Annotated in this window: 43 protein-coding genes, 1 other RNA gene and 1 pseudogene; 23 read left to right on the top strand and 22 right to left on the bottom strand. The window is 62.9% G+C overall.

The genetic code is table 11. The features are described from left to right. Positions 1-167: 167 nt before the first annotated feature. The 5 genes from J5M71_RS23705 to J5M71_RS23685 are packed head-to-tail and all read right to left on the bottom strand — an operon-like array spanning position 168 to position 4,983. Positions 168-1,385, bottom strand: a complete 1,218-nt coding sequence (locus J5M71_RS23705; RefSeq protein WP_207837622.1) for a 2-octaprenyl-3-methyl-6-methoxy-1,4-benzoquinol hydroxylase — start codon at positions 1,383-1,385, stop codon at positions 168-170. Between the two features lie 9 nt (positions 1,386-1,394). After that, positions 1,395-1,880, bottom strand: coding sequence for a DUF4442 domain-containing protein (locus tag J5M71_RS23700; RefSeq protein ID WP_207837620.1), 486 nt, complete (start codon positions 1,878-1,880; stop codon positions 1,395-1,397). Next, complete coding sequence (gene ubiH, locus J5M71_RS23695) at positions 1,877-3,076, bottom strand: 2-octaprenyl-6-methoxyphenyl hydroxylase (RefSeq protein ID WP_207837616.1); 1,200 nt, start codon at positions 3,074-3,076, stop codon at positions 1,877-1,879. The genes J5M71_RS23700 and ubiH overlap by 4 nt, the downstream gene beginning before the upstream one ends. Continuing rightward, entirely contained in the window at positions 3,073-4,407 is a 1,335-nt protein-coding gene (gene pepP, locus J5M71_RS23690; RefSeq protein ID WP_207837614.1) for a Xaa-Pro aminopeptidase, read from the bottom strand. The genes ubiH and pepP overlap by 4 nt, the downstream gene beginning before the upstream one ends. Positions 4,408-4,428: 21 nt before the next feature. Then, positions 4,429-4,983 (bottom strand): YecA family protein, encoded by a 555-nt coding sequence (locus tag J5M71_RS23685; RefSeq protein WP_063912167.1) that lies wholly within the window; start codon positions 4,981-4,983, stop codon positions 4,429-4,431. A gap of 181 nt (positions 4,984-5,164) precedes the next feature. On the opposite strand from J5M71_RS23685, the gene J5M71_RS23680 reads away from it, so the two are divergent. The 4 genes from J5M71_RS23680 (at position 5,165) to J5M71_RS23665 (ending at position 6,548) form a co-directional block, all read left to right on the top strand. Beyond that, positions 5,165-5,347, top strand: a complete 183-nt coding sequence (locus J5M71_RS23680) for a TIGR02449 family protein (RefSeq protein ID WP_029886233.1) — start codon at positions 5,165-5,167, stop codon at positions 5,345-5,347. Next, the gene (locus J5M71_RS23675; protein ID WP_207837612.1) at positions 5,344-5,664 is read left to right on the top strand and encodes a cell division protein ZapA; all 321 of its coding nucleotides are present in this window, start codon (positions 5,344-5,346) and stop codon (positions 5,662-5,664) included. Before J5M71_RS23680 ends, J5M71_RS23675 begins: the two co-directional genes overlap by 4 nt. Positions 5,665-5,681: 17 nt before the next feature. Beyond that, a non-coding RNA gene (gene ssrS, locus J5M71_RS23670) (6S RNA) lies at positions 5,682-5,861 on the top strand. A 78-nt stretch (positions 5,862-5,939) separates the two neighbouring features. Next, on the top strand, positions 5,940-6,548 hold the full coding sequence (locus J5M71_RS23665) for a 5-formyltetrahydrofolate cyclo-ligase (protein ID WP_207837610.1): 609 nt from the start codon (positions 5,940-5,942) through the stop codon (positions 6,546-6,548). Between the two features lie 18 nt (positions 6,549-6,566). On the opposite strand, the gene J5M71_RS23660 is transcribed toward J5M71_RS23665, so the two are convergent. Further along, positions 6,567-6,719, bottom strand: a complete 153-nt coding sequence (locus tag J5M71_RS23660; RefSeq protein WP_207837609.1) for a hypothetical protein — start codon at positions 6,717-6,719, stop codon at positions 6,567-6,569. A gap of 178 nt (positions 6,720-6,897) precedes the next feature. Here J5M71_RS23660 and J5M71_RS23655 point away from each other — a divergent pair, with 178 nt between their 5' ends. The 4 genes from J5M71_RS23655 to J5M71_RS23640 all read left to right on the top strand — a co-directional run bounded on the left by J5M71_RS23655 (position 6,898) and on the right by J5M71_RS23640 (position 12,272). Beyond that, the gene (locus J5M71_RS23655) at positions 6,898-7,347 is read left to right on the top strand and encodes an EVE domain-containing protein (protein WP_063912169.1); all 450 of its coding nucleotides are present in this window, start codon (positions 6,898-6,900) and stop codon (positions 7,345-7,347) included. Between the two features lie 134 nt (positions 7,348-7,481). Then, a complete protein-coding gene (locus tag J5M71_RS23650; protein ID WP_207837607.1) occupies positions 7,482-8,441 on the top strand; it encodes an HlyD family efflux transporter periplasmic adaptor subunit in 960 nt (319 codons plus the stop codon). Then, complete coding sequence (rbbA, locus tag J5M71_RS23645; RefSeq protein WP_207837605.1) at positions 8,438-11,158, top strand: ribosome-associated ATPase/putative transporter RbbA; 2,721 nt, start codon at positions 8,438-8,440, stop codon at positions 11,156-11,158. The genes J5M71_RS23650 and rbbA overlap by 4 nt, the downstream gene beginning before the upstream one ends. Position 11,159: 1 nt before the next feature. Then, entirely contained in the window at positions 11,160-12,272 is a 1,113-nt protein-coding gene (locus J5M71_RS23640) for an ABC transporter permease (RefSeq protein ID WP_207837602.1), read from the top strand. A gap of 181 nt (positions 12,273-12,453) precedes the next feature. Here the strand turns inward: J5M71_RS23640 and J5M71_RS23635 are convergent, their stop codons facing one another. After that, the gene (locus tag J5M71_RS23635) at positions 12,454-12,858 is read right to left on the bottom strand and encodes a flagellar basal body-associated protein FliL (RefSeq protein WP_025341058.1); all 405 of its coding nucleotides are present in this window, start codon (positions 12,856-12,858) and stop codon (positions 12,454-12,456) included. Between the two features lie 170 nt (positions 12,859-13,028). Between J5M71_RS23635 and J5M71_RS23630 the strand changes: the two genes are divergently transcribed. After that, entirely contained in the window at positions 13,029-14,006 is a 978-nt protein-coding gene (locus J5M71_RS23630; protein WP_207837599.1) for an NADPH:quinone oxidoreductase family protein, read from the top strand. A 114-nt stretch (positions 14,007-14,120) separates the two neighbouring features. Here J5M71_RS23630 and J5M71_RS23625 read toward each other — a convergent pair whose 3' ends face one another. The 5 genes from J5M71_RS23625 to trxA all read right to left on the bottom strand — a co-directional run bounded on the left by J5M71_RS23625 (position 14,121) and on the right by trxA (position 19,572). Next, a complete protein-coding gene (locus tag J5M71_RS23625) occupies positions 14,121-14,771 on the bottom strand; it encodes a gamma-glutamylcyclotransferase (protein ID WP_025341060.1) in 651 nt (216 codons plus the stop codon). A 246-nt stretch (positions 14,772-15,017) separates the two neighbouring features. After that, entirely contained in the window at positions 15,018-15,986 is a 969-nt protein-coding gene (locus J5M71_RS23620; protein ID WP_063912174.1) for a CDP-6-deoxy-delta-3,4-glucoseen reductase, read from the bottom strand. Next, positions 15,986-17,452, bottom strand: coding sequence for a 4-hydroxy-3-polyprenylbenzoate decarboxylase (gene ubiD / locus J5M71_RS23615; protein ID WP_025341062.1), 1,467 nt, complete (start codon positions 17,450-17,452; stop codon positions 15,986-15,988). Before ubiD ends, J5M71_RS23620 begins: the two co-directional genes overlap by 1 nt. A 205-nt stretch (positions 17,453-17,657) precedes the next feature. Beyond that, positions 17,658-18,917: a transcription termination factor Rho gene (rho, locus tag J5M71_RS23610; protein ID WP_003253661.1), complete on the bottom strand. Its 1,260-nt coding sequence runs from the start codon at positions 18,915-18,917 to the stop codon at positions 17,658-17,660. Positions 18,918-19,245: 328 nt separating this feature from the next. Beyond that, positions 19,246-19,572, bottom strand: coding sequence for a thioredoxin TrxA (trxA, locus tag J5M71_RS23605; RefSeq protein ID WP_012274768.1), 327 nt, complete (start codon positions 19,570-19,572; stop codon positions 19,246-19,248). 256 nt (positions 19,573-19,828) lie between these two features. Here trxA and ppx point away from each other — a divergent pair, with 256 nt between their 5' ends. Continuing rightward, positions 19,829-21,331: an exopolyphosphatase gene (gene ppx, locus J5M71_RS23600; protein ID WP_063912176.1), complete on the top strand. Its 1,503-nt coding sequence runs from the start codon at positions 19,829-19,831 to the stop codon at positions 21,329-21,331. Here ppx and ppk1 read toward each other — a convergent pair. Beyond that, a complete protein-coding gene (gene ppk1, locus J5M71_RS23595) occupies positions 21,318-23,561 on the bottom strand; it encodes a polyphosphate kinase 1 (protein WP_207837596.1) in 2,244 nt (747 codons plus the stop codon). The genes ppx and ppk1 overlap by 14 nt on opposite strands. A gap of 213 nt (positions 23,562-23,774) precedes the next feature. Between ppk1 and J5M71_RS23590 the strand changes: the two genes are divergently transcribed. Then, on the top strand, positions 23,775-24,419 hold the full coding sequence (locus J5M71_RS23590) for a DedA family protein (RefSeq protein WP_172827492.1): 645 nt from the start codon (positions 23,775-23,777) through the stop codon (positions 24,417-24,419). A 501-nt stretch (positions 24,420-24,920) separates the two neighbouring features. Here J5M71_RS23590 and J5M71_RS29360 read toward each other — a convergent pair. Beyond that, positions 24,921-25,547, bottom strand: a pseudogene (locus J5M71_RS29360) (sterol desaturase family protein); the annotation flags it as partial. 112 nt (positions 25,548-25,659) lie between these two features. Here J5M71_RS29360 and elbB point away from each other — a divergent pair. Then, positions 25,660-26,319 carry an isoprenoid biosynthesis glyoxalase ElbB gene (gene elbB, locus J5M71_RS23580; RefSeq protein WP_207837593.1) on the top strand — a complete coding sequence of 220 codons (660 nt, stop codon included), beginning with the start codon at positions 25,660-25,662 and terminating at the stop codon, positions 26,317-26,319. A gap of 179 nt (positions 26,320-26,498) precedes the next feature. Here the strand turns inward: elbB and J5M71_RS23575 are convergent, their stop codons facing one another. Further along, entirely contained in the window at positions 26,499-26,951 is a 453-nt protein-coding gene (locus tag J5M71_RS23575) for a YaiI/YqxD family protein (RefSeq protein ID WP_013974739.1), read from the bottom strand. A gap of 169 nt (positions 26,952-27,120) precedes the next feature. Between J5M71_RS23575 and J5M71_RS23570 the strand changes: the two genes are divergently transcribed. Next, complete coding sequence (locus J5M71_RS23570) at positions 27,121-29,976, top strand: class I adenylate cyclase (protein ID WP_207837591.1); 2,856 nt, start codon at positions 27,121-27,123, stop codon at positions 29,974-29,976. A gap of 141 nt (positions 29,977-30,117) precedes the next feature. Here the strand turns inward: J5M71_RS23570 and rnk are convergent, their stop codons facing one another. The 3 genes from rnk to cyaY all read right to left on the bottom strand — a co-directional run bounded on the left by rnk (position 30,118) and on the right by cyaY (position 31,233). Further along, complete coding sequence (rnk, locus tag J5M71_RS23565) at positions 30,118-30,528, bottom strand: nucleoside diphosphate kinase regulator (protein WP_087500868.1); 411 nt, start codon at positions 30,526-30,528, stop codon at positions 30,118-30,120. Positions 30,529-30,674: 146 nt separating this feature from the next. Continuing rightward, entirely contained in the window at positions 30,675-30,899 is a 225-nt protein-coding gene (locus J5M71_RS23560; RefSeq protein WP_207837590.1) for a DUF1289 domain-containing protein, read from the bottom strand. Between the two features lies 1 nt (position 30,900). Continuing rightward, positions 30,901-31,233: an iron donor protein CyaY gene (cyaY, locus tag J5M71_RS23555; protein ID WP_014592812.1), complete on the bottom strand. Its 333-nt coding sequence runs from the start codon at positions 31,231-31,233 to the stop codon at positions 30,901-30,903. Between the two features lie 297 nt (positions 31,234-31,530). Between cyaY and J5M71_RS23550 the strand changes: the two genes are divergently transcribed. From J5M71_RS23550 to J5M71_RS23525, 6 genes are read left to right on the top strand one after another with little or no spacing between them, the layout of a single operon-like run. After that, entirely contained in the window at positions 31,531-31,740 is a 210-nt protein-coding gene (locus tag J5M71_RS23550; RefSeq protein WP_207837588.1) for a lipoprotein, read from the top strand. A gap of 9 nt (positions 31,741-31,749) precedes the next feature. Beyond that, a complete protein-coding gene (gene lysA, locus J5M71_RS23545; protein ID WP_207837586.1) occupies positions 31,750-32,997 on the top strand; it encodes a diaminopimelate decarboxylase in 1,248 nt (415 codons plus the stop codon). Between the two features lie 4 nt (positions 32,998-33,001). Then, positions 33,002-33,832 carry a diaminopimelate epimerase gene (gene dapF / locus J5M71_RS23540; RefSeq protein ID WP_063912186.1) on the top strand — a complete coding sequence of 277 codons (831 nt, stop codon included), beginning with the start codon at positions 33,002-33,004 and terminating at the stop codon, positions 33,830-33,832. Positions 33,833-33,845: 13 nt separating this feature from the next. Then, a complete protein-coding gene (locus tag J5M71_RS23535) occupies positions 33,846-34,556 on the top strand; it encodes a DUF484 family protein (protein ID WP_207837584.1) in 711 nt (236 codons plus the stop codon). Further along, entirely contained in the window at positions 34,556-35,455 is a 900-nt protein-coding gene (gene xerC / locus J5M71_RS23530; protein WP_025341073.1) for a tyrosine recombinase XerC, read from the top strand. The genes J5M71_RS23535 and xerC overlap by 1 nt, the downstream gene beginning before the upstream one ends. Next, positions 35,452-36,147, top strand: coding sequence for an HAD family hydrolase (locus J5M71_RS23525; protein WP_207837582.1), 696 nt, complete (start codon positions 35,452-35,454; stop codon positions 36,145-36,147). The genes xerC and J5M71_RS23525 overlap by 4 nt, the downstream gene beginning before the upstream one ends. 180 nt (positions 36,148-36,327) lie before the next feature. Here the strand turns inward: J5M71_RS23525 and sutA are convergent, their stop codons facing one another. The 3 genes from sutA to glnK form a co-directional block, all read right to left on the bottom strand. Continuing rightward, the gene (gene sutA, locus J5M71_RS23520) at positions 36,328-36,657 is read right to left on the bottom strand and encodes a transcriptional regulator SutA (RefSeq protein ID WP_063912190.1); all 330 of its coding nucleotides are present in this window, start codon (positions 36,655-36,657) and stop codon (positions 36,328-36,330) included. A 430-nt stretch (positions 36,658-37,087) separates the two neighbouring features. After that, positions 37,088-38,419 carry an ammonium transporter gene (locus tag J5M71_RS23515; RefSeq protein ID WP_207837580.1) on the bottom strand — a complete coding sequence of 444 codons (1,332 nt, stop codon included), beginning with the start codon at positions 38,417-38,419 and terminating at the stop codon, positions 37,088-37,090. Positions 38,420-38,465: 46 nt separating this feature from the next. Beyond that, positions 38,466-38,804, bottom strand: coding sequence for a P-II family nitrogen regulator (gene glnK / locus J5M71_RS23510; RefSeq protein WP_002555808.1), 339 nt, complete (start codon positions 38,802-38,804; stop codon positions 38,466-38,468). A 405-nt stretch (positions 38,805-39,209) separates the two neighbouring features. On the opposite strand from glnK, the gene J5M71_RS23505 reads away from it, so the two are divergent. From J5M71_RS23505 to J5M71_RS23490, 4 genes are all read left to right on the top strand, one after another. Beyond that, positions 39,210-39,476: an accessory factor UbiK family protein gene (locus tag J5M71_RS23505; protein ID WP_207837577.1), complete on the top strand. Its 267-nt coding sequence runs from the start codon at positions 39,210-39,212 to the stop codon at positions 39,474-39,476. After that, positions 39,477-39,830: a gamma-glutamylcyclotransferase family protein gene (locus J5M71_RS23500; protein ID WP_207837574.1), complete on the top strand. Its 354-nt coding sequence runs from the start codon at positions 39,477-39,479 to the stop codon at positions 39,828-39,830. 163 nt (positions 39,831-39,993) lie between these two features. Beyond that, positions 39,994-41,019, top strand: a complete 1,026-nt coding sequence (locus J5M71_RS23495; RefSeq protein WP_279382376.1) for a YifB family Mg chelatase-like AAA ATPase — start codon at positions 39,994-39,996, stop codon at positions 41,017-41,019. A gap of 113 nt (positions 41,020-41,132) precedes the next feature. Then, complete coding sequence (locus J5M71_RS23490) at positions 41,133-42,416, top strand: ATP-binding protein (protein ID WP_207837572.1); 1,284 nt, start codon at positions 41,133-41,135, stop codon at positions 42,414-42,416. A 1,840-nt stretch (positions 42,417-44,256) separates the two neighbouring features. Here J5M71_RS23490 and J5M71_RS23475 read toward each other — a convergent pair. Then, positions 44,257-44,690 (bottom strand): hypothetical protein (locus J5M71_RS23475; RefSeq protein ID WP_207837566.1); only part of this gene is annotated, 434 nt, incomplete at its 5' end.

Below are 44,690 nucleotides of genomic sequence, written 5' to 3'. Positions count from 1 at the left end.
ACTACAACCATGATCGAATCAAGATGGGGCTGGCCGGCCTGAGTCCCGTGGCATACAGGAATCAGGCCGCAGCAGCCTAATCAAAGATTGTCCAACAAATGGGGCGCACCTCACCCTGTGGGAGCGGCCTTGTGTCGCGAAAGGGCCGCAAAGCGGCCCCGGCAATCTCAAGCCTTGGCCAGATCCGGCAGGTCACCGCTCAAACCCAGCGCCTGCCGCACGAACAGCGCCTTGGCCTCCGGCATCTGCTCCACCAGCTTCAACCCGCTGTTACGCAACCAGCGCAACGGCAACGGGTTGGCCTGGAACAACCGCTCGAACCCTTCCATCGCCGCCATCAGCGCCAGGTTGTGCGGCATGCGCCGCCGCTCGTAACGGCTCAGCACCTTCACATCCGCCAGCCGCTCGCCACGCTCGCAGGCGTTGACCAGCACTTCGGCCAGCACCGCCGCATCGAGGAAGCCCAGGTTGACGCCCTGCCCGGCCAGCGGGTGAATGGTGTGCGCAGCATCGCCAATCAATGCCAGGCCTTCATCCACATAGCGCTTGGCGTGGCGCTGGCGCAGCGGCACGCACACCCGCGGGTCGGCCTGCAGCACATCCCCCAGGCGCCCCTCGAAAGCCCGCTCCAGGGCCTTCAGGAAGGCCGCTTCATCCAGCGCCATCAACTGTTCTGCATGCTCCGGGGTGGTCGACCACACGATCGAGCACCAGTCTTGCTGGCCATCGCGGGTCAACGGCAGGAACGCCAACGGCCCGTCATCGGTGAAGCGCTGCCAGGCCGTGGCCTGGTGCCCCGCGCTGCAACGCACGCTGGTGACGATGGCGTGGTGCAGGTAATCCCACTCGCGGGTTTCACAGCCGGCCAGGCGCCGCACTGCCGAGTTGGCACCGTCGGCCGCGATCACCAGCGGCGCACGCAGCTGGCGGCCATCGGCGAGGGTCAGCAGCCACTCGTCGCCGGAGCGGCGCAGCTGTTCGAGCCGCGCGTTGGGCAACAGGCCGATGTCGCTGTCATGCAGGCGCTCCAGCAGGCCATCCTGCACCACCCGGTTCTCGACGATATGGCCGAGCACCTGGGCATGCACGCTGGCGGCCGAGAAGTGAATCTGCCCGGTGCCGCTGCCATCCCACACATGCATGTCCGAGTAGGGCGTGGCACGCCGCTGGGCAATACCGTCCCAGGCGCCAAGGCGCTCGAGGATGCGCTGGCTGGCTGCCGACAGCGCGCTGACGCGCGGCTCGAACGGGGCCTGGGCATCGAACGGCTTGACCGTCAGCGGGCCACCGTCGAGCAAGAGGATTTGCAAGCCACTGTGGCGTAATGCCAGGGCCAGGGCGCTGCCGACCATACCGGCACCGACAATCAACAGATCTGCGCGCATTTCCATGCCTTACGCCAGCCTCGCTTGCGGCTTGAGCCGCACATATAGGGTTTTATCGACCCGCGCCACCAGCTCGCCGGCACCGTCGCGGATATCGACCTGCAAACGCGGCAGGCACTTCTTGCCGGTGGCGGTCTGCTGGCGGATTTCGTCCAGCAGCGCGTCATCGACGTGGAGTTCGGCATACACCGGGCCTTTGCCCGGCGAAATGAAATCGATGCTGGCGGCCTTGTCCCAGACGATGTAGTCACGCCCCAGCTGCTCGATCAACAGCAGCATGTAGAACGGGTCGACCATCCCGTACAGGCTGCCGCCGCACTGGGTGCCGACATAATTGCGGTTCCAGCGGGTCAGCTTCATCGCCACCTTGACGCTGCGCAGGTCCGGGCTGATGTGCTGCACGTGGATACCAGCGCCGAGGTGCGGCGGGAACAGGTTCAGCCGCCAGCGCAACAGGCGCGCCCGGCGCGCCAGCCTGCGCGCGTCGTCACTCATGACTGACCTCGCGGATCGGGGCGGGTGCCCAGGCCCATGGCCTGGCGGGCGAACCAGCTTTTCGCCGGTGGCAGCAGGTCGAGCCCAAGCAGACCAAGGTTGCGCCCGGCAGCCAGCAACGGCTGGCTACTGCCGAACAGGCGGGTGACCTGGTCGGAAAAACCGATGGTCATCGCCTGGTCCAGGCGCTGGCGCTGGTGGTAGGCCTGCAATGTGGTCAGGTCGCCCGGCTGCTGCGGGCCGGCCAGCAACGCCTCGGCCAGCGCCTGCACGTCACGCAGCGACAGGTTGAAACCCTGGCCGGCAATGGGGTGCAGGCTGTGCGCGGCGTTGCCCAGCACCACCAGGTGCGGCCGCACCTGCTCCTGGGCCTCGATCAGCGACAGTGGGTAAAGGTGCCTTGCGCCCACCTGGCGCAAGGCGCCCAGGCGATAGCCGAACACGCCCTGCAGCTCGCGCAGGAAATTGCGCTCGTCGATGTCGGCCAGACGCCGCGCGTCCATACCCTGACGGGTCCAGACCAGCGCGCAGCGGTTATCCGGCAGCGGTAGCAGGGCCATGGGGCCGTCTTCGGTGAACCGCTCGAAGGCCTGGCCGCCGTGGGCCTCGCCCGGGGTGATATTGGCGATCAACGCGCTCTGCTGGTAAGGCGTGTGGCGCACGTGGATGCCGAGTTGTTCGCGCAGGCCGGAGCGGCCACCGTCGGCCAGTACCGCCAGGTCGCATTCCAGCTGGGTGTCGTCGTTCAGCTGCAGGCGGTAGCCGCCTTCGATGGCCTGCATCGCGGTCACTTCCGCCGGGCAGCGCCAGCTCACCACCTCGCTGTCCAGCCCTTGCCACAGGCATTGGCCCAGCCAGGCGTTTTCCACCACGTAGCCAAGCGCTGGCACGCCCTCTTCCAGGGCATCCAGGCGGGTGGCGCCGAAGCGGCCGCGGTCGGACACGTGAATCTGCCGGATCGGCTCGGCGCGATGGCCGATGGCCTGCCACAGGCCCAGCTGCTGGTAGATCTGCTGGGTACCGAACGACAGTGCCGACGAACGCGCATCGTAGCTGGGCTGGAAGCTGTCACCGGGGGCGAACGGCTCGATCAGCAGAATCTTCCAGCCTCGCGCCTTGGCCCCGGCCTGCAGGGCCAGGGCCAGGCTCGCGCCCACCAGGCCGCCACCGATGATCGCCAGGTTTACCCGATTCATGCGGCGTCCTTGCGGGCAGCCTGCATCAGCGCCTCAATTTCGGCGACCGTGCGCGGCACGCCCGAAGTCAGGATTTCACAGCCTTGCCTGGTCACTACCACGTCGTCCTCGATCCTTACACCAATGCCGCGCCATTTCTTCGCCACGGCCTGATTGTCGGCGCCTATGTAGATGCCTGGCTCGACGGTCAGCGCCATGCCGGGTTCAAGCACCCGCCACTCGCCGCCCACCTTGTACTCGCCCACATCGTGCACATCCATGCCCAGCCAGTGCCCGGCGCGGTGCATATAGAAGGCTCGATAGGCCTCGCTGTCGATCAGCGCCTGCACCTCGCCGGTCAGCAGGCCCAGTTCCACCAGGCCCGCGGTGATGACCCGCACGGTCGCCTCGTGGGCGTGGTTCCAGTGCTTGCCGGGGGCGATTTCGGCAAACGCCGCGGCCTGGGCCTTGAGCACCAGCTCGTAGATGGCCTTCTGCTCGGGGGAAAACCGCCCGCTGACCGGGAAGGTACGGGTGATGTCGCTGGCGTAGCAGTCGATCTCGCAGCCGGCATCGATCAGCACCAGGTCGCCATCCTTGAGCGGGGCGTCGTTCTGCTGATAGTGCAGGATGCAGCCATTGCGCCCGGCCGCGACGATCGAGCCGTAGGCCGGCATCTTCGCCCCGCCCTTGCGAAACTCGTAGTCCAGCTCGGCTTCCAGGCTGTACTCGTGCAACCCGGCCCGGCAGGCCTGCATGGCCCGCACGTGGGCCCGCGCCGAGATAGCTGCGGCAGCGCGCATCACCTTCACTTCCGCTGCCGATTTATACAGGCGCATGTCGTGCAGCAGATGATCCAGCGCAACGAACTCGTTCGGCGGCTGGGCACCCAGGCGCGCCTTGGAGCGGATCACGTTGATCCAGTCCATCAGCCGGCGGTCGAACTCGGGGTTGCTGCCCATGGCGCTGTAGACCCGCTCGCGGCCTTCAATCAGGCCCGGCAGGATCTCGTCGATGTCGGTGATGGGGAAGGCATCGTCAGCGCCAAAATCGCGCACCGCGCCTTCCTGGCCGGCTCGCAGACCATCCCACAGCTCGCGCTCGGGGTTGCGCTCACGGCAGAACAACACGTATTCGCCATGCTCGCGCCCCGGGATCAGCGCAATCACCGCCTCCGGCTCGGGGAAGCCGCTGAGGTACTGGAAGTCGCTGTCCTGGCGGTACACGTGCTCGACGTCGCGGTTGCGGATGGCAACCGCGGCGGCGGGCAGGATGGCGATGCTGTTGGGGACCATCTGCGCCATCAGCGCCTTGCGCCGACGGGCATATTCGGCCTTGGGAATGTGGCTCATGGGCAGACTACCCCCGGTTGATCAGTGCAGCGATGGCTTGGGCGCGGGGGCGGCCGGCTTGGCCAGCTCGGAGAACAGCAGCAGGGGTGCCACGCGCAGGTATTCCATGACTTCCATGTAGTCGCTCTCGCCATCGTCGGACTCTTCGAGGGCTTCCTGAACCTGGGAAATGGCCACCAGGTCCTGCAGCACTTCCTTGGCTTCGTCGGACAGGTCCTTGCCACCGGCATTCAGGCCGAAGCCGGTAATGAAGCCTTGGCACCACTGGCCCAGCGCGGTGGCGCGGTCGCTCAGGGCGGCGTCGTCGGAAGGCAGCAGCAGGACGATCGCCATGTCGTCGCTGGTCAGCTCGCCCTTGACCATTTCCTGCAGGCCGACCAGGGCGTTGCGCACGCTGTCACCGGGTTCGGTTTCCAGCAACTGGGCGGCATCGGCCAGCCAGCCGTCGGCGTCGAAGCCGGCACCGGCGCAGCTGCGGCCGATCAGCAGGCCGTGCAGTTCGGCCGGGGTGACAGGATGACCATTGCTGGACAGCAGCATGGCGAAGGCGATGTAGGGCGATTGGGTATTGGGCATGGGCAGCTAGGCGCCAGACGGCGCAATGACTAGAATGGAGACCTTGTATCCTAGCACCGGCAGGCGCGCCAAGACCATCGGCACTGGCCGTCGCCGCCCAGGGAGAGGCATCATCGCCAGGTGACTGAACGACGGAGCGAATCGAGTGCAACCCACGCAAGAGAACGACCTGCAGGCACTGATGAGCCGATTCGAGTTGCTGATCGAACGTGTCGAGCAACTAAAACGGCAAAATGCACTCCTAGTAGCTCAGGAAAAATCCTGGCGCGAAGAGCGCGCCCACCTCATCGAAAAGAACGAGATCGCCAAGCGCAAGGTCGAGTCGATGATTTTACGCCTCAAGGCCCTGGAGCAAGACTCATGAGTTCAAGCAATAGCGTCACCGTGCAGATCCTCGACAAGGAATACTCGATCATCTGCCCGCCGGAAGAGCGCAACAACCTGGTCAGCGCCGCGCGCTACCTGGACGGCAAGATGCGCGAGATCCGCAGCAGCGGCAAGGTGATCGGCGCCGATCGCATCGCGGTCATGGCTGCGTTGAACATCACCCACGAAATGCTGCACCGCCAGGAAGACCGCAACGCTGCCCCGGCAGGCGGCACCACCCGCGAGCAGGTGCGCGACCTGCTGGAACGGGTCGACCAGGCACTGTCCGACGACACGGATACCAAAATCGGCTGAGATTGGTATACTGGCGCCACTCCCTGGGGGATGCGCCAGTCGGTTATGTCCCTGAGCCGATACGCACAACCACGGGGGTTGCACGCTGGGGCCGGTGTGCATGTCCGCCCGACGGAAAGCCTTAACGCCCCCTGCAATCTCCACCTTGAACTTTCGGGTTCAAGGGCTACACCGATAGCGGTCTTGTCGGGGAGCCTGAATTCTCTTGCCCGCCCCTGTGGCGGGCAATTCGTTTTGGCCGACCACGTTGGCCAGCACCTGGGATCGCCCGTGCCATGACCGACACCGCGCAGCTCACCCGCCCCCAGCTCCGTCGCCTGCTCCGCAATGCCCGCCGCGCCCTCACCCCTGCCCAGCAACGCCAGGCCGCCGTTGGCCTGTACCGCCAGCTGGCACAGCACCCGCTGTTCCGCCGCGCCCGGCACATTGCCCTGTACCTGCCCAACGACGGCGAAATCGACCCTTGCCTGCTGCTGCGCGAAGCCCAGCGCCGCGGCAAGCGCACCTACCTGCCGGTACTGCACGCCTGGCCGCGCACGCGCATGGTGTTCCAGCGCTTCGAGCAGGGCGAGAAGCTCAAGCCCAACCGCTTTCGCATTCCCGAGCCGGTCACCGAGCGCAAGCGCCAGCGCCCGATCTGGTCGCTGGACCTGATCCTGCTACCGCTGGTGGGTTTCGACGAAGTGGGCGGGCGCCTGGGAATGGGCGGTGGTTTCTATGATCGCAGCCTGGCCTACCAGGCGCGTCGGCAGAGCTGGAAAAAGCCGTTGCTGTTGGGGCTGGCACATGAATGCCAGAAGGTCGAGCGGCTTGCCCAGGCCAGTTGGGATGTACCGCTGCAGGGGACGGTCTCGGACCGGGGCTGGTACCTGGCGCCGCGTTGAGCGGCGCCGGCGGGGGCATCAACGTTGCGGCTGGCTGGCGTCGACCGGCATCTGATAGGCGTTGTCCAGCTTGCGCTCCCAGAACCCTTGCGCATAACCGGTAGTGACCACACCCAGGCCGAAAATGAACACCAGGATCCACAGCAGATCCGGCTTGTTACGTTGATTCATCGAAGATTGCCCCCCAGGCAAACTGTTCAGGCTCGGCGATTTTCTGGGTATCGCCGGAGCATCGCGCTTTAATCGGGGCGCATTTTCCGACAACCTGCGTCCGCACGCAAACCTTGACGTCAACCGGCTGTCGGTTTCGTGCAACAGGTTATTTCAAACCATTTCAGGAGCAGCACCCATGGCCTACTGGCTGATGAAATCCGAGCCCGACGAGCTCTCCATCGAAGCCCTCGGCCGCCTCGGCGAAGCGCGCTGGGACGGCGTGCGCAACTACCAGGCGCGCAATTTCCTGCGGGCCATGAGCGTTGGCGACGAGTTCTTCTTCTACCATTCCAGCTGCCCGCAGCCCGGCATCGCCGGCATTGCCAGGATCACCCGCGCGGCCTACCCGGACCCGACCGCGCTGGACCCGCAAAGCCACTACTACGATGCCAAGGCCACGACCGACAAGAACCCGTGGAGCGCGGTGGATGTGGCCCACGTGCAAACCCTGCCGCGGGTGCTGGAGCTGGGCTGGCTGAAACAGCAGGCCGGCCTGGCCGAATTGCCGCTGGTGCAAAAGGGCAGCCGCCTGTCGGTGATGCCGGTGACGCCAGAGCAATGGGCAGTGATTGTCGCTTTGCGTTGAAACTGCGGCTAAGGTCAGTCTTTGCACAGTTGGCCGCTCCCACAGGCACCGCATAAGGACTTTGACCGGCATCAACACGTCGCTCATGACCGCAAGCCATGATGCAGTGTGCATGACCGCAAGGATGCAGACCGATGAACCGATACGCCCCCAGGATCTTCGCCACCGCGCTGATCGCCCTACTCGCAGCAGCCGGCGGGCTGGGATACTGGAAGTCGCTCCACGACCAGTTGCCCGAAGGCCTGAGCATGGGCAACGGCCGCCTCGAAGCCACCGAAGTGCAGATCGCCAGCAAGATCCCCGGGCGCCTGGCCGAGGTGCTGGTCGACGAAGGTGACAAGGTCACTCGCGGCCAGCTGCTGGCGCGTATCGACACCCGCACCATGCAGGCCCAGCGCAGCCAGGCCGAAGCCGAAGTACTGCGCGCCCGGGAAAACTACGCCGCCGCCCAGGCCAGCGTGCAGCTGCGCCAGAGCGAACTGCTGCTGGCCAGCCAGGAGCTCAAGCGCGTGCGCGAGATCTTCCAGCGCAAGTACGCCAGCCAGCAGCTGCTCGACCAACAGCAGGCGCGCTTCGACACGGCCAACGCCGCCGTGGTCGCCGCCCGCGCCCAACTGGCGGCGATCAAGGCCGCCATCGGCGCCGCCGAGGCCCAGGTAGCGCAGCTCACCAGCGAGATCGACGACAGCAGCCTGCGCGCACCGATCGACGGCATCATCCAGCTGCGCCTGGCCGAACCCGGTGAAGTGCTGGGTGCCGGCGGCCGCGTACTGATGCTGATCGACCCCAGCGACCAGTACATGAACCTCTACCTGCCGGCCTCCACCAGCGGCCGGCTGACCGTCGGCGACCAGGCGCGGATCGTGCTCGACGCCCTGCCCGAGCGGGCGCTGCCGGCGAAGGTGGCCTTTGTCGCGGCCAAGGCCCAGTTCACCCCCAAACAGGTGGAAACCCGCGACGAGCGGCAGAAGCTGGTATTCCGGGTCAAGCTACGCCTGACCGACCCTGGCGCCGTGCCGCAGGCCAAGCCGGGCATGCCAGGCGCCGGCTATGTCCGCACGGCTGAGGTGGACTGGCCGGCCAACCTGCAATGAACGCCCCGGCACTGCTGGCCGAAGGTATCAGCCATCGCTATGGCGGCCTGCTGGCCCTGCACCCCCTTGGCTTCAGCCTGCCAGCGGGCACTCGCTGCGCGCTGATCGGCCCTGACGGGGCTGGCAAATCGACCCTGCTAGGGCTGATTGCCGGCGTCAAGCGCCTGCAACAGGGCGAGCTGCAGGTGCTGGGTGGCTCGATCCGCCAGCGCCGCCATCGCGCGGCACTGTACCCGAAAGTGGCGTTCATGCCGCAGGGGCTGGGCAACAACCTGTATCCGGAGCTGTCGATCCGCGAGAACATCCGCTTTTTCGCCACCCTGTTCGGCCTCGGCCGCCGCGAGTGCGAACAGCGCATGGCCAACCTGCTGCAGGCCACCGACCTGCAGCGCTTTGCCGAGCGCCCGGCGGGCAAGCTGTCGGGCGGCATGAAGCAGAAGCTGGGCCTGTGCTGCGCACTGATCCACGAGCCGGACCTGCTGATCCTCGACGAGCCGACCACCGGCGTCGACCCGCTGTCACGGCGGCGCTTCTGGGAGCTGGTCGAACAGGTGCGCGCGCAGCGCCCGCAACTGACCCTGCTGGTGGCCACCGCCTACATGGAGGAAGCCGAACAGTTCGAGCATTGCCTGATGCTCGATGGCGGCCGCCTGCTGGCCGCAGGCCCCAGCCATGAACTGGCCGCAGTCACCCCCAGCGGCAAGCTGGACGACGCCTTCACCCACTACCAGGGCGCGGGCAAGGCGCAACACTCTCCGCTCATCATTCCACCGCGTCCGGCCACTGACAGCCCGGTCGCCATCGAGGCCCACGACCTGACCCTGCGCTTTGGCGATTTCACTGCAGTGAACAAGGTCAGCTTCGCCATTGGCCGCGGGGAGATCTTCGGCTTCCTCGGCTCCAACGGCTGTGGCAAGACCACCACCATGAAAGTGCTCACCGGCCTGATGCCGGCCAGCGAGGGCAGCGCCAGCCTGCTCGGCCGCCCGGTGGATGCCAGCGACCTGGCCACGCGCAAGCGGGTCGGTTTCATGTCACAGAGTTTCTCGCTGTATGGAGAGCTCAGCACCCGGCAGAACCTGACCCTGCATGCCCGCCTGTTCGACCTGCCCAAGGCCGAGAGCGCCCAGCGTATCGACGAACTGATCGAGCGCTTCGACCTGGGCGCCATCGCCGACCAGCCATCCGCCGCCCTGCCCCTCGGCCTGCGCCAGCGCCTGTCACTGGCGGTGGCGGTGCTGCACCGCCCGGAAGTGCTGATCCTCGACGAACCCACCTCCGGCGTCGACCCGGCCGCCCGCGACGACTTCTGGCGCTTGCTGGTGGAGCTGTCACGCGAGCAGGGCGTGACCATTTTCCTCTCCACCCACTTCATGAACGAAGCCCAGCGCTGCGACCGCATCTCGCTGATGCATGCCGGCCGGGTGCTGGCCTGCGACACGCCGGATGCCCTGCAGCGCCAGTATCAGGGCAACACCCTGGAAGACGCGTTCGTTCGCTGCCTGGAACAGGCCCAGGAACTGGCGCCACAAGCCACCGACAACGCCGTGCTGGAGCAGGCCGCCACGCCTGCGCCGGCGCTGCGCCAGGGCTTCAGCCTGCGTCGCCTGCTGGCCGTGGCCAGCCGTGAGGGCAAGGAGCTGCTGCGGGACAAGGTGCGCCTGGCCTTCGCCCTGCTGGGTGCGATGTTCATGATGGTGATCTTTGGCTATGGCATTTCCCTGGATGTGGAAAACCTCGCCTTCGCCGTGCACGACCAGGACCAGAGCCCGCAAAGCCGGGCCTACCTCGAAGCCTTCCGTGGCTCACGCTATTTCGCCGAACAGGCGCCCATCCGCGATACCCGCGAAATGCATCAGCGCCTGCAGCGCTCGGAAATCAAACTGGCGCTGGAAATTCCGCCCGGCTTTGGCCGCGACCTGTACGCCGGGCGCCAACCGGTAGTGGCCGCCTGGCTCGACGGCGGCATGCCGTTCCGCGCGGAAACCAGCCGCAACTACGTGGAAGCCGTGCACCAGGCCAACCTCGAGCAACTGGCCAAGGCCAGCCCGCAGCCGCAGCCGCGCCAGGACCTGGTGCGCCTGGAAACCCGTTTTCGCTACAACCAGGATGTGGTCAGCGTGAACGCCATCGGCCCGGGGGTGATGGCACTGATCCTGGCCTTCATCCCGGCCATGCTCACCGCGCTCGGCATCGTCCGCGAGAAAGAGCTCGGTTCCATCACCAACTTCTACGCCACGCCCCTCACCCGCCTGGAGTTCCTGCTCGGCAAGCAGGCGCCCTACCTGGCCGTGAGCCTGGTCAACCTGGCGCTGCTGGTGGCGATGAACCGCTGGCTGTTCGCCGTGCCGCTCAAGGGCAGCGTGCTGGCCCTGGCCTGTGGCGGCGTCGCCTACCTGCTGGCGACCACCAGCCTGGGCCTGCTGATCTCGGCTTTCACCCGCACCCAGATCGCCGCCATCCTGGGCACCATGATCATCACCAGCCTGCCGACCATCCAGTTTTCCGGGCTGATCGTGCCACGCTCGTCGCTGGACGGCGCGGCAGCGGTGATGGGCCAGCTGTTCCCGGCGGGCTACTTCCTCGACATCGCGGTCGGCACCTTCACCAAGGCACTGGGCCTGCGCGAACTGTGGCCGCAGTGCCTGATCCTGCTCAGCTTCTTTACCGTGTTCACCGGCCTGAGCCTGGCCATGCTGAAGAAGCAGGAGGCCTGAGATGTCGCGCCTGAACCACACCCTGCGCCTGGGCCTGAAAGAGCTGACCAGCCTGCGCCATGACAGTGTGCTGCTGTTGTTCCTGCTATATGCCTTCAGCGTGGCCATCTACATGCCCGCAGCCGGCTCGGTGATCGGCGTGCACAACGCCAGTGTCGCGATAGTGGACGAAGACCACAGCCAGCTGTCGCGCAAGCTTGGCGAAGCCCTGCAACCGCCCGAGTTCCAGCCCGCCGTGCCGCTGGCCCCGGGGCGCCTGGACCAGGCCATGGACAGCGGCCAGTACACCTTCGTGATCAACGTGCCGGTGAATTTCCAGAGCGACCTGCTGGCCGGGCGCTCGCCGGAACTGCAGATCAATGTCGACGCCACGGCCATGAGCCAGGCATTCATGGGTGCCGGCTACATAGGCCGCATCTTCGAGCGCGAGCTGCTCGACTACAGCCAGCGGATCAACACGCAGAGCCCGGTGGCAATCAACGCCAAGGCCCTGTTCAACCCCAACCTGGAGGGTGGCTGGTTCCTGGCGGTGATCCAGATCGTCAACAACATCACCATCCTGGCGATCATCCTTACCGGCACCGCGCTGCTGCGCGAGCGTGAGCACGGCACCCTCGACCACCTGTTGGTACTCCCGTTGACCGCGCTGGAAATCATGCTGGCGAAAATCGCCAGTAACGCGCTGGTGGTGGTGATCTGCACCTGGATTTCGCTGGTGGTGGTGGTCAAGGGCGCGCTGGGCGTGCCGCTGTCCGGTTCGATGGGACTGTTCCTGGCCGTGACCGCGCTGTACCTGTTCGCCAGTACCGCGCTGGGCATTTTCCTCGCCACCCTGGCGCGCTCGACACCGCAGTTCGGCCTGTTGGCGATCCCGGTGATCATCCCGATGCTGTTGCTGTCCGGCGGCAGCACGCCGCTGGACAGCATGCCGCAGTGGCTGCAATGGGTGATGCAGGGATCGCCATCGACGCACTTCGTCAGCCTTGGCGCCGCAATCCTGTTCCGTGATGCCGGGTGGACGGTGGTGTGGCCAGACATCCTGGCGCTGGCCGTGATCGGCCTGGTGTTCTTCAGCGTGGCGCTGGCGCGGTTTCGCCGTAGCCTGGCGTCCTGAGCCGCGCATACCCGGCTCAAAATCTGAAAGATTGCGCGATTCCTGTGGGAGCGGGTTTACCCGCGAACACCGGCGCAGCCGGTGCCATGCACCGCGTTGGATTCTTCGCGGCTAAAGCCGCTCCCACAGGGATCGCGCCACAGTCCGGATTGCGCTGTTCCTGAGAGAGCCGGCTTGCCGGTCACTGCACGATCAGGTTGTTGAACAGCAGATCTTCGACGATCGGCTTGCCCTCTTCGGCTTCCATCACCTGTTGCACCTGCTTCAGCGCTTCCTGGCGAAGATGCTCCTTGGCCTCGACATTGCTCATGCTGTCCACCGACTGCTGGGTGAACAGCGCCACCAGCTGGTTGCGGATCAGCGGCTCGTGGTGCTTCACCGCCTTCGCGGCTTCGTCGCCGGTCACGCGCAGGGCCACGTCGGCCTTGTACACGCGCAGCCGCGGGCTGCCGTCGAGGGCATAGTTGCCGACAAAGGGCGGGCTCAGGCTGATGTAGGCTACCTTGGGCGCCCCTTCCTTGGCTTCCTCGGCCATGGCCGCAGCCGGCAGCAGCAGCGCCAGCACCATCAAGATCCACGCTTTCACGAATTCGCTCCTCAAATACAGTTGGCGCCAGCTTACCCAGCATGCCGCTCAAACCCAAGCCCGGGCTTGTGCCGCCACTTATGCCTGCACATCAGGGCAGGCCATGCTCGTTGACCGGGCAGGCGGCCCTCCTACACTTATCGGCCACGACCCGCAAAGGAATAGCCCCGATGAAAGCTGTGTTGTGCAAAACCCTGGGCCCGGCGCAAAACCTGGTGCTGGAAGAGGTGGCCAGCCCGGTGCCAAAGAAAAACGAGATCCTGCTGGATGTCCAGGCCGCCGGGGTCAATTTCCCCGACACCCTGATCATCGAAGGCAAGTACCAGTTCCAGCCACCATTGCCATTCTCCCCCGGCGGCGAGGCGGCGGGTGTGGTGGCCGCAGTCGGGGAAAAGGCCGGCGCGTTCAAGGTCGGCGACCGGGTCATGGCGCTGACCGGCTGGGGTGCGTTTGCCGAGCAAGTGGCGGTGCCGTTCTACAACGTGCTGCCGATCCCGGCGAGCATGGACTTCACCACGGCTGCGGCGTTCGGCATGACTTACGGCACCTCCATGCACGCCCTGCGCCAGCGCGGCCAGCTGCAGGCGGGCGAGACCCTGCTGGTGCTGGGCGCGTCCGGCGGGGTCGGCCTGGCAGCGGTGGAAATCGGCAAGGCCATGGGTGCGCGGGTAATCGCGGCCGCCAGCAGTGCGGAAAAACTGGCCGTGGCCAAGGCGGCCGGGGCGGACGAACTGATCGACTACCGCCAGGCCAGCCTGCGTGACGAGATCAAACGCCTGACCGGTGGCCAGGGGGTGGACGTGATCTACGACCCGGTGGGCGGCGAGCTGTTCGAGCAGGCGGTGCGCGGGCTGGCCTGGAATGGCCGGTTGCTGGTGGTGGGCTTTGCCAGCGGGACTATCCCGCAGCTGGCGGCCAACCTGGTGTTGCTCAAGGGCGCGGCGGTGCTCGGGGTATTCTGGGGGGCGTTTGCCCAGCGTCAGCCGGAGGACAATGCGGCCAACTTCCGGCAGCTGTTTGCCTGGCATGCCGAAGGCAAGTTGAAGCCGCTGGTGTCGCAGACTTATCCACTGGCTGAGGCGGGGGCTGCCATTGAAAAGTTGGGGCAGCGGCAGGCTGTGGGTAAGTTGGTCGTGCTGGCCAGGTAAGACAGTTCCGGCCTTTTCGCGGGTGAACCCGCTCCCACAGGGACCGCACCGCCCTCAAGGAATGTGCAGTACCTGTGGGAGCGGGTTCACCCGCGAAGAGGCCGGCACAGGTAATCAAACCTCCCGCAGGTTATGGCAGCGCCTGAACCGCGCCTCCAGGTTGCGATCAGGCATCTGGTGACTGCGCAGGGCATTCAAGGTTTGCTCGACATAATCGCGCGTGGTGCCATAGCGCCCCTTGGCACTGGCCAGGATCTGGCTGAGCAAGGTGTCCGGCAGGTTCCCGGCATAGCACGGCAAATGCCGCTCCAGCACGAAGCCCAGGGCCTGCACCTTGCTGCCATCGCCCAACCGGCAACTGAGCCAGTGCGGCCGGTACGCCGGGTACGGCATCTCGCGCTGCCACAGGGCCATCAGCGACTCGTCCAGGCTGCTTTCATCCAGCCGGTAGGCAAAACCACTGCAGGAGCCACCACGGTCCAGGCCGAACACCAGGCCGGGAGTTTCCGGGGTGCCGCGGTGTTCGTGCGACCACAGGTACAAGCCACGGTGGTAACCATGTACCCGCGCGCGTTGGCGCTCCACGGAGTTGCACTCCGGCCGCCAGATCAACGAACCATAGGCGAACAGCCACACCGGCCCACCCTGATGGCGAGACATGGTTGTCTTCATGGAATTGAACAACTGTTCGCGAGTATGTTGCTGACCGAAGTCGAGTGTCGGAGGATATGAAACTTCCCAGGACATACTTTCAAGTGCCGACATAAGCTGCCGCCATTATCCCTGTGAACTACGGATGTAGCGAGATTCGATTACGATGCGGCCCAAGGCCTATTTACCAAGGGCGCTTGCAGTAACCATAGGACAGAAAGGCAGGAATACTCAAGCCCTCACGCCAGCGTTTCATCCGCGCTGCCGACGACCGGAAAGTACTGTTTCAAAAACGGTGAAAGTTATTAGCCAAGGCGGTAACAATTACCGCCTTATACCCATACTTTCAAACTTCGGTTATTAGCCACGGGGTGCGTAGGCAAACACATCGGCGCGCATGCGATGCGCATCCATACCGGCTTCGACCAACGCGTCGAGAGTGGCATAGATCATGTTCGGCGAGCCGCTGGCATATACATGCACGCTGTTGAGGTCGGCAATATCCTCGCAGACCGCCTCATGCAGCATGCCGCATCGGCCTTCCCAGCCGCACAGGTCGCTGACCACCTGGTGCAGGAACAGGTTGGGCAGGCGCTGCCATTCTTCCCAGTGCTCGATCTGGTAGAAGTCCTCGGGCCGGCGCACGCCCCAGTACAGGTGTACCGGGTGCTTGAAGCCCTGGGCCCGGCAATGCTCGACCAGGCTGTGCATCTGGCCCATGCCCGTGCCGGCAGCGATCAGCACCAGCGGCCCGTCGGGCAACTCGGCCAGATGGGTGTCGCCGAACGGCATTTCGATGCGTGCCAGGCCGTCGCGCTTGAGCTGCTCGATCAGTTGCAGCGCACTGGGCTCGCGCGCCAGCACATGCAGCTCCAGCTCACGCCCGGTATGCGGCGCAGAAGCCAGCGAGAAGGCCGCCTGCTTGCCGCCGTCACGCTCGATCATCAGGTATTGCCCGGCGTGATAACGCAGCGGTTTGCCGGCTGGCGCGCGCAAACGCACACGCCAGACATCGCCACCGACCTCGACGCACTCACTGACACTGCACGCCAGTTTGCGCACCGGCAGCTCGCCCAGGGCGAGCACACCATCCCAGAGCAACACGCAGTCCTCCAGCGGTTCGGCAATGCAGGTGAACAGTTCGCCATGGTCACGGACTTCGCCGTCCTGGCGTACCCGGCCTTCGACCAACAGCGCGGCGCAGACATGGCAATTGCCATTGCGGCAGCTGTTCGGGCAGTCATAGCCCAGCCGCCGCGCTCCATCCAGGATCCGTTCCCCGGGTTCGAGCGCCAGCACCGCCCCGGACGGCTGCAACGTTACCTGCATCAATCTATTCCCAACTGATCCCACAGCTCATCGATACGGCGGGTGACGGCTTCGTCCTTGACGATGACCCGTCCCCATTCGCGTGTAGTCTCGCCCGGCCACTTGTGCGTGGCGTCCAGCCCCATCTTCGACCCCAGCCCGGATACCGGCGACGCGAAGTCCAGGTAGTCGATCGGGGTGTTGTCGATCATCACCGTATCACGCTTGGGGTCCATGCGCGTGGTGATGGCCCAGATCACATCGTTCCAGTCGCGGGCATTGATATCGTCATCGGTGACAATAACGAACTTGGTGTACATGAACTGTCGCAGGAACGACCACACACCCAACATCACGCGCTTGGCGTGGCCCGGGTACTGCTTCTTCATGGTCACCACCGCCATGCGGTAGGAGCAGCCTTCCGGCGGCAGGTAGAAGTCGACGATTTCCGGGAACTGCTTCTGCAGGATCGGCACGAACACCTCGTTCAGCGCCACGCCGAGGATTGCCGGCTCATCTGGCGGGCGGCCGGTGTAGGTGCTGTGGTAGATCGGTTTCTGCCGGTGGGTGATGCGCTCGACGGTGAACACCGGGAAGCTGTCCACTTCGTTGTAGTAGCCGGTGTGGTCGCCGTACGGGCCTTCCGGGGCCATTTCGCCCGGGTGGATCACGCCTTCCAGGATGATTTCGGCGGTGGCCGGTACCTGCAGGTTGCTGCCCCGGCACTTGACCAGCTCGGTGCGGTTGCCGCGCAGCAGGCCGGCGAAGGCGTACTCGGAGAGGGTGTCCGGCACCGGGGTCACGGCGCCGAGGATGGTGGCCGGGTCAGCGCCCAGGGCCACGGCGACCGGGAACGGCTGGCCAGGGTTCTTCTCGCACCACTCGCGGTAGTCCAGGGCACCGCCACGGTGGCTGAGCCAGCGCATGATGACCTTGTTGCGGCCGATCACCTGCTGGCGGTAGATGCCCAGGTTCTGGCGGTCCTTGTTCGGGCCGCGGGTGACGGTGAGGCCCCAGGTGATCAGCGGCGCCACGTCGCCCGGCCAGCAGTGCTGGATCGGCAGTGCGCCGAGGTCGACATCGTCCCCCTCGACCACCACTTCCTGACACACTGCGTCCTTGACCACTTTCGGCGCCATCGACACGACTTTCTTGAAGATCGGCAGCTTGGACCAGGCATCCTTCAAGCCCTTCGGGGGCTCGGGTTCCTTGAGGAAGGCCAGCAGCTTGCCGATTTCCCGCAGTTCATCGACCGACTCGGCGCCCATGCCCATGGCCACGCGCTCCGGGGTGCCGAACAGGTTGCCCAGCACCGGGATGTCGAAGCCAGTCGGCTTTTCGAACAGCAATGCAGGGCCCTTGGCACGCAGGGTGCGGTCGCAGACCTCGGTCATTTCCAGGACGGGGGAGATCGGAACCTGGATGCGCTTGAGTTCGCCGCGCTGTTCCAGGCCACGGATGAAGTCGCGCAAGTCGCGATACTGCATGCAGAAGCCTCGTGTTGGCCGTATCGGTCGGGGGTGCAGAGTGTAGCGCCGTTCGGGCTTTGTTTGGGGGCAAAAATGCATTGGGGCCGCTTCGCGCCCCTTCGCGGGCACGCCCGCTCCCACAAGGATCTCACTGAACCTGTGGGAGCGGGCGTGCCCGCGAAGGGCCGCAAAGCGGCCCCAATTACTGCCTGGCCTGAAACGCTTACTTGCGCTTCATCGACAGGAAGAACTCGTCGTTGGTCTTGGTCTGCTTGAGCTTGTCGACCAGGAACTCGATGGCGGCGATTTCGTCCATCGGGTGCAGCAGCTTGCGCAGGATCCACATGCGCTGCAGTTCGTCGTCGGCGGTCAGCAGCTCTTCGCGGCGGGTACCGGAACGGTTGATGTTGATGGCCGGGAACACACGCTTCTCGGCGATGCGGCGGTCCAGCGGCAGCTCCATGTTGCCGGTGCCCTTGAACTCTTCGTAGATCACTTCGTCCATCTTCGAGCCGGTTTCGACCAGCGCGGTGGCGATGATGGTCAGCGAACCGCCTTCCTCGATGTTACGCGCAGCACCGAAGAAGCGCTTCGGCTTCTCCAGGGCATGGGCGTCGACACCACCGGTCAGTACCTTGCCGGAGCTCGGGATCACGGTGTTGTAAGCCCGCGCCAGACGGGTGATGGAGTCCAGCAGGATGACCACGTCCTTCTTGTGCTCGACCAGGCGCTTGGCTTTCTCGATCACCATCTCGGCAACCTGCACGTGGCGGGTTGGCGGCTCGTCGAAGGTAGAGGCGACCACTTCGCCGCGCACGGTGCGCTGCATTTCGGTCACTTCTTCCGGGCGCTCGTCGATCAGCAGGACGATCAGGTGGCACTCGGGGTTGTTGCGGGTGATGTTGGCCGCGATGTTCTGCAGCATGATCGTCTTGCCCGCTTTCGGCGGGGCAACGATCAGGCCACGCTGGCCTTTGCCGATCGGGGCGCACAGGTCGATGACGCGGCCGGTCAGGTCTTCGGTGGAACCGTTACCGGCTTCCATCTTCAGGCGCTTGTTCGGGAACAGTGGCGTCAGGTTTTCGAACAGGATCTTGTTCTTCGCGTTTTCCGGGCGGTCGAAGTTGATGGTGTCGACCTTCAGCAGGGCGAAGTAACGCTCCCCTTCCTTCGGCGGGCGGATCTTGCCGACGATGGTGTCGCCGGTACGCAGGTTGAAACGGCGGATCTGGCTGGGCGAGACGTAGATATCGTCAGGGCCGGCCAGGTAGGACGCATCAGCCGAACGCAGGAAACCGAAACCATCCTGGAGAATCTCCAGCACGCCGTCACCCGAGATCTCTTCGCCGCTTTTCGCGTGCTTCTTCAGCAGGGCGAAAATCACGTCCTGTTTGCGCGAACGGGCCATGTTTTCGATGCCCATCTGTTCGGCCATTTCCAAAAGATCGGTAATCGGCTTTTGCTTGAGTTCAGTCAGGTTCATAAGGGGAATGACGTAATCATGTAAGAAGGGAGAATTAAGCTTCTGGCTTAATGAGGCCGCGCCGCTAGATGGCGACAGGATCGCGTACTGATTCGAATTAGGGATGCTTCGGCGACGGCGTGTAGAGGGCACTGGAAAAGCAGTGCGAGGCCGAATGTAACACTTGCTTTTTTCGACGTCTAGTGGTTTTGACCGGGTAAATCGTGCCATGTGGGAGCGGGTTTACCCGAGAAGGCGGCAGCGGGTTCGGCATCGAATTCGCGGGTAAACCCGCTCCCACAGGCCCTTCGTACAAAGAAAAGCCCCGCATCTGCGGGGCTTTTTCACATCACAGGTGGGCGTCGAGGAACGCGGCCAGCTGCGATTTGGACAGGGCGCCGACCTTGGTGGCTTCGACGTTGCCGTTCTTGAACAGCATCAGCGTCGGGATACCACGCACACCGTGCTTGGCCGGGGTTTCCTGGTTCTCGTCGATGTTCAGCTTGGCGACGGTCAGTTTGCCCTCGTAGGTAGCAGCGATGTCGTCCAGAACCGGAGCGATCATCTTGCATGGGCCGCACCATTCAGCCCAGTAGTCGACCAGCACCGGGCCTTGAGCCTGCAGTACGTCGGCTTCGAAGCTGGCGTCGGTGACGTGTTTGATTTTGTCGCTCATGGAAATCTCCAAGGTCGTAAGCAATAAAAAACGTTGCCCATCATAGCCGCACCCGTCTCCTACAGGAAGTCGCGGACGATTGAGTGTAACTATAGTTGTGCAAGACGCCGCGAATCGAAACCGTCATACGAGTGTCATAGCATCGAATGGCACATTGCCTTGCATCAAGGCCAGCACAACGGCTGAGTGTCACGCGTTGGCGATAGCCTGCTATCGTGGCACGATTGCCGGGTTAACGACCGAGAAAAACCAGATCATGCCGCATACCATCGCGAAGAACCTGTCCCTGATCGCCGCCATCGACCTTGGCTCCAACAGCTTTCACATGGTCGTGGCCAAGGCCCACCATACCGAAATCCGCATTCTCGAGCGGCTCGGCGAGAAGGTTCAGTTGGCCGCCGGCATCGACGAAGAGCGCATGCTCAGCGAAGAAGCCATGGAACGAGGCCTGGACTGCCTCAAGCGCTTTTCCCAGCTGATCAACGGCATGCCGGCAGGCTCGGTACGCATCGTCGGCACCAACGCCTTGCGCGAAGCGCGCAACCGCAACGAATTCATCCAGCGCGCCGAAGCCATCCTCGGCCACCCGATCGAGGTGATCTCCGGCCGTGAAGAAGCGCGCCTGATCTACCTGGGCGTGTCGCACACCCTGGCCGACACCCCGGGCAAACGCCTGGTGGCCGACATCGGCGGCGGCAGTACCGAGTTCATCATCGGCCAGCGCTTCGAGCCGCTGCTGCGCGAAAGCCTGCAGATGGGCTGCGTCAGCTTCACCCAGCGCTACTTCCGCGACGGCAAGATCACCCCGGCCCGCTACGCCCAGGCCTACACTGCTGCGCGCCTGGAACTGATGAGCATCGAGAATGCCCTGCACCGTCTGACCTGGGACGAGGCCATCGGCTCGTCCGGCACCATTCGCGCCATCGGTGCCGCCATCAAGGCTGGCGGCCTGGGCAATGGCGAGGTCAACGCCGAGGGGCTGGCCTGGGTCAAGCGCAAACTGTTCAAGCTGGGCGAGGTCGACAAGATCGACTTCGAAGGCGTCAAGCCGGACCGCCGCACCATCTTCCCGGCGGGCCTGGCGATTCTCGAAGCGATCTTCGATGCCCTGGAACTGCAACGCATGGACCACTGTGACGGTGCCCTGCGCGAAGGCGTGCTGTTTGACCTGCTGGGCCGCCACCACCACGAAGACGTGCGCGAACGCACCCTGAACTCGCTGATGGAACGCTACCACGTGGACCAGGGCCAGGCCGCGCGCGTCGAGCGCAAGGCCTTGCACGCCTTCGACCAGGTGGCCGACGCGTGGGACCTGAAAGACGGGAACTGGCGCGATCTACTCGGCTGGGCAGCGAAAGTGCACGAAATCGGCCTGGATATCGCCCACTACCACTACCACAAGCACGGCGCCTACCTGATCGAGCACTCCGACCTGTCGGGCTTCTCCCGCGAGGACCAGCAGATGATGGCCTTGCTGGTGCGCGGCCACCGCCGCAACATCCCCAAGGACAAGATCGCCGAGCTGGGTGAGGAAGGGGTCAAGCTGCTGCGCCTGTGCGTGCTGCTGCGCTTCGCCATCCTGTTCCACCACATCCGTGGCAACCAGCAGATGCCGAAGGTCGAGCTCAAGGCTGCCGACAGCAGCCTCGATGTGGCCTTCCCGGAGGGCTGGCTGGAACAGAACCAGCTGACCCAGGCCGACTTCGCCAACGAGGCAGAGTGGCTGGCCCGGGTCGGCTTCGTCCTCAGCGTACGTTGAGGACCGGGTTGCTCAGGCGCTCCAGCAGGGTCGCCTGGGCACTGCGCGGGTTCTGGTTGCCGGTCGGCGTGCTGCGCACGTAGCGCCCGTCCGGCTGCAGGGTCCAGGCGTGGGTGTTGTCGGTCAGGTAGCCTTCCAGTTCCTTCTTCACCCGCAGCAACAGCTTCTTGCCTTCCACCGGGAAGCAGGTCTCGACGCGCTTGTCGAGGTTGCGTTCCATCCAGTCGGCACTGGACAGGTAGATCTGCTCTTCGCCGCCATTGAGGAAGTAGAACACCCGGGTGTGTTCGAGGAAGCGGCCGATGATCGAGCGCACCTGGATGTTGTGGGAAACCCCCGGAATGCCTGGGCGCAGGCAGCACATGCCACGCACCACCAGGTCGATCTTCACGCCCGACTGGCTGGCCTTGTACAGCGCCTTGATGACCTTGGCGTCGGTCAGCGAGTTGAACTTGGCAATGATATGCGCCGGCTTGCCTTCGAGGGCGAACTGGGTTTCCCGCGCGATCATGTCGAGCATGCCCTTCTTCAGGGTGAACGGCGCGTGCAGCAGTTTCTTCATGCGCAGGGTCTTGCCCATACCGATCAACTGGCTGAACAGCTTGCCGACGTCCTCGGTGAGGGCGTCGTCGGAGGTCAGCAGGCTGTAGTCGGTGTACAGGCGGGCGTTGCCGGCGTGGTAGTTGCCGGTGCCCAGGTGCGCATAACGCACGATCTCGCCCTGCTCGCGACGCAGGATCAGCATCATCTTGGCGTGGGTCTTGAAGCCGACCACACCGTAGATCACCACCGCACCGGCAGCCTGCAGGCGGCTGGCCATCTGCAGGTTGGACTCTTCGTCGAAGCGCGCCCGCAGCTCGATCACCGCGGTGACCTCCTTGCCGTTACGCGCCGCGTCCACCAGCGCGTCGACGATTTCCGAGTTGGCTCCGGAACGGTACAGGGTCTGGCGCACGGCAAGCACGTGCGGGTCCTTGGCGGCCTGGCGCAGCAGGTCGATCACCGGGGTGAAGGACTCGAACGGGTGCATCAGCAGGATGTCCTGCTTGCCGATCACGCTGAAGATGTTGTCGGCGTTCTGCAGCAGCTTGGGGATCGCCGGGGTGAACGGGGTGTACTGCAGCTCGGGATGGCTGTCCAGGCCGGTGATGCTGAACAGGCGGGTAAGGTTGACCGGGCCGTTGACCTGGTACAGCTCGCTTTCGCTGAGGCTGAACTGCTTGAGCAGGTAGTCCGACAGGTGTTTCGGGCAGGTGTCGGCCACCTCCAGGCGCACGGCGTCACCATAGCGGCGCGAGAACAGCTCACCGCGCAGGGCGCGGGCCAGGTCGTCGACTTCTTCGGAGTCCAGCGCCAGGTCGGCGTTACGGGTCAGGCGGAACTGGTAGCAGCCTTTCACCTTCATGCCCTGGAACAGGTCGTCGGCGTGCGCGTGGATCATCGACGACAGGAACACGTAGTTGGCGCCTGGCCCCCCCACATCTTCCGGCACGCGGATGACCCGCGGCAGCAGGCGCGGGGCCGGGATGATCGCCAGGCCCGAATCGCGGCCAAAGGCGTCGACACCTTCGAGCTCGACGATAAAGTTGAGGCTCTTGTTCACCAGCAGCGGGAACGGGTGGGTCGGGTCCAGGCCGATCGGGGTGATGATCGGGGCGATTTCGTCGCGGAAGTAACGGCGCACCCAGGTCTTGAGCTTGGGTGTCCAGTAACGGCGGCGGATGAAGCGGATATTGTGTTTTTCCAGCTCGGGCAGCAGCACGTCGTTGAGGATCGCGTACTGGCGCTCTACTTCGCTGTGCACCAGGTCGCTGATGCGCGCCAGTGCCTGGTGCGGCTGCAGGCCATCGGCGCCGGCCTGTTCACGGGCGAAGTTGATCTGCTTCTTCAGGCCGGCGACACGGATCTCGAAGAACTCGTCGAGGTTGCTGGAGAAGATCAACAGGAACTTGAGGCGTTCGAGCAGCGGATAGTTCTCGTCCAGCGCCTGTTCCAGCACACGGATATTGAATTGCAGCTGCGAGAGCTCGCGATGAATGTACAGGCTGCTGTCGTCCAGGCCTGGGACGATGATCGCCGGGGCCGGTGCGGGCGCCGGAGCCGCAGGCTCTGCCACCGGTTCTGCCGCAGGCACGGGCGCCGGCGGCAGGTCTGGCGGGGTCTGCACCATCTCTTCGGGGATTTCCTGAGCATCCTTGATCGCGACAGGGGTTAGCACTTCATTATTCATCTGGCGTTCCTGAGGACGTTAACGCCCTATCATCAATTGAGCGGCAAGATAAGCGCCCATTATGACGCCTGTGTTACACACCAGGGCAAGCCATGGCGCATGGCTTCTGGCATTCTCCGAGCAGGAATTGTTCATGTCGAGACACATTTGGACACTTTCACGAACGCGCGCGAAGGGGTAGGCTTCGCGTTCATTTCGCCAGCACCTCAGAAAATGCTTCAACAATTCCTGCAGGATTTCGGCTACTTCGCCCTTTTTCTAGGCACCTTCTTCGAAGGCGAGACCATTCTGGTGCTTGCGGGGTTCCTTGCGTTCCGCGGTTACATGGACATCAATCTGGTGTGCCTGGTGGCGTTTTTCGGCAGCTATGCCGGCGACCAGCTGTGGTACTTCATGGGCCGTCGCCACGGGCGCAGGATCCTGGCACGCAAACCACGCTGGCAGGCGATGGGTGACCGGGCGCTGGACCACATCCGTCGCCATCCCGACATCTGGGTACTGAGTTTCCGCTTCGTCTATGGCCTGCGCACGGTCATGCCGGTGGCCATTGGTCTGTCTGGCTACCCGCCACGCCGCTACCTGCTGCTGAACGGTATCGGCGCGGCCATCTGGGCAGTGGCCCTGGGCGCGGCCGCGTATCACTTCGGCGCCATCCTCGAAGGCCTGCTGGGCAATGTGAAGCGCTACGAGCTATGGGTGCTCGGCGGCCTGCTGGCGCTGGGCGGCCTGCTGTGGCTGCGCCGGCGCTTCCGCACGTTGCGCGCGGAGCGCAAGGCGGCGGGCATGCCCCAGGCCCCAGAGGCTGAGCAGGCTGTAAGCCACGAGCAGGAACCAGGCCAGCGGCACGACCACCGCTAAGCCCAGTGCGCCGGCCAGGTACAGCGCCGGCGCATTCGCCAACAGCCGTACCCACTCCAGGCGCACGGCCCATGGCCGGTTCTCCAGCAGCGCGCCCAGCACGAACAAACCAAACGCCATCAGCGCCCAGCCGAGTACCAGTGCGGCGGTTGGCACGCGCTCGGCCACCTCCATCAGGTAGCTGCCCAGCGCCACGTAAACCACGAATTGCGCCGCCACATAGGCCTGCTGCGCGCGGCCCAGGGCCACCTCGAACTTGCGAAACAACGCCAGGTCCTGCTTGGCCTGTGGGTAGCGTGCGGCCACATCGGCCGGGCGCCAGCCGGTGGGCATGAACCAGATACGCAGCTTGTCCCACAGGCTGCCGGCGCGCCGGGCATCGTGCCAGAGCAGGGCATAGAACTGCAGGTTGGCCCACAACGGGTTCCAGCTGGCCAGCGGCGTGGTCACCCCGAACACCACCGGTTCGGCCGGGTCCTCCTCTTTGAAGGTGCCGAACAGACGGTCCCAGAGAATGAACACGCCGCCATAATTGCGATCCAAGTAAGCAGGATTTTGCGCATGGTGGACGCGATGGTTGGATGGCGTGATCAACACCCACTCGAGCCAGCCCAGCTTGGGAATGTGCCGGGTATGCACCCAGAACTGGTACAGCAGGTTGAGCGAGGCCACCGTGATGAACACCAGCGGTGGCACACCGAGCAACGCCAGCGGCAGGTAGAACAGCCACGAGAAGATGAACCCGCTGCTGGTCTGGCGCAGCGCCGTGGTGAGGTTGTACTCCTCGCTCTGGTGATGCACCGAGTGCGCAGCCCACAGCACGTTGCGCTCGTGGCCAAGACGGTGCAGCCAGTAGTAGCAGAAGTCATACAGGACAAAGGCCAGCAGCCACACCCACCAGGCCTGCGGTGGCAGGCGCAGCAGCGCCAGGTGCTCGAACGCCAGGGCATAGGTCACCAGCCCGACCCCTTTGGTCAGCAAGCCGGTACTGGTCGACAGCGCGCCGGTGCTGAGGCTGTTGATCGAGTCGGCCAGGGTGAAGTTGCGCTGGCCACGTACGCGGTCAGCCACCAGCTCGACGGCGATCAGCACGAAGAAGAACGGCACGGCCAGCAGGATCAGGTCCATGGGTACGACCTCAGACGTTATCCGCCAAGATTAGGCCGCGCTCGCAGGAATCCCTATGGCTACATCTGCCAAACTAGAGGACATTTAGCGCCTCGACACTGGAGTAAAAAGCATGACAAAAAAAGTAGCGGTGATTCTTTCCGGCTGTGGCGTTTATGACGGCGCCGAAATCCACGAAAGCGTGATCACCCTGCTGCGCCTCGACCAGCGTGGTGCGCAGGTGCAGTGCTTCGCGCCGAACATTGCGCAGATGCATGTGATCAACCACCTGACTGGCGAGGAAATGCCCGAGTCGCGCAATGTGCTGGTGGAGTCGGCGCGCATTGCCCGCGGTGAGGTCAAGGACATCCGCGAAGCCAAGGCCGAAGACTTCGATGCGCTGATCGTGCCGGGCGGTTTCGGGGCGGCGAAGAACCTGTCCAACTTTGCCGTGGAAGGCGCCAACTGCAGCGTCCACCCGGATGTGCTGGCCCTGGCCGAAGCCTTTGCCGACGCCTGCAAGCCGGTTGGCCTGATCTGCATCTCGCCGGCGCTGGCGGCGAAGATCTACGGGCCAGGCGTGGTCTGCACCATTGGTAGCGACGCCGGCACTGCGGCGGCGGTGGAGAAGATGGGTGGCACCCATGAGCCGTGCGATGTGCACGATATTGTCGAGGACACCCAGCGCAAGCTGGTGACTACCCCGGCATACATGGAGGCCAAGTCGATCAGTGAAGCGGCTGGCGGGATCTACAAGCTGGTGGATCGGGTGCTGGAGCTGACCCACGAGTAACGGGTGCAAGATTCAGAATCTGACGCGGTCCCTGTGGGAGCGGCCTTGTGTCGCGAAAGGGCCGCAGCGCGGCCCCGGCAATTTATGCGGCGAAGCTGAAATCCTGGGGCCGCTTCGCGGCCCTTTCGCGACACAAGGCCGCTCCCACACGTCGCACCCACCCCGCCAGCAGGGTCGCTTCAGGGTTTGGATAACCGGGCAATGATCCGGTCCAGCGCATTGGCAAACGCCTGCTTCTCACGCTCGCCATAAGGCGCCTGCCCTCCCCCCACCTGGCCCTGCTCGCGCAGCTCGGTGAACAGGTTGCGCGCAGCCAGGCGGTCGCCCATGTTGCGCTCGTCGAACTCGCGCCCGCGCGGGTCCAGCGCCGCCACGCCCTTTTTCACCAGGCGGTCGGCCAACGGCACGTCACTGCAGATCACCAGCTCGCCGGGCACGGCGTGCTCCACCAGGTAATCGTCGGCCGCGTCCATGCCGCTGGGCACCACGATCAGGCGCACGATCGCGAACGCCGGTTTGGCCACAGCCTGGCCCGCCACCATCACCACCTCGAACTTGCGCTTGAGGGCGAACTTGACGATCAGATCCTTGGCCGCCTTGGGGCAGGCGTCGGCATCGATCCAAACACGCATCGGAAAACCTCGCAATCAGCTTTAGGCCGCCATCATGCCTCAAGCGCAGCGAAAGCTGGAGCAGCCCACGCGCGCTGGAAAAATGGCGCCAATATTTCAATTGCCGCTTATCCACCTGCGCCACTCAGGCTAAACTCGCCACAGCTCCGCTGGCCTGCCCGAGTGCGCAATGAACCACCCCCACGAAATCCGCCCCGACCTGGACGAAGGTATCGACCGCAAGGTCCTGGCGACATTGCGTGCGCGCTTCCTGCGGCTCAACCAGGGCCGGCTGCAGCGGGCCCTGGAGGGCCTGTCGACGCGCCAGCAACAGGTGCTGACGCTACTGCCGCTGCTGTTTCATGTGAACCACCCTCTGCTGCCGGGCTATGTCTCCGGCAGCACCCCCGCTGGCGTATCGGGCTACGAGCCAAGTACCGACCTGGTAGTCGAGGCCCAGCGCCTGGCCCGCTCGTTCACCTACAAGGCCCGCCATGGCAATTCACCTCGGCCGATCCACGGCCTGTTCCTGATGGGCAGCCTGGGCTCGCTGGCCCAGGCCGAGCAAAGCGACATGGACCTGTGGGTGTGCCATGCACCCGGCCTGGCCGACGAGCTGCTGGACGAACTGCGGCGCAAATGCCAGCTGCTGGAGGCGTGGGCGGAAAGCCTGGGTGCCGAGGCGCACTTCTTCCTGATCGACACGCAAGGTTTCGCCCAGGGCCAACGCGAAGGCCAGCTCGGCTCCGACGACTGCGGCACCACCCAGCACTATCTGCTGCTGGACGAGTTCTATCGCACCACTATCTGGCTGGCCGGGCGTACGCCGCTGTGGTGGCTGGTGCCGGTCTACCAGGAACACCATTACCACGCCTACACCCAGACCCTGCTGTCCAAGCGCTTCATCCGCAGTCAGGACGCCCTCGATCTCGGCAACCTGGCCCACATCCCGCCCGGCGAGTTCGTCGGCGCCGGCTTGTGGCAACTGTTCAAAGGTATCGACTCACCCTACAAGTCGCTGCTCAAGTTGCTGCTGACCGAGGCCTACGCCAGCGAACACCCCTCCGTACGCTGCCTGAGCCTGGACTACAAGCAGGCTGTGTTCGCCAACCAGCTTGACCTCGACGAGCTGGACCCCTACGTGATGGTGTACCGGCGTATCGAGCGCTACCTGCTGCAGCGTGGCGAATTCGCGCGCCTGGAGCTGGTGCGGCGCAGCCTGTACCTGAAGGTGAACAAGAAGCTCAGCGACCCGGCCCGGGCCAATGGCTGGCAACGCCGACTGTTGCAACGCCTGGCCGACGAGTGGGGCTGGGACGAGCGCCAACTGGCCCTGCTGGACAGCCGCAGCCAATGGAAAGTGCAGCAAGTTGCCGTCGAACGCCGTGAACTGGTGGCCGAACTGAACCACAGCTACCGCTTCCTCAGCCAGTTCGCCCGCACCCAGAACGCCAGCAGCCGCGCCGACCAGCGCGATCTCAATGTGCTGGGCAGGCGGCTTTACGCGGCCTTCGAGCGCCGCGCCGGCAAGGTCGAAGTGATCAACCCTGGTATCGCCCCGGACCTGGCCGAAGGTACCCTGACCCTGGTCCAGGCGCCCAACCGCAAGGAGCCCGGCAGCCACCACTGGGGGCTGTACACCGGCAACCTGAGCCCCCATGAGGTGGACCACTTCAGCCCGCTCAAGCGCTGCCGCGAGCTGCTCGAACTGCTGACCTGGGCCCATCGCAACGGGGTGATCGACAGCAGCACGCGCCTGGCGCTGCACCCGGGTGTCAGCGACCTCAGCGAATACGAGCTGTTCAACCTGGTCGGCTGCCTGCAGCAAAGCATCCCCCTGCCCTTGCCGACCGTCAGCGAGGTGCGCCTGCTGCAACCCAGCGTTGCCGACGAAGTGCTGCTGCTGGTCAACGTCGCCATCGACCCGCTGCGTCACCACCGCGACCTGAACATCCTGATGACCACCGAGCGCACCGACTCGTTGAGCTATGCAGGCGTGCGCGAGAACCTGGTACTGACCCTGGACCAGGTCACCCTCAACAGCTGGAACGAGGTATTGGTCCAGCGCTTTGATGGCGAGCACGCGCTGGTGCGCTGCCTGCGCGACTTCCTCAACAGCCCCGTGCTGCGCGGCCACCGGCCGAGGGTGCGGGTGCGCTGCTTCTGCCAGAGCCGCGCCCAGGCCATCGGCCAACGCGTGGAGGAAATTTTCGACACCGTGCAGCTGCTGCTGGACCAGGGCCTGAACCACCGCTACCTGCTGCAGGTGGCCCAGCACACCCATGTGCTGGAGCTGCTGCCCGGGCATGTCGGCCTGACCACCCTGGCCGAACATGAGGCGCTGCTGGAGCACCTGGGCGAAGAGCGTATTGCCTACAGCCCGCTGTACCTGGATGCCAACGCTTTGCAGGACCACGACCTGCGCCTGGTGCTGGAGCAGGGCCGGCCGGCCTGCATCCAGGTGTTCTACCGCCTGCAGAGTGGCTGGGCCGAGCTGTATGTGCTGGATGAATACAACGCCCTGTGGCAACAACGCCTGCCCCTGCACGACGAAGCCCACCTGCTGTTGCCGCTGCAGCGTTTTCTGCGCTCGGTGGTGATGCGCCGCGATGCCCGGCTTCCGCTGGATAACCTGCGGCCGGCCTCGCTGGACATCCTCTACGCGCAACTGTTGCCGTCCGGGCCAGGCAAGGCCCGCAGCATCGAGCCGCGCCTGACCCCGGTCGAAGGTAACGACCAGCCTTACTATGAGGTGCAGGCGATCATCCAGGCCGGGGTGGCCGGCGCGGCCCATGTGACGCTGTATTGCGACCAGCAGGAGTTTTCCGAACTGGAGCATGGTGAGCAGCTGTATGCGGTGGTGGCCCGGCAGATCATCGGCCAGCGACGAGGTGCAGGGCAGTACCGCTGCTACATCACCGACCTGGACTTGTCCGAATTGCTGGATGACCAGTTGGGGTCGACGCAGGTGTACCTGCGCTACAAGCGGGAGCTGGAGCAGGCTTTGAACGAGGGGTTGGAGCAGGTTTTGGCGCAAGAGGCTTGAATTGCCAGGGGCGGGTTGCGCCCCTTTCGCGACACAAGGCCGCTCCTGCATCGATCGTGCAAACCCAACTCATGGGGACTACGCGGACATTGTAGGAGCGGCCTTGTGTCGCGATGGGCCGCAAAGCGGCCCCCATGGCCCTTACAGGTCGAAATCGCCCGCGGCTTCTGGCTGGTATTCCACTTCCAGCAACTTCAGCTTGAGGGTCTTGCCCCCCGGTGCCGGCCAGTCGATCTGCTCGCCCACCGACAACCCCAGCAAGGCGCAACCAATCGGCGCCAGGATCGAGACCTTGCCTTCCGGTCCGGCATCCTTCGGGTACACCAGGGTCAGGTGGTAATCCTTGCCGCTGGCTTCCTCACGGCAGTGCACGCGCGAGTTCATGGTCACCACGCCAGCCGGGACTTCCTCGTGACCGACCACCTGCTCGGCGCGGTCCAGCTCGCCCATCAAGGCGAGCACACCCGGCGTACTCTCGTCGAGGCTGTCGATCAGACGCTCCAGACGTTGTACGTCCAATCGGGTGAGGATGAGGGAAGGCTTGGTGCTCATGATCCAGTCAGACTCCTTTGAACAGGCGGTTTTCATCGTGCAGATAAAGCAAAACCCCGCCCAAGGGCGGGGTTTGTGAAGGCTTTGGCGTCACCGACGCAGAACCCGACGTTACCACAGCCGGGTAAATACTCAAGCCCTTGCGATCAGTGTGCCTTAGCCTGGTCGCGCAGGGCCTGGGCCTCGCGGCAAATCTGCCGGCGCCTCTCGTCATCGGCCGAGCGCCATTCGCGGATGTGCTCGACATGCCGGTGGCAACCTGTGCAGACCCGCTGTTCGTCCAGCCGGCAAACGCTGATGCAGGGCGACGGCACGGCGGGGCTGACATTGCTGTAGAGCGGCTTGGGCGGCCGGGTCTGGGTGCTACTCATGTCAGATCTCGTCGAAGTCCAGCTTCTCGCCGGCCCGCTCCCAGACGATGCGCTCGAGCATTTCGCCCAGCAGCTCCTCGCTCTTCTCGCACACCCACTTGCCGCTGTCTTCGTCGTAGTCGAAGTGGAAACCGCCGGAGCGGTCGGCCAGCCACAGCTGACGCAGCGGCTCCTGGCGGCTGAAGATCAGTTGGGCGCCGCCCTCGAACTTGACGGTGAGGACGCCGCCGGAGTTTTCCATGTCCAGGTCCAGGCCGCTCTCGTCGAACAGGTCTTCCAGGGCCTGTTGGGTCGCGTCGACCAGATCATGGAAACGCGCTTCACTCAAACTCATTGCAGGAACCTCGAAATTGGCTGCGTTACAGGCAAGCCCGGCAAGATACGGGCGCTTGCCGCCGAATGCAAAGGTTTAGCCGCTACCTTCACAGGCCCCTTCGCGGCCAAAGCCGCTCCCACAGGGGTAGCGCAAGGCCCGAGGCCAGTGCAGTACCTGTGGGAGCGGCTTTAGCCGCGAAAGGGCCTTTGCAGGCGGTAAGAATAGCCCGCCCGGCGGGCCGGCCCTTGCATAGGCAAGCCGTCGGTCGCTCGGTATACTCGGTCGCAATACTGCATATTTCTAAGGATTTCACCCATGAAGCGCCTGATTTCCTCCCTCGCGGCGCTGGTCGCTGTTGCCTGCCTCGTTTCGGCCTGCGGTCAGAAAGGCCCGCTGTACCTGCCTGAAGACGGCAAGGACGGCAAGGCCAGCCACAAGTCGCACCAGTACCAGCCAAAAGCCAAGCCGGCCCCGACGCAGCAGCCCGAGCTGCAGTCCGAGCCCGAGCAGTCGCCAGCGCAGTAAGGAAACCAGATGAACGCTTTCAACTACCGCGACGGCGAGCTGTTCGCGGAAGGCGTGGGCCTGTCGGCCATCGCCGAACGCTACGGTACCCCGACCTACGTCTATTCGCGTGCCCACATCGAGGCCCAGTACCGTAGCTACGCCGACGCCCTGCAAGGCACCGAGCACCTGGTGTGCTTTGCGGTCAAGGCCAACTCCAACCTCGGCGTGCTGAACGTGCTGGCGCGCCTGGGCGCAGGCTTCGACATCGTCTCTGGCGGTGAGCTGGAGCGCGTGCTGGCCGCTGGCGGCCGTGCCGACCGCGTGGTGTTCTCCGGCGTTGGCAAGACCCGCGACGACATGCGCCGTGCCCTGGAAGTCGGCGTGCACTGCTTCAACGTCGAATCCACCGATGAACTGGAGCGCCTGCAAGTGGTGGCCGCCGAGATGGGCAAGGTTGCCCCGGTCTCGCTGCGGGTCAACCCGGACGTCGACGCCGGCACCCACCCGTACATCTCCACCGGCCTGAAAGAAAACAAGTTCGGCATCGCCATCGCCGATGCCGAAGCCATCTACGTGCGCGCCGCGCAGCTGCCGAACCTGGAAGTGGTCGGTGTCGACTGCCACATCGGCTCGCAACTGACCACCGTCGAGCCTTTCCTCGATGCCCTCGACCGCCTGCTGGTGCTGGTCGACCGCCTGGCCGAGTGCGGCATCCACCTGCGCCATCTGGACCTGGGTGGCGGTGTCGGCGTACGTTACCGCGATGAGGAGCCGCCGCTGGTGGGCGACTACATCAAGGCCATCCGCGAACGCGTTGGCGACCGCGACCTGGCACTGGTGTTCGAACCGGGCCGCTATATCGTGGCCAACGCCGGCGTCCTGCTGACCCGCGTGGAATACCTCAAGCACACCGAACACAAGGACTTCGCCATCATCGATGCGGCGATGAACGACCTGATCCGCCCGGCCCTGTACCAGGCCTGGATGGGCGTCAGCGCGGTCAAGCCACGCACAGGCGAAGGCCGTGCCTACGACCTGGTCGGCCCGATCTGCGAGACTGGCGACTTCCTCGGCAAGGACCGCGTGCTGAACCTGGCCGAAGGTGACCTGCTGGCCGTACAGTCCGCGGGCGCCTATGGTTTTGTCATGAGCTCCAACTACAACACCCGTGGCCGTTGCGCTGAAATCCTGGTCGACGGTGACCAGGCCTTCGAAGTACGCCGCCGCGAGACCATCGCCGAATTGTACGCTGGCGAAAGCCTGCTGCCGGAGTAAGCCCATGCTGCTGCGTTTTACCAAGATGCATGGGCTGGGCAACGACTTCATGGTCCTCGACCTGGTCAGCCAGCACGCGCACATCCAGCCCAAGCACGCCAAGCAATGGGGTGACCGCCACACCGGCATCGGCTTCGACCAGTTGCTGATCGTCGAGGCACCGAACAACCCGGAAGTGGACTTCCGCTACCGCATCTTCAACGCCGACGGCTCCGAGGTCGAGCAGTGCGGCAACGGTGCGCGCTGCTTCGCCCGCTTCGTGCTGGACAAGCGCCTGACCGCGAAAAAGCGTATCCGCGTGGAAACCAAGAGCGGCATCATCGAACTGGACGTGCAGAATGACGGCCAGGTCAGTGTCGACATGGGGCCACCGCGCTTCATCCCTGCCGAAATCCCCTTCGTCGCCGACGAGCAGGCGCTGAGCTACCCACTGGAAGTCGACGGCCAGGTGCATTCGATTGCCGCCGTGTCCATGGGTAACCCGCATGCCGTGCTGCGTGTCGACGACGTGCGTACCGCCCCCGTGCACCAACTGGGCCCGAAGATCGAGAACCACCCGCGCTTCCCGCAGCGGGTGAATGCCGGCTTCCTCCAGGTCATCGACCGCCACCGCGCCAACCTGCGCGTGTGGGAACGCGGCGCGGGCGAAACCCAGGCCTGCGGCACTGGCGCCTGCGCCGCCGCCGTGGCAGCGATCAGCCAGGGCTGGATGGACTCCCCGGTGTCCCTCGACCTGCCCGGTGGCCGCCTGCACATCGAATGGGCCGGCCCCGGCAAGCCCGTTGTGATGACTGGCCCGGCCGTACGCGTCTACGAAGGACAGGTTCGTCTCTAAGCGAGTAACCGCCATGACCGATCAGCCCCAGGTTGTACCCCAGCAGTCCGCTGAGCTCGATGCCGAAGCGGTGGTCGCCTACCTGCGCGCCCACCCCACCTTCTTCGCCGAACACGACGAGCTGCTGATCGAACAGCGCATCCCCCACCAGCGTGGCGACAGCGTGTCGCTGGTGGAGCGCCAGCTCAAGCTGCTGCGCGACCGCAACATCGAGATGCGCCACCGCCTGTCGCAACTGATGGATGTAGCCCGCGACAACGACCGGCTGTTCGACAAGACCCGCCGGCTGATCCTCGACCTGCTCGACGCCGGCAACCTGGAAGAAGTGGTGATGGCGGTCGAAGACAGCCTGCGCCAGGAATTCCAGGTGCCCTTCGTCAGCCTGATCCTGTTCGGCGAAAACGTCGCGCCGGTCGGGCGCTGGGTCAGCAACGCCGAAGCACAGCAGGCCATCGGAGCCCTGCTGGGCGGCGGCAAGACGGTCAGCGGCAACCTGCGCGAGCACGAACTGGCCTTCCTGTTCGGTGAAGAACAGCGCCGGGAAGTAGGCTCCAGCGCCGTGGCTGCCCTGGAATACCAGGGCCTGCACGGGGTGCTGGCGATCGGCAGCCGCGACCCGCAACACTACAAGAGCAGCGTCGGCACCCTGTTCCTCGGCTACATCGCCGAAGTACTTGGCCGCGTTGTGCCACGCGTTACCCAGACCCTGCGCCCGGTACGCTGATGGAACGCCAGCTGGAGGCTTATTGCGCACACCTGCGCAATGAGCGCCAGGTGTCCGAGCACACCCTGCTGGGCTACCGTCGCGATCTGGACAAGGTCGTCGCCTACTGCAAGGAACACGGCATTGCCGGCTGGCAGGCGCTGCAGATTCAGCAGCTGCGCCAGCTGATCGCCCGCCAGCACCACCATGGCCAGTCATCGCGCAGCCTGGCGCGGCTGCTGTCGGCAGTGCGCGGCCTGTACCGCTACCTGAACCGCGAAGGCCTGTGCCAGCACGACCCGGCCAGCGGCCTGAGCGCGCCCAAGGGCGAACGCCGGCTGCCCAAGGTGCTGGATACCGACCGCGCCCTGCAACTGCTTGATGGCGGGGTCGACGATGACTTCATCGCCCGTCGCGACCAGGCTATCCTCGAACTGTTCTATTCGTCGGGCCTGCGCCTGTCCGAGCTGACCAACCTCGACCTCGATCACCTCGACCTCGCCGCCGGCCTGGTGCAGGTGCTGGGCAAGGGCGGTAAAGCCCGCGTGCTACCGGTTGGCCGCAAGGCCCGCGAGGCCTTGCAGGCCTGGTACCGCCTGCGCGGCATCGGCAACCCGCGCGACCGCGCAGTGTTCATCACCCGCCAGGGCAACCGCATCAGCCCACGGGCCGTTCAACAACGGGTGAAAGCAGCCGGTGAGCGCGAGCTGGGCCAGCACCTGCACCCGCACATGCTCCGCCACTCCTTCGCCAGCCATGTGCTGGAATCGTCCCAGGACCTGCGCGCGGTGCAGGAGATGCTCGGCCATGCCGACATCGGCACCACGCAGATCTACACCCACCTGGACTTCCAGCACCTGGCCGCGGTGTACGACAGCGCCCACCCTCGGGCCAAACGCAGCAAAGGCACAGACTCATGAGCATCAAGCTGATCACCTTCGACCTCGACGACACCCTGTGGGATACCGCGCCGGTAATCGCCAGCGCGGAAGTCGTGCTGCGCGACTGGCTCGAAGCCAACGCCCCAATCCTTGGCGGCGTGCCGGTGGAGCACCTGTTCGCCATCCGCGAGCGCCTGGTGCAAGCCGAACCCGGCCTGAAGCACCGTATCAGCGCCCTGCGCCGACGGGTGCTGTTCCATGCACTGGAAGAAGTCGGCTACAGCGAAAAGCATGCGCAGGAACTGGCCAATGAAGGCTTCGAAGTGTTCTTGCATGCCCGCCACCAGGTAGAGATTTTCCCGGAGGTGCAGCCGGTGCTGGAGATCCTGCGCCATCACTACACCCTGGGCGTGGTCACCAACGGCAATGCCGACGTGAGCCGGCTGGGGCTGGCGGATTATTTCCGCTTTGCCCTGTGTGCCGAGGATCTCGGCATCGGCAAGCCGGACCCGGCGCCGTTCCTCGAAGCCCTGCGCCGCGGTGACGTGGAGGCCAGCGCGGCGGTGCACATTGGCGACCACCCCGGCGATGACATCGCCGGTGCCCAGCGTGCCGGGCTGCGGGCGGTGTGGTTCAACCCCCTGGGCAAGCCCTGGGTAGGCGAGCAGGCGCCGGATGCCGAGATCCAGCGCCTGTCGCAGTTGCCCGACATCCTCGCGCGCTGGCGCTGACAGGGGCCGCTGCGCGGCCCATTCGCGGGTAAACCCGCTCCCACAGGTTCACCACTGCCCTCAGGTCCTGCGCCGTCCCTGTGGGAGCGGGTTTACCCGCGAAGAGGCCGGCACAGGCAAAACAAAACCCACAGGCACAAAAAAGCCCGCAGCGACGGCGGGCTTTTTTGGATCAGCCACTCAGATAGGGCGGCTGCCGTACTTGTTGTCCGGCTTCTTGGGCGGGTCGGCGACCACGTTGGCCTCGACTTCCTGAACCTTGCCACCGCGAGCGAGGAACTCTTCCATGGCCTTGGCCAGGGCGTCACGCTCCTTCTGCTTGGCTTCCATGCTCGGCATCTCGTCTACCGAGACCGCCGCCTTGGATTTGCCCTTGGCAACGGGTGCCGGGCTGCTGTCGTCATCGCCAGCGTCTTCGGCGCCATCGTCGGCTGCCGCTTCGAGGCCTTCATCGCCCTCGTCTTCGTCGCCTACTTCGAGGTCATCATTTTCCAGATCGTCGTCGCTCATGTTCTACCTCATGACTTGCGAAAAGCAGGTTAGTTATAGACCAGTGCAGCCGTAGACCGGCAGCCACCAGTGAAAAATCAACTGGCCGTGGGTTAGGCCACTGCCCTTGGGTCAGCGCTCCTGATGGGAGGCGGCACCCGGCAGGCCCTGCTCCTGGCAGGACCTGACAAATCCTTTAGCCCCTGCTGGCCACACGCTATTGGCAAGCCTAGCAAAGGCTGGCGAAGCGTGTGGACTACTCGTCAAACACCCTTCGGCGCGCATTCTAGCGCGCCAGCGGAAAAAACAAAGCACCATGAATGCTCTGCGTTTTGTAAGTTTTCTGCCTACGTCGCGAACGTGTCGGATAAACCGTTTGCCGTGCGGGAAATGCTAAAAATCTGGCAAAAAAAATGCCCGGCAAGCCGGGCAAGTTTTTACCGCGCCGCAGTTACAGGTTGTAGCCGCGCTCGTTATGCTGAGCCAGGTCGAGGCCGACCGACTCTTCTTCTTCGCTGACCCGCAGGCCCATCACCAGATCCAGCACCTTGAGGATCACGTAGGTGACGATGGCGGTGTAGACCACGGTGAAGATCACGCCCTTGGCCTGGATCCAGACCTGGGCACCGATGTCGGTGACCGCGCCAAAGCCACCCAGGGCCGGTGCCGCGAACACGCCGGTGAGGATGGCACCGATGATACCGCCGACACCGTGCACGCCGAAGGCGTCCAGCGAGTCGTCATAGCCCAGCTTGCGCTTGAGGCTGGTGGCGCAGAAGTAGCAGATCACGCCCGAGACCAGGCCGATCACCAGGGCGCCCATCGGGCCCACGGTGCCGGCAGCCGGGGTGATGGCGACCAGGCCGGCGACCACACCCGAGGCGATGCCCAGGGCGCTCGGTTTGCCGTGGCCGACCCACTCGGCGAACATCCAGCCCAGGGCCGCGGCGGCAGTGGCGATCTGGGTCACCAGCATGGCCATGCCGGCGGTGCCGTTGGCGGCAGCGGCAGAGCCTGCGTTGAAGCCGAACCAGCCGATCCACAGCATGGCCGCGCCCATCAGGGTGTAGCCCAGATTGTGCGGGGCCATCGGGGTGGTCGGGTAGCCCTTGCGCTTGCCCAGCACCAGGCAGCAGACCAGGCCAGCGATACCGGCGTTGATGTGCACTACAGTGCCGCCGGCGAAGTCCAGCACACCCCAGTCCCACATCAACGCACCGTCACCGCTCCAGACCATGTGCGCGATCGGCGCATAGACCAGGGTGAACCAGATGCCCATGAACACCAGCATCGCGGAGAACTTCATGCGCTCGGCGAAGGCACCGACGATCAATGCCGGGGTGATGATGGCGAAGGTCATCTGGAAGGTGATGAATACCGCTTCAGGGAACAGTGCGGCAGCCGAGGTCAGGTTCGAAGGCGTGACGCCGCTGAGGAACGCCTTGGAGAAGCCACCGACGAAGGAATTGAAGTTGAGCACGCCCTTTTCCATACCGGTGGTATCGAAGGCCATGCTGTAGCCGTAGATGACCCAGAGAATGCTCATCAGGCCAGTGATCGCAAAGCACTGCATCATCACCGACAGCACGTTCTTGGAACGCACCATACCGCCATAGAACAGGGCCAGGCCCGGAATGGTCATGAACAGCACCAGCGCCGTTGCGGTCAGCATCCAGGCGGTGTCGCCGGAGTTCAGCGCTGGGGCAGCTTCCTCGGCCAGGGCAAGCCCGGGCATTACGAGGGACAATAGGGCTCCTAGCCCTGCGATCTTACGCAGAGTCATGTTGTTTTCTCCTGGGGCGTTGGGTTTGGTGAGGCTTTGTTGCTGCTTAGATCGCGTCGGTATCGGTTTCGCCGGTACGGATACGGATCGCCTGCTCCAGATTCACCACGAAAATCTTGCCGTCACCGATCTTGCCGGTGTTGGCTGCCTTGGTGATGGCTTCGATTACCCGATCAAGGTCCTTGTCATCGATGGCGACATCGATCTTCACCTTGGGCAGGAAATCGACCACGTATTCAGCACCGCGATACAGCTCGGTGTGGCCCTTCTGCCGACCGAAGCCTTTGACTTCGGTGACGGTGATGCCCTGCACGCCGATTTCCGACAGCGACTCGCGCACGTCGTCCAGCTTGAACGGCTTGATGATGGCTGTGACTAGCTTCATGAAACTCTCTCCCGATTTGGTGGACTTGCCCCAGGAAAACAAACCCGTCTCAAGTCTAAGCGCAGCGCTTGGCTTTGTAACGCGTCGTCGGCATCCGGCTCCGCGTGCGCACTGCCTGGTCACAAGGAACTGCATCAGTGCATGGCTCATACGGGTCATTGCAGAAACCTTGCCAGTTCTGCCAACGCACGGGAAAACAGCGAGTTATGTGATTTGGTCGGGATTGGCCAGTCGCCAGCATGGAAAACATGCACAATTTCGGTGCATACCCACCTGACGCGTTGCTCGAAAAATGTGCAACTGCGTGGCGAGGGCGCATGCTATTTGTGGGAACAATGTGCAATCTGGTGCCAGGTTCGCCCGTGCTACACTGCCGGCCATTTCTCAGTTTCAGTGGACAGCCCCATGCTTGCGCCCAAAGCCCTTCTCGACGCCCTGAGCGACCAGGCCTCGCGCCTGTTCAGCAGTGATACCGCCCAGCCCCGCGCCGAACTGGAAAGCCAGTTCAAGGTGCTGATGCAGGGTGCCTTCAGCAAGCTGGACCTGGTGAGCCGCGAAGAATTCGACAGCCAGATGGTCGTACTGGCGCGCACCCGTGCACGCCTCGAGGCCCTGGAAAAACAAGTAGCCGAGCTGGAAGCCCGGCTTGACCCGACCCCACAGGATGAGTGAATGCAGCCCTCCAGCGCTTACCCGGTATTGTTGTTTTCCTACGGCACCCTGCAGGACAAGGCCGTGCAACTGGCCAACTTCGGCCGCGAACTGAGCGGGCAGGCCGACCGCATGCTGGGCTACCGCCAGGACTGGGTCGAGATCACCGACCCGGCCGTGCTGGCAGCCAGCGGCAAGTCCCATCACCCTATCGTTACCCCCAGCAGCCAGGCCGACGACAGCGTGGCCGGCATGGTCTTCCAGATCAGCGAAGAAGAGCTGGCGGCAGCGGACCGCTATGAAGTCGCCGACTACAAGCGCGTGGCCGTCACCCTCGCTTCGGGCCTGACCGCCTGGGTTTATGTCCGCGCCTGAGTTCTTCGGGCGTGCAGCAGGCACGAACCCAACGGGGTGAGAATGCAGGGGGCAACCCCTGCCTGAAAAACTACGACGCACACTTCTTGCGCCGACCCGGGCCGCCCTCGCTATGCTTGCAAAGCCGCAGGAAGCGGCCCTGTTCAGCGACAACGGAGCGTCCATGTCCCTAGCCCTCGTCCACAGCCGCGCCCAGGTGGGCGTGCAGGCACCAGCAGTCAGCGTCGAAACCCACCTGGCCAACGGCCTGCCCCATCTCACCCTGGTCGGCCTGCCGGAAACCACGGTCAAAGAGAGCAAGGACCGGGTACGCAGCGCCATCGTCAACTCAGGCCTGAACTACCCGCAGCGGCGCATCACCCAGAACCTCGCCCCCGCCGACCTGCCCAAGGATGGCGGGCGCTATGACCTGGCCATTGCCCTGGGCATTCTCGCCGCCGATGGCCAGGTGCCAACGGCCACCCTTGCCGAAGTCGAATGCCTGGGTGAACTGGCGCTGTCTGGCAACTTGCGCCCGGTGCAGGGCGTGTTGCCCGCGGCACTGGCGGCACGCGAAGCCGGCCGGGCGCTGGTGGTGCCACGGGAGAACGCCGAGGAAGCCAGCCTGGCAGGCGGGCTGGTGGTGTATGCGGTGGGGCATCTGCTGGAGCTGGTCGCCCATCTGAACGGCCAGGTGCCGTTGCCGCCGTATGCCGCCAACGGGCTGATCCTGCAGCAACGCCCGTACCCGGACCTGAGCGAGGTGCAGGGCCAACTGGCAGCCAAGCGCGCACTGCTGCTAGCGGCGGCCGGGGCGCACAACCTGCTGTTCACCGGGCCTCCCGGTACCGGCAAGACCTTGCTCGCCAGCCGCCTGCCGGGGCTGCTGCCACCGCTGGACGAGCACGAAGCACTGGAAGTGGCGGCGATCCAGTCGGTCAGCGGCCATACGCCACTGAGCAGTTGGCCGCAGCGGCCTTTTCGCCATCCGCACCACTCCGCTTCCGGCCCGGCGCTGGTCGGCGGCAGCAGCCGGCCGCAACCGGGCGAAATCACCCTCGCCCACCATGGGGTGCTGTTCCTGGATGAACTGCCGGAATTCGAGCGGCGGGTGCTGGAAGTGTTGCGTGAGCCGTTGGAGAACGGAAGGCCTTATCTCACACTTATCCGCCCAGAGATCACGATGTCCGCAGCACTGGATGAAGGTTGACGCTTCGCTGAGCCTGTCGTCGGCGCCGCATCGCGAAAACAAACATTCATGACACCCAAAGCCGGATATCTGCTATTTTTCAGCGAAATCGGTACTGAAAATGGACGCAAGACATGCTCGTAGCCTTCAACGTAGGCAATTACAGATCGATTAAGGAGATTCAGACGCTATCACTGGTCCGATCCAGCGGCGCTGAAAAGATCGATACCAACGTTATCAATACCCAAAACTCCGATGGAACTCTGGGCCCCAGCCTCCTAAAGTCTGTAGCGCTTTACGGCCCTAATGCTTCAGGGAAGTCAACGCTGGTCCAAGCACTAAGCACGATGCGCAAAATAGTTTTGCAATCTGCAACGGTGGCCGCTGGTACGGATATGCCTGTTGACCCTTTTGCTCTGGATAACGAATCGGCTGCAAAACCCACCATGTTCGAAGTTATTTTTGTTAAAAATAATGTTCGATATCAATATGGGTTCGAAGCAACGAAAAAAAGAGTTTATGCGGAATGGTTATATGCATTTCCGAAAGGGCGATCCCAAGAGTGGTTTATTCGGCAGTGGATTGAAGAAAACAACGATTACACTTTCAAGTTTGGTGACAAACTAAAAGGCCAAAGAGCAGTCTGGGAGTCATCTACTAGACCAGACGCGCTGTTCTTGTCTACGGCTATACAATTAAACAGCGAGCAACTTAAGCCCGTCTACGACTGGTTCAAGTACAAACTTAAAGTCAGCAATGGTTATGGCAATCATATGTACACCGCCAAGCGGTGCAGTGCCAAATCGAAAAATGCCATTCTTGACTTTATGAAGGCTGCTGACTTTGCGATCTCGGATATTAATGTTGAGGAAGTGGAGCTATCTGTGGATTCCTTTCCAAAAGAATTCCCAGAGAACCTAAGAAACATGCTCTACGAGCAGGTCAAAGATGACAAGATTTTCAACGTCTCCGCTGTTCATCGGAACGAATTTGGCGCATTCGAACTCCCGCTAGAACTGGAATCGGATGGCACTAGGAAAATATTTAATATCGCTGCACACTGGCTTGATGCTTTGAGCGAAGGACGTGTATTAGTAGTAGACGAGTTACATGAGCGCTTACACCCATTTCTTGTTAAATTTCTGGTCGAAGCATTCCACAACCCAGAACTTAACAACAATGGTGCTCAACTTATTCTAACTACTCATGAAACCTCTATACTCAGTCAGGATGTTTTCCGTCGCGACCAGATTTGGTTCGCCGAACGTGATTCATCACAAGCTTCGAAGTTCTATCCGCTAACTGACTTCAGCCCGAAGAAAGGACAAGATAATCTTGAGAGGAGCTACCTTACCGGCAGATATGGCGCTGTTCCTTCTATAAAAAGAATGATCAATATTTTCTACGGTACCATGTGAATGGGAATTCGTAAGCCGCAATCCAAGGTAAAAAGACCCCATAGTGGTCGGCCCACAAAGAGCAGGACGCTAATTGTATGCGGCGCACAATGCTCTGAAAAATACTATCTAGAAAACTTATTATCTCACCACTCTATCAATACAGCGGGAATTAAAATACTCGATTTCGCATACACCCCAGAGCGATTAGTTGAAGAGATCATTAGGATCACAAAGGCAGAGAAGAAAAATGGCGAGCTTTACGACTACATATTCTGCGTTGTTGACCGCGATGCCTTCGAACATTTCGCTGCCGCGAAAAAAAGGTCTCAGGATCATAAGTTTCACTATATCGAATCTAACCCATGTTTCGAGTATTGGTTACTTATTCACTTCAGCAAAACCGACAGACCATTTACCGCTGTAGGAGGCGTGTCGGTAGGAGATTCTTGCAGGAGAGAGTTGCAGAAGCATTATAAACAGTACGCAAAGAATTCTCGTACCGTGTACTCAGACCTATTCGACAAGCTTGACGGCACCATAAAATATTCCGAACGAAGGTATAACCAAGCGACCGCCGAGAACGATTTCAATCCTTCAACAAACTTCCATTTTTTAGTAAATCATCTTCGAAGCTTGACGTAATCAGGATAAGCAGGCTCCAAAATGAGCCTGCCTCCAGAAGCCCCAGAATCGCATTGTATCAAACGCTACGACCTACCCTAGGGGCTGGTATTCCCTAAGGAATATCATCTCTATAAAGCGGCCCCCGCTTCCTTTAAAGGCTGACTGCAAAAAACATTTGGGAATGTTTAGTCCCGCAACCTTCAATGCTATAGTCCTTACATATCGACGGCTCTTTCTCGCTGTACTGTTTTATCCATATTCATTCCTGCTACAAGTCGCAGATCACCTAGCATTGGCGCCGATCCCGCACTGCCAATGGTAATATCAATCAATCAATAAAACATTAATCAACCATAACATCATGTATGGCATGCAAGCCTATGAGCGAGCTTTGCCATACACGATACGCATGCTGGCAGCATCTGAAGTGCAGCCAAATCATTTACAAAAGAAGACAAGAAAACATTTTATAAAAATACGCAATGAGAATGAAGAAGACCACCGACGCAAGTTATCGCGGCTTACCGATCAATGCGTCGGCCCAGCACGGACATGAATGCTATGTCCAGATTTTGCAGACAATTCACGATCAGCTTAATGCACTACTAAGCTATCACAGCCGTATAACCATTGTCCGCCTTGATCTACACTTGCCAAACTCATTAGATATTGACCATCGAAATGAAGGCAAGCTATTAAGCTTGTATATAAAGCAGATTAAGAGACTGCTATCCTCATCCAACTGGAATATTCGCGGAAAATTCATACATGGCTACGTAAAAGAGATTGGCGACAACAAAAAATCACACTTTCACCTATATCTTGGGTTTCAGACCCTTTACAAAAACCTAGGTCACATTAACACCACCGGTCATACTGGAGTTTGGAAGGAGTTGAATAACACTTGGATTAGGTTAAGTGGAGGCACAGCACACATAGTGCCGAAGGTGCATACGATTGACAGAAGCAATAGTAAAGCACTTGAACCATGCTTCTATCATTTGTCATATCTAGCCAAGACGCGAACAAAACATTTTAATACAGGGGAAACATATAAGAGATATTGTTCCTCCAGACTAAAACCCAAGAAGGGTCACTCATCAAGCCTTACGAGTGCCCCCTTTGAAACTCTATATTCCGAAACCAAACTCAACACATTATCAGAATGGATAGAGTAAACCACACGGGCTATAAAACTAATACAAAATCAAACACCATCCGCACCTTCTCACCTTCATCTCACGATAGAATTCGGAAATGCTAGGCAGTTAACAAGGTAAATAGCCCCTAGGAATTCAACCCGCCGGCAATGCAAATACAACTTATCGCCTACATTAAGTTTTGCTGCAAATTGTAGATTAGGTATTACCCCACCGATGCTCCATCTTCCTTTGTGCTCGACCCAAGGCCAGGCTTGGTACGCGGACAACGTAGCCACTACATTAGATGCTGGACCGGCGCCAATAAAAAGATCCGCATTACCATTATTGAATACTATTCTAGATATTCTTCCAACATACATGCTTGGCTTGCTGTATTGTAATTGTGCACGCGCTTGATTGGAGTTCCAATCAGCGCGTATCTGCCTAGTATCTATTGCGTTCTTGAAATCCATGCCGGTTGACTCCATCATTTCTTCAACCCGGCTATTATACATTGTATTAATAG

The organism is Pseudomonas sp. 43(2021), from assembly GCF_017490805.1.
GTDB lineage: Bacteria > Pseudomonadota > Gammaproteobacteria > Pseudomonadales > Pseudomonadaceae > Aquipseudomonas.
This window is presented reverse-complemented; position numbering and strand designations above follow the sequence as displayed.

Coding starts and splice junctions, on each gene's coding strand:
- J5M71_RS23705 (WP_207837622.1), bottom strand. CDS start 1,385: ATGCGCGCAGATCTGTTGATTGTCGGTGCCGGTATGGTCGGCAGCGCC.
- J5M71_RS23700 (WP_207837620.1), bottom strand. CDS start 1,880: ATGAGTGACGACGCGCGCAGGCTGGCGCGCCGGGCGCGCCTGTTGCGC.
- ubiH (WP_207837616.1), bottom strand. CDS start 3,076: ATGAATCGGGTAAACCTGGCGATCATCGGTGGCGGCCTGGTGGGCGCG.
- pepP (WP_207837614.1), bottom strand. CDS start 4,407: ATGAGCCACATTCCCAAGGCCGAATATGCCCGTCGGCGCAAGGCGCTG.
- J5M71_RS23685 (WP_063912167.1), bottom strand. CDS start 4,983: ATGCCCAATACCCAATCGCCCTACATCGCCTTCGCCATGCTGCTGTCC.
- J5M71_RS23680 (WP_029886233.1), top strand. CDS start 5,165: ATGAGCCGATTCGAGTTGCTGATCGAACGTGTCGAGCAACTAAAACGG.
- J5M71_RS23675 (WP_207837612.1), top strand. CDS start 5,344: ATGAGTTCAAGCAATAGCGTCACCGTGCAGATCCTCGACAAGGAATAC.
- J5M71_RS23665 (WP_207837610.1), top strand. CDS start 5,940: ATGACCGACACCGCGCAGCTCACCCGCCCCCAGCTCCGTCGCCTGCTC.
- J5M71_RS23660 (WP_207837609.1), bottom strand. CDS start 6,719: ATGAATCAACGTAACAAGCCGGATCTGCTGTGGATCCTGGTGTTCATT.
- J5M71_RS23655 (WP_063912169.1), top strand. CDS start 6,898: ATGGCCTACTGGCTGATGAAATCCGAGCCCGACGAGCTCTCCATCGAA.
- J5M71_RS23650 (WP_207837607.1), top strand. CDS start 7,482: ATGAACCGATACGCCCCCAGGATCTTCGCCACCGCGCTGATCGCCCTA.
- rbbA (WP_207837605.1), top strand. CDS start 8,438: ATGAACGCCCCGGCACTGCTGGCCGAAGGTATCAGCCATCGCTATGGC.
- J5M71_RS23640 (WP_207837602.1), top strand. CDS start 11,160: ATGTCGCGCCTGAACCACACCCTGCGCCTGGGCCTGAAAGAGCTGACC.
- J5M71_RS23630 (WP_207837599.1), top strand. CDS start 13,029: ATGAAAGCTGTGTTGTGCAAAACCCTGGGCCCGGCGCAAAACCTGGTG.
- J5M71_RS23625 (WP_025341060.1), bottom strand. CDS start 14,771: ATGTCGGCACTTGAAAGTATGTCCTGGGAAGTTTCATATCCTCCGACA.
- J5M71_RS23620 (WP_063912174.1), bottom strand. CDS start 15,986: ATGCAGGTAACGTTGCAGCCGTCCGGGGCGGTGCTGGCGCTCGAACCC.
- ubiD (WP_025341062.1), bottom strand. CDS start 17,452: ATGCAGTATCGCGACTTGCGCGACTTCATCCGTGGCCTGGAACAGCGC.
- rho (WP_003253661.1), bottom strand. CDS start 18,917: ATGAACCTGACTGAACTCAAGCAAAAGCCGATTACCGATCTTTTGGAA.
- trxA (WP_012274768.1), bottom strand. CDS start 19,572: ATGAGCGACAAAATCAAACACGTCACCGACGCCAGCTTCGAAGCCGAC.
- ppx (WP_063912176.1), top strand. CDS start 19,829: ATGCCGCATACCATCGCGAAGAACCTGTCCCTGATCGCCGCCATCGAC.
- ppk1 (WP_207837596.1), bottom strand. CDS start 23,561: ATGAATAATGAAGTGCTAACCCCTGTCGCGATCAAGGATGCTCAGGAA.
- J5M71_RS23590 (WP_172827492.1), top strand. CDS start 23,775: ATGCTTCAACAATTCCTGCAGGATTTCGGCTACTTCGCCCTTTTTCTA.
- elbB (WP_207837593.1), top strand. CDS start 25,660: ATGACAAAAAAAGTAGCGGTGATTCTTTCCGGCTGTGGCGTTTATGAC.
- J5M71_RS23575 (WP_013974739.1), bottom strand. CDS start 26,951: ATGCGTGTTTGGATCGATGCCGACGCCTGCCCCAAGGCGGCCAAGGAT.
- J5M71_RS23570 (WP_207837591.1), top strand. CDS start 27,121: ATGAACCACCCCCACGAAATCCGCCCCGACCTGGACGAAGGTATCGAC.
- rnk (WP_087500868.1), bottom strand. CDS start 30,528: ATGAGCACCAAGCCTTCCCTCATCCTCACCCGATTGGACGTACAACGT.
- J5M71_RS23560 (WP_207837590.1), bottom strand. CDS start 30,899: ATGAGTAGCACCCAGACCCGGCCGCCCAAGCCGCTCTACAGCAATGTC.
- cyaY (WP_014592812.1), bottom strand. CDS start 31,233: ATGAGTTTGAGTGAAGCGCGTTTCCATGATCTGGTCGACGCGACCCAA.
- J5M71_RS23550 (WP_207837588.1), top strand. CDS start 31,531: ATGAAGCGCCTGATTTCCTCCCTCGCGGCGCTGGTCGCTGTTGCCTGC.
- lysA (WP_207837586.1), top strand. CDS start 31,750: ATGAACGCTTTCAACTACCGCGACGGCGAGCTGTTCGCGGAAGGCGTG.
- dapF (WP_063912186.1), top strand. CDS start 33,002: ATGCTGCTGCGTTTTACCAAGATGCATGGGCTGGGCAACGACTTCATG.
- J5M71_RS23535 (WP_207837584.1), top strand. CDS start 33,846: ATGACCGATCAGCCCCAGGTTGTACCCCAGCAGTCCGCTGAGCTCGAT.
- xerC (WP_025341073.1), top strand. CDS start 34,556: ATGGAACGCCAGCTGGAGGCTTATTGCGCACACCTGCGCAATGAGCGC.
- J5M71_RS23525 (WP_207837582.1), top strand. CDS start 35,452: ATGAGCATCAAGCTGATCACCTTCGACCTCGACGACACCCTGTGGGAT.
- sutA (WP_063912190.1), bottom strand. CDS start 36,657: ATGAGCGACGACGATCTGGAAAATGATGACCTCGAAGTAGGCGACGAA.
- J5M71_RS23515 (WP_207837580.1), bottom strand. CDS start 38,419: ATGACTCTGCGTAAGATCGCAGGGCTAGGAGCCCTATTGTCCCTCGTA.
- glnK (WP_002555808.1), bottom strand. CDS start 38,804: ATGAAGCTAGTCACAGCCATCATCAAGCCGTTCAAGCTGGACGACGTG.
- J5M71_RS23505 (WP_207837577.1), top strand. CDS start 39,210: ATGCTTGCGCCCAAAGCCCTTCTCGACGCCCTGAGCGACCAGGCCTCG.
- J5M71_RS23500 (WP_207837574.1), top strand. CDS start 39,477: ATGCAGCCCTCCAGCGCTTACCCGGTATTGTTGTTTTCCTACGGCACC.
- J5M71_RS23495 (WP_279382376.1), top strand. CDS start 39,994: ATGTCCCTAGCCCTCGTCCACAGCCGCGCCCAGGTGGGCGTGCAGGCA.
- J5M71_RS23490 (WP_207837572.1), top strand. CDS start 41,133: ATGCTCGTAGCCTTCAACGTAGGCAATTACAGATCGATTAAGGAGATT.